At 31.9% G+C, this 57,671-nt stretch carries 68 protein-coding genes; 5 read left to right on the top strand and 63 right to left on the bottom strand.

Features of this window, described 5'->3' with window-relative positions:
- Nucleotides 1–285 precede the first annotated feature (285 nt).
- From CPAL_RS11715 to cdaA, 16 genes are all read right to left on the bottom strand, one after another.
- Nucleotides 286–522 (bottom strand): hypothetical protein, encoded by a 237-nt coding sequence (locus tag CPAL_RS11715; RefSeq protein ID WP_106024679.1) that lies wholly within the window; start codon nucleotides 520–522, stop codon nucleotides 286–288.
- A 389-nt stretch (nucleotides 523–911) separates the two neighbouring features.
- Nucleotides 912–1,775, bottom strand: coding sequence for an RNase H family protein (locus CPAL_RS11710; RefSeq protein WP_165815368.1), 864 nt, complete (start codon nucleotides 1,773–1,775; stop codon nucleotides 912–914).
- Between the two features lie 30 nt (nucleotides 1,776–1,805).
- The gene (locus CPAL_RS11705; protein ID WP_106024677.1) at nucleotides 1,806–3,725 is read right to left on the bottom strand and encodes a TnsD family Tn7-like transposition protein; all 1,920 of its coding nucleotides are present in this window, start codon (nucleotides 3,723–3,725) and stop codon (nucleotides 1,806–1,808) included.
- 28 nt (nucleotides 3,726–3,753) lie between these two features.
- Nucleotides 3,754–5,505, bottom strand: coding sequence for a TnsD family Tn7-like transposition protein (locus tag CPAL_RS11700; protein WP_106024676.1), 1,752 nt, complete (start codon nucleotides 5,503–5,505; stop codon nucleotides 3,754–3,756).
- Complete coding sequence (locus CPAL_RS11695; protein WP_106024675.1) at nucleotides 5,502–7,157, bottom strand: ATP-binding protein; 1,656 nt, start codon at nucleotides 7,155–7,157, stop codon at nucleotides 5,502–5,504. The genes CPAL_RS11700 and CPAL_RS11695 overlap by 4 nt, the downstream gene beginning before the upstream one ends.
- Nucleotides 7,154–9,292 (bottom strand): Mu transposase C-terminal domain-containing protein, encoded by a 2,139-nt coding sequence (locus CPAL_RS11690; RefSeq protein WP_106024674.1) that lies wholly within the window; start codon nucleotides 9,290–9,292, stop codon nucleotides 7,154–7,156. Before CPAL_RS11690 ends, CPAL_RS11695 begins: the two co-directional genes overlap by 4 nt.
- A 25-nt stretch (nucleotides 9,293–9,317) precedes the next feature.
- The gene (locus CPAL_RS11685) at nucleotides 9,318–10,130 is read right to left on the bottom strand and encodes a TnsA endonuclease N-terminal domain-containing protein (RefSeq protein WP_106024673.1); all 813 of its coding nucleotides are present in this window, start codon (nucleotides 10,128–10,130) and stop codon (nucleotides 9,318–9,320) included.
- Nucleotides 10,131–10,518: 388 nt separating this feature from the next.
- The gene (gene glmS, locus CPAL_RS11680; RefSeq protein ID WP_061858449.1) at nucleotides 10,519–12,345 is read right to left on the bottom strand and encodes a glutamine--fructose-6-phosphate transaminase (isomerizing); all 1,827 of its coding nucleotides are present in this window, start codon (nucleotides 12,343–12,345) and stop codon (nucleotides 10,519–10,521) included.
- A 487-nt stretch (nucleotides 12,346–12,832) separates the two neighbouring features.
- Nucleotides 12,833–13,987: a mannitol-1-phosphate 5-dehydrogenase gene (locus CPAL_RS11675; protein ID WP_061858448.1), complete on the bottom strand. Its 1,155-nt coding sequence runs from the start codon at nucleotides 13,985–13,987 to the stop codon at nucleotides 12,833–12,835.
- Nucleotide 13,988: 1 nt separating this feature from the next.
- A complete protein-coding gene (locus tag CPAL_RS11670; RefSeq protein WP_061858447.1) occupies nucleotides 13,989–14,429 on the bottom strand; it encodes a PTS mannitol transporter subunit IIA in 441 nt (146 codons plus the stop codon).
- Nucleotides 14,430–16,490 (bottom strand): BglG family transcription antiterminator, encoded by a 2,061-nt coding sequence (locus CPAL_RS11665; protein WP_106024672.1) that lies wholly within the window; start codon nucleotides 16,488–16,490, stop codon nucleotides 14,430–14,432.
- 17 nt (nucleotides 16,491–16,507) lie between these two features.
- Nucleotides 16,508–17,923 (bottom strand): PTS mannitol transporter subunit IIBC, encoded by a 1,416-nt coding sequence (locus CPAL_RS11660; RefSeq protein ID WP_106024671.1) that lies wholly within the window; start codon nucleotides 17,921–17,923, stop codon nucleotides 16,508–16,510.
- A 194-nt stretch (nucleotides 17,924–18,117) separates the two neighbouring features.
- Entirely contained in the window at nucleotides 18,118–19,470 is a 1,353-nt protein-coding gene (gene glmM / locus CPAL_RS11655) for a phosphoglucosamine mutase (protein WP_061858444.1), read from the bottom strand.
- Between the two features lie 72 nt (nucleotides 19,471–19,542).
- A complete protein-coding gene (locus CPAL_RS11650) occupies nucleotides 19,543–21,141 on the bottom strand; it encodes an NAD(P)/FAD-dependent oxidoreductase (protein ID WP_061858443.1) in 1,599 nt (532 codons plus the stop codon).
- A 20-nt stretch (nucleotides 21,142–21,161) separates the two neighbouring features.
- Entirely contained in the window at nucleotides 21,162–22,460 is a 1,299-nt protein-coding gene (locus CPAL_RS11645; RefSeq protein ID WP_061858442.1) for a CdaR family protein, read from the bottom strand.
- Nucleotides 22,433–23,278, bottom strand: a complete 846-nt coding sequence (gene cdaA, locus CPAL_RS11640; RefSeq protein WP_106024670.1) for a diadenylate cyclase CdaA — start codon at nucleotides 23,276–23,278, stop codon at nucleotides 22,433–22,435. Before cdaA ends, CPAL_RS11645 begins: the two co-directional genes overlap by 28 nt.
- A 193-nt stretch (nucleotides 23,279–23,471) precedes the next feature.
- Between cdaA and CPAL_RS11635 the strand changes: the two genes are divergently transcribed.
- A complete protein-coding gene (locus CPAL_RS11635; protein WP_061858440.1) occupies nucleotides 23,472–24,479 on the top strand; it encodes a hypothetical protein in 1,008 nt (335 codons plus the stop codon).
- A gap of 110 nt (nucleotides 24,480–24,589) precedes the next feature.
- Nucleotides 24,590–25,120, top strand: coding sequence for a cell wall hydrolase (locus tag CPAL_RS11630; RefSeq protein WP_106024695.1), 531 nt, complete (start codon nucleotides 24,590–24,592; stop codon nucleotides 25,118–25,120).
- A gap of 143 nt (nucleotides 25,121–25,263) precedes the next feature.
- Here the strand turns inward: CPAL_RS11630 and CPAL_RS11625 are convergent, their stop codons facing one another.
- From CPAL_RS11625 to ptsP, 6 genes are all read right to left on the bottom strand, one after another.
- The gene (locus CPAL_RS11625; RefSeq protein ID WP_061858439.1) at nucleotides 25,264–26,112 is read right to left on the bottom strand and encodes an NAD(P)/FAD-dependent oxidoreductase; all 849 of its coding nucleotides are present in this window, start codon (nucleotides 26,110–26,112) and stop codon (nucleotides 25,264–25,266) included.
- Between the two features lie 67 nt (nucleotides 26,113–26,179).
- Nucleotides 26,180–26,497 carry a thioredoxin gene (trxA, locus tag CPAL_RS11620; RefSeq protein WP_061858438.1) on the bottom strand — a complete coding sequence of 106 codons (318 nt, stop codon included), beginning with the start codon at nucleotides 26,495–26,497 and terminating at the stop codon, nucleotides 26,180–26,182.
- A 194-nt stretch (nucleotides 26,498–26,691) separates the two neighbouring features.
- On the bottom strand, nucleotides 26,692–27,429 hold the full coding sequence (locus CPAL_RS11615) for a DUF4652 domain-containing protein (RefSeq protein WP_061858437.1): 738 nt from the start codon (nucleotides 27,427–27,429) through the stop codon (nucleotides 26,692–26,694).
- 41 nt (nucleotides 27,430–27,470) lie between these two features.
- Entirely contained in the window at nucleotides 27,471–28,775 is a 1,305-nt protein-coding gene (locus CPAL_RS11610; protein ID WP_061858436.1) for a DUF4652 domain-containing protein, read from the bottom strand.
- Nucleotides 28,765–29,334, bottom strand: coding sequence for an RNA polymerase sigma factor (locus CPAL_RS11605; RefSeq protein ID WP_165815367.1), 570 nt, complete (start codon nucleotides 29,332–29,334; stop codon nucleotides 28,765–28,767). Before CPAL_RS11605 ends, CPAL_RS11610 begins: the two co-directional genes overlap by 11 nt.
- Nucleotides 29,335–29,448: 114 nt before the next feature.
- Nucleotides 29,449–31,065, bottom strand: coding sequence for a phosphoenolpyruvate--protein phosphotransferase (ptsP, locus tag CPAL_RS11600; protein ID WP_106024669.1), 1,617 nt, complete (start codon nucleotides 31,063–31,065; stop codon nucleotides 29,449–29,451).
- A gap of 352 nt (nucleotides 31,066–31,417) precedes the next feature.
- Here ptsP and CPAL_RS11595 point away from each other — a divergent pair, with 352 nt between their 5' ends.
- Together CPAL_RS11595 and CPAL_RS11590 are read left to right on the top strand one after the other, a co-directional pair.
- A complete protein-coding gene (locus CPAL_RS11595; protein ID WP_106024668.1) occupies nucleotides 31,418–33,424 on the top strand; it encodes a sigma 54-interacting transcriptional regulator in 2,007 nt (668 codons plus the stop codon).
- A 209-nt stretch (nucleotides 33,425–33,633) separates the two neighbouring features.
- Nucleotides 33,634–35,241: a Na/Pi cotransporter family protein gene (locus CPAL_RS11590; protein WP_106024667.1), complete on the top strand. Its 1,608-nt coding sequence runs from the start codon at nucleotides 33,634–33,636 to the stop codon at nucleotides 35,239–35,241.
- A 41-nt stretch (nucleotides 35,242–35,282) separates the two neighbouring features.
- On the opposite strand, the gene citX is transcribed toward CPAL_RS11590, so the two are convergent.
- Nucleotides 35,283–35,786 (bottom strand): citrate lyase holo-[acyl-carrier protein] synthase, encoded by a 504-nt coding sequence (citX, locus tag CPAL_RS11585; protein WP_169798687.1) that lies wholly within the window; start codon nucleotides 35,784–35,786, stop codon nucleotides 35,283–35,285.
- A gap of 246 nt (nucleotides 35,787–36,032) precedes the next feature.
- Between citX and CPAL_RS11580 the strand changes: the two genes are divergently transcribed.
- The gene (locus tag CPAL_RS11580; RefSeq protein WP_061858430.1) at nucleotides 36,033–36,242 is read left to right on the top strand and encodes a hypothetical protein; all 210 of its coding nucleotides are present in this window, start codon (nucleotides 36,033–36,035) and stop codon (nucleotides 36,240–36,242) included.
- A gap of 50 nt (nucleotides 36,243–36,292) precedes the next feature.
- Here CPAL_RS11580 and cwlD read toward each other — a convergent pair whose 3' ends face one another.
- The 40 genes from cwlD to CPAL_RS11380 all read right to left on the bottom strand — a co-directional run.
- Entirely contained in the window at nucleotides 36,293–37,033 is a 741-nt protein-coding gene (cwlD, locus tag CPAL_RS11575) for an N-acetylmuramoyl-L-alanine amidase CwlD (protein ID WP_423237159.1), read from the bottom strand.
- Nucleotides 37,034–37,217: 184 nt separating this feature from the next.
- Nucleotides 37,218–37,610, bottom strand: coding sequence for a 30S ribosomal protein S9 (gene rpsI / locus CPAL_RS11570; RefSeq protein WP_061858428.1), 393 nt, complete (start codon nucleotides 37,608–37,610; stop codon nucleotides 37,218–37,220).
- Between the two features lie 27 nt (nucleotides 37,611–37,637).
- Nucleotides 37,638–38,072 carry a 50S ribosomal protein L13 gene (gene rplM / locus CPAL_RS11565; RefSeq protein ID WP_061858427.1) on the bottom strand — a complete coding sequence of 145 codons (435 nt, stop codon included), beginning with the start codon at nucleotides 38,070–38,072 and terminating at the stop codon, nucleotides 37,638–37,640.
- A 184-nt stretch (nucleotides 38,073–38,256) separates the two neighbouring features.
- On the bottom strand, nucleotides 38,257–38,997 hold the full coding sequence (truA, locus tag CPAL_RS11560; protein WP_061858426.1) for a tRNA pseudouridine(38-40) synthase TruA: 741 nt from the start codon (nucleotides 38,995–38,997) through the stop codon (nucleotides 38,257–38,259).
- Nucleotides 38,998–39,027: 30 nt separating this feature from the next.
- Complete coding sequence (locus tag CPAL_RS11555) at nucleotides 39,028–39,840, bottom strand: energy-coupling factor transporter transmembrane component T family protein (protein WP_061858425.1); 813 nt, start codon at nucleotides 39,838–39,840, stop codon at nucleotides 39,028–39,030.
- A complete protein-coding gene (locus CPAL_RS11550; protein ID WP_061858424.1) occupies nucleotides 39,833–40,699 on the bottom strand; it encodes an energy-coupling factor transporter ATPase in 867 nt (288 codons plus the stop codon). The genes CPAL_RS11555 and CPAL_RS11550 overlap by 8 nt, the downstream gene beginning before the upstream one ends.
- Nucleotides 40,684–41,526, bottom strand: coding sequence for an energy-coupling factor transporter ATPase (locus CPAL_RS11545; protein ID WP_061858423.1), 843 nt, complete (start codon nucleotides 41,524–41,526; stop codon nucleotides 40,684–40,686). Before CPAL_RS11545 ends, CPAL_RS11550 begins: the two co-directional genes overlap by 16 nt.
- 90 nt (nucleotides 41,527–41,616) lie before the next feature.
- The gene (gene rplQ / locus CPAL_RS11540) at nucleotides 41,617–41,958 is read right to left on the bottom strand and encodes a 50S ribosomal protein L17 (RefSeq protein ID WP_061858422.1); all 342 of its coding nucleotides are present in this window, start codon (nucleotides 41,956–41,958) and stop codon (nucleotides 41,617–41,619) included.
- Nucleotides 41,959–41,971: 13 nt separating this feature from the next.
- Complete coding sequence (locus tag CPAL_RS11535; RefSeq protein WP_106024666.1) at nucleotides 41,972–42,919, bottom strand: DNA-directed RNA polymerase subunit alpha; 948 nt, start codon at nucleotides 42,917–42,919, stop codon at nucleotides 41,972–41,974.
- A 65-nt stretch (nucleotides 42,920–42,984) separates the two neighbouring features.
- A complete protein-coding gene (gene rpsD / locus CPAL_RS11530; protein WP_061858420.1) occupies nucleotides 42,985–43,605 on the bottom strand; it encodes a 30S ribosomal protein S4 in 621 nt (206 codons plus the stop codon).
- A gap of 28 nt (nucleotides 43,606–43,633) precedes the next feature.
- Nucleotides 43,634–44,035 (bottom strand): 30S ribosomal protein S11, encoded by a 402-nt coding sequence (gene rpsK, locus CPAL_RS11525; RefSeq protein ID WP_061858419.1) that lies wholly within the window; start codon nucleotides 44,033–44,035, stop codon nucleotides 43,634–43,636.
- A 9-nt stretch (nucleotides 44,036–44,044) separates the two neighbouring features.
- The gene (rpsM, locus tag CPAL_RS11520; protein ID WP_061858418.1) at nucleotides 44,045–44,416 is read right to left on the bottom strand and encodes a 30S ribosomal protein S13; all 372 of its coding nucleotides are present in this window, start codon (nucleotides 44,414–44,416) and stop codon (nucleotides 44,045–44,047) included.
- A 157-nt stretch (nucleotides 44,417–44,573) separates the two neighbouring features.
- Entirely contained in the window at nucleotides 44,574–44,687 is a 114-nt protein-coding gene (gene rpmJ / locus CPAL_RS11515; protein ID WP_002509257.1) for a 50S ribosomal protein L36, read from the bottom strand.
- Between the two features lie 15 nt (nucleotides 44,688–44,702).
- On the bottom strand, nucleotides 44,703–44,921 hold the full coding sequence (gene infA / locus CPAL_RS11510; protein WP_061858417.1) for a translation initiation factor IF-1: 219 nt from the start codon (nucleotides 44,919–44,921) through the stop codon (nucleotides 44,703–44,705).
- A gap of 7 nt (nucleotides 44,922–44,928) precedes the next feature.
- Complete coding sequence (locus tag CPAL_RS11505; RefSeq protein WP_061858416.1) at nucleotides 44,929–45,210, bottom strand: KOW domain-containing RNA-binding protein; 282 nt, start codon at nucleotides 45,208–45,210, stop codon at nucleotides 44,929–44,931.
- Between the two features lie 14 nt (nucleotides 45,211–45,224).
- Nucleotides 45,225–45,971 (bottom strand): type I methionyl aminopeptidase, encoded by a 747-nt coding sequence (map, locus tag CPAL_RS11500; protein ID WP_061858415.1) that lies wholly within the window; start codon nucleotides 45,969–45,971, stop codon nucleotides 45,225–45,227.
- Nucleotides 45,972–46,622 (bottom strand): adenylate kinase, encoded by a 651-nt coding sequence (locus CPAL_RS11495; protein WP_061858414.1) that lies wholly within the window; start codon nucleotides 46,620–46,622, stop codon nucleotides 45,972–45,974.
- A gap of 30 nt (nucleotides 46,623–46,652) precedes the next feature.
- On the bottom strand, nucleotides 46,653–47,927 hold the full coding sequence (gene secY, locus CPAL_RS11490; RefSeq protein ID WP_061858413.1) for a preprotein translocase subunit SecY: 1,275 nt from the start codon (nucleotides 47,925–47,927) through the stop codon (nucleotides 46,653–46,655).
- A 1-nt stretch (nucleotide 47,928) separates the two neighbouring features.
- A complete protein-coding gene (gene rplO, locus CPAL_RS11485) occupies nucleotides 47,929–48,369 on the bottom strand; it encodes a 50S ribosomal protein L15 (protein WP_061858412.1) in 441 nt (146 codons plus the stop codon).
- An 18-nt stretch (nucleotides 48,370–48,387) separates the two neighbouring features.
- Complete coding sequence (gene rpmD / locus CPAL_RS11480; RefSeq protein WP_061858411.1) at nucleotides 48,388–48,567, bottom strand: 50S ribosomal protein L30; 180 nt, start codon at nucleotides 48,565–48,567, stop codon at nucleotides 48,388–48,390.
- 13 nt (nucleotides 48,568–48,580) lie between these two features.
- Nucleotides 48,581–49,078: a 30S ribosomal protein S5 gene (gene rpsE, locus CPAL_RS11475; protein ID WP_061858410.1), complete on the bottom strand. Its 498-nt coding sequence runs from the start codon at nucleotides 49,076–49,078 to the stop codon at nucleotides 48,581–48,583.
- A gap of 16 nt (nucleotides 49,079–49,094) precedes the next feature.
- Nucleotides 49,095–49,457, bottom strand: a complete 363-nt coding sequence (rplR, locus tag CPAL_RS11470; protein WP_061858409.1) for a 50S ribosomal protein L18 — start codon at nucleotides 49,455–49,457, stop codon at nucleotides 49,095–49,097.
- 30 nt (nucleotides 49,458–49,487) lie between these two features.
- Nucleotides 49,488–50,027, bottom strand: a complete 540-nt coding sequence (gene rplF, locus CPAL_RS11465) for a 50S ribosomal protein L6 (protein WP_061858408.1) — start codon at nucleotides 50,025–50,027, stop codon at nucleotides 49,488–49,490.
- 25 nt (nucleotides 50,028–50,052) lie between these two features.
- A complete protein-coding gene (rpsH, locus tag CPAL_RS11460) occupies nucleotides 50,053–50,448 on the bottom strand; it encodes a 30S ribosomal protein S8 (RefSeq protein ID WP_061858407.1) in 396 nt (131 codons plus the stop codon).
- Nucleotides 50,449–50,478: 30 nt separating this feature from the next.
- Nucleotides 50,479–50,664 (bottom strand): type Z 30S ribosomal protein S14, encoded by a 186-nt coding sequence (locus tag CPAL_RS11455; RefSeq protein ID WP_061858406.1) that lies wholly within the window; start codon nucleotides 50,662–50,664, stop codon nucleotides 50,479–50,481.
- 15 nt (nucleotides 50,665–50,679) lie between these two features.
- Nucleotides 50,680–51,219 (bottom strand): 50S ribosomal protein L5, encoded by a 540-nt coding sequence (gene rplE, locus CPAL_RS11450; RefSeq protein ID WP_061858405.1) that lies wholly within the window; start codon nucleotides 51,217–51,219, stop codon nucleotides 50,680–50,682.
- 22 nt (nucleotides 51,220–51,241) lie between these two features.
- Nucleotides 51,242–51,559, bottom strand: a complete 318-nt coding sequence (gene rplX / locus CPAL_RS11445) for a 50S ribosomal protein L24 (protein ID WP_061858404.1) — start codon at nucleotides 51,557–51,559, stop codon at nucleotides 51,242–51,244.
- Nucleotides 51,560–51,575: 16 nt separating this feature from the next.
- A complete protein-coding gene (gene rplN / locus CPAL_RS11440; protein WP_061858403.1) occupies nucleotides 51,576–51,950 on the bottom strand; it encodes a 50S ribosomal protein L14 in 375 nt (124 codons plus the stop codon).
- Nucleotides 51,951–51,977: 27 nt separating this feature from the next.
- Nucleotides 51,978–52,232 carry a 30S ribosomal protein S17 gene (gene rpsQ, locus CPAL_RS11435; RefSeq protein WP_061858402.1) on the bottom strand — a complete coding sequence of 85 codons (255 nt, stop codon included), beginning with the start codon at nucleotides 52,230–52,232 and terminating at the stop codon, nucleotides 51,978–51,980.
- Between the two features lie 22 nt (nucleotides 52,233–52,254).
- Entirely contained in the window at nucleotides 52,255–52,467 is a 213-nt protein-coding gene (gene rpmC, locus CPAL_RS11430) for a 50S ribosomal protein L29 (protein ID WP_061858401.1), read from the bottom strand.
- On the bottom strand, nucleotides 52,457–52,900 hold the full coding sequence (rplP, locus tag CPAL_RS11425) for a 50S ribosomal protein L16 (RefSeq protein ID WP_061858400.1): 444 nt from the start codon (nucleotides 52,898–52,900) through the stop codon (nucleotides 52,457–52,459). Before rplP ends, rpmC begins: the two co-directional genes overlap by 11 nt.
- 17 nt (nucleotides 52,901–52,917) lie before the next feature.
- Nucleotides 52,918–53,583 carry a 30S ribosomal protein S3 gene (gene rpsC, locus CPAL_RS11420; RefSeq protein WP_106024665.1) on the bottom strand — a complete coding sequence of 222 codons (666 nt, stop codon included), beginning with the start codon at nucleotides 53,581–53,583 and terminating at the stop codon, nucleotides 52,918–52,920.
- A 15-nt stretch (nucleotides 53,584–53,598) separates the two neighbouring features.
- The gene (gene rplV, locus CPAL_RS11415; protein WP_061858398.1) at nucleotides 53,599–53,934 is read right to left on the bottom strand and encodes a 50S ribosomal protein L22; all 336 of its coding nucleotides are present in this window, start codon (nucleotides 53,932–53,934) and stop codon (nucleotides 53,599–53,601) included.
- Between the two features lie 21 nt (nucleotides 53,935–53,955).
- Nucleotides 53,956–54,240 carry a 30S ribosomal protein S19 gene (gene rpsS / locus CPAL_RS11410; RefSeq protein ID WP_061858397.1) on the bottom strand — a complete coding sequence of 95 codons (285 nt, stop codon included), beginning with the start codon at nucleotides 54,238–54,240 and terminating at the stop codon, nucleotides 53,956–53,958.
- Between the two features lie 74 nt (nucleotides 54,241–54,314).
- A complete protein-coding gene (gene rplB, locus CPAL_RS11405; protein WP_061858396.1) occupies nucleotides 54,315–55,148 on the bottom strand; it encodes a 50S ribosomal protein L2 in 834 nt (277 codons plus the stop codon).
- 62 nt (nucleotides 55,149–55,210) lie between these two features.
- Complete coding sequence (gene rplW, locus CPAL_RS11400) at nucleotides 55,211–55,504, bottom strand: 50S ribosomal protein L23 (protein WP_061858395.1); 294 nt, start codon at nucleotides 55,502–55,504, stop codon at nucleotides 55,211–55,213.
- Nucleotides 55,504–56,124 (bottom strand): 50S ribosomal protein L4, encoded by a 621-nt coding sequence (gene rplD / locus CPAL_RS11395; protein ID WP_061858394.1) that lies wholly within the window; start codon nucleotides 56,122–56,124, stop codon nucleotides 55,504–55,506. Before rplD ends, rplW begins: the two co-directional genes overlap by 1 nt.
- Before the next feature lie 26 nt (nucleotides 56,125–56,150).
- Nucleotides 56,151–56,780 (bottom strand): 50S ribosomal protein L3, encoded by a 630-nt coding sequence (rplC, locus tag CPAL_RS11390; protein ID WP_061858393.1) that lies wholly within the window; start codon nucleotides 56,778–56,780, stop codon nucleotides 56,151–56,153.
- A gap of 66 nt (nucleotides 56,781–56,846) precedes the next feature.
- On the bottom strand, nucleotides 56,847–57,155 hold the full coding sequence (gene rpsJ, locus CPAL_RS11385; protein WP_061858392.1) for a 30S ribosomal protein S10: 309 nt from the start codon (nucleotides 57,153–57,155) through the stop codon (nucleotides 56,847–56,849).
- A 395-nt stretch (nucleotides 57,156–57,550) separates the two neighbouring features.
- A partial coding sequence (locus tag CPAL_RS11380; protein WP_146126573.1) for an EF-Tu C-terminal domain-related protein occupies nucleotides 57,551–57,671 on the bottom strand: 121 nt, incomplete at its 5' end.

Here is a 57,671-nt window from a genome sequence, read left to right as displayed (position 1 = left end):
GCAAAAAAAGTCTTTCAAAATTCCCTCTTTTTCTCTTCCTTTTTAATCCTTTTTTAATGCAAAAAATGAAAATAAAGTCGTGCAAAAAAGTAGTTAGGAATTCCCTTCTCACTAAATTCTAATTACTTTTTCCTAAAAAACAAGAGAGAAAGCCAGGTTTCAGCTCCTGATTTTCTCTCTATTTTTTGAACCAATTTTTTATATTTGAACGAGTTTATTTTGATTTGAACAAGTTATTTATAGGGGACATCAATAAGCAAGAAACCAAGGCATTATTTGACTTGGTTATCTAATAATTAAATCTGTATATATTTTCTCAATATTATCTAAAATATCGTAACATTTTTCTGTATATTCTCGTAAATCCTTTTTATTATCTTCTTCTACAAATGAACGGAACTTATTTTTGTCTCGTAGTATTTCACAAAAATCATATCCAGTATTTATTTTAAAATCACATAAGCATTCGTTTAATAAATTCCTTTTGTTATCATATTGTGTTACATTTTTTTGTTGTAACATACTAATCACCTCTTTTGGCTAAACACTCACATTAATATTTATATCCTCTGATTAAATTATAATTCTTCATTAATAATATTGTCCCATATTTATGTAATTCCGTTTTGTCCATTTCATGGTATTTAGATAGCATTTCTTTTAGTATTGTTTTCGGAAGTTATGCTTTCAAGCATTGCGGAACTTAAAAATTTCCAGTTTAGCGTAGCGAATTATTTACAATGAGTAGTGAGTATGATAGTCTTTCAGGAGCGATATCACAGGATTTCTGGGGCATCCCCCTGACATCAAATCATACTCACAGAGGCTCATTGTCAATGATAAACTGGAAATTTTGCGGAAGCTAACTGCTTGAAATTGTAGTTGCCAAAAACATTTATTATCAAGACCCATTAAACACCATATTTTAATTTAAATTCATTATAACTTAAATTCGTAATGACCACTGGTATGGTTTCAATATCAAGTATTTTAGCAATACAATATCTTGTAAAACCTGTGATGAGAGCAAATCTATTATTCTCTATAGCTCGTACTGCCACAGGTATATTAATTTGTTTGCATCCATTATATGTGGCTAATATACCATCTAAATCAATTCTTTTTGCATTAAGGTGATCATTTTCGGTTAAAATTATATCTTTCACAGGTATTTGAATTACTTCCTGTCCCTCGTACCATCTCTTACTATTTACAGTATTTTGCCAGGCAACTGGTGCTTGAACATATTCTTTATCATCCTTGTCTTTGACTTCAATAAACTCATTTTCAATTGATTTTTTCATAAAACAATTGGCTTGCGTTTTAGAGTTATATAACCCTTCCCTTGCATATTTATCTACCATTTTATAAAACTTACGCTTTTTATCAACTAATTTAAATGAAATCTTACAGTCAATATTTCTTACAACACATGCAAGCCTATACCACTGGCCTAACGCACTTTTCAACAACCTTGTCTGTAGTTCCCCACAAAGCTCATTATCTAACTTTTCATACCACTTTTCTTCAAAAAACTTTACAATACCAATATGGTCAGTGCGTATTTCTATATGTTCCACGTTACTTTTGAACTCTATATTTAAAAGTGCCTTTATACAAGCGATAACCTCCATTTGTGTATTGTTTTCAGCAGGACATCCCCCATATGCAACTGTGAATTTCCGAAGTTTTTTCACACAATAGTAAATAAAACTCCAACCGCCTGTTCCATTTGCATATGAGCCATCAACATAAATTATTACTCTACTTTTCACACCCGTATCCTCCAGAACTTTTAATCCTTATTACTCAAAAATTGTTCTTGTCTTTTTGTTATACTTTTCAATATTCTCATTTATCTTGTTTTCTACTTTTGCAGAATATCCTTCCTTTAACCCTGCCAACCTGATTATCTCCCACTTGTTTAAGTATCCCTTTTCCGCATATAATCTTTCGCAAATAAAATTTACTCTTCGTATTTGAAAGTCTTCTACAGTTTCAACAATCTGGTTTATATATTCTTCTGTATTAGGAAGTTTGGCAGAATATTTCTCTAACAAAGCACTTTGTCCAAGCATCCTGCCTAATATACTTTTGGTTATTCTCACGGGTTTTTTATAAGTTTTAAGTAAATTATATACTTCTTCTATTTGCTGCCGTATTAACATATCCCTATTCTCCCAGTCAACCCTTGCTTTGCTACAGTCAATACTTCCCCTGGATATACTTTTAGGCAAGTTATTGTTCAACCATTGTCTATTATTCCTGTAAAACCATGCATATTGCTTTTTTAATATATTTCTTATCTGTGTTTTTGTATATTCAGGATGATTTTTCATAAGACTTAAGAAATCATCTGCGTAAGTGTTTTGGTAATCAATAATACTTTTTAAGTTATCTGTATCTTTATAATAAGTCTCTGATTTCATTGAAGTATTAATTAAGTGCAAAACTCCATTTCGTTCAGCATACTTAACAATTGTTTTTGAATCACACTGCATTAGTTTTGCTAACCCTGTTAAACTATATTTTTGTTCTGCAATTAGTGACTTTAACTTATTTTCCCATACCTCTCCGTAATTCTTGACACGCCCTATTTTAAATTCATCCTCTTTAGTCTTATCAGGACCTTTTCGTGAATAAATAAATCCACAAGAACAAATAAAAGTCCCTACTGGCTTCCTTGTATCGTAATCGGCTGTGATAATGCAGTCGTTTACAACCCTTTCCATGTAATGTCCTGCAGCAGGATTTAGACATGGCCAAGGCCCCTTGTTAAATGGATTATTGTCAAAAGATTTATTAAAGAAATCTTCTACACTGTCACATAAGAACTGAATAAATAGTATGTGTCTTATAGGGTGAATTATTTTTCGCTGCTTTCTGGTTATACTTTTCAACCAACTACTTTCATTTGATTCTTCAAAATTGCTTTGAAGCCTGTCAAGTAAGTCATCACCATAATAGCGTTTAAACTCCTCATATAGTAGCTTTTGCTTCACGAATCCCTTAACAGTTAATAACTGTCTTTGTTTAAGAAGCATGATATACTTATCAAAAACCTTGCTAATATTAAAGTTTAACAGGTTGCTATTCAGAATATACTTTGCTGAATTAGCCACCTTTAAAAGCTGATCTGATAGCTTTTCGTTGCTTTCAAACACTACATTGCAGTCAATATTCCTGTAATCCAATCTAATGAACTGAAGTCTGCTTACAAGCCCACGGTCATTCGGATACTTCTTTAATAAGCACCCATGCTCTGGACAAACTTCTACCCCTTGTATCTGATGTATCCTATGGAAATATGCCTCCCCATAAGTTTTTAAATCAGCAGTTACACACAAGGGACAGTAAAAGAGTCCTTCCTTTTTACAGATACCACCTGCTGCCAAACCCAAAGTTGTATATATACCTTTACCATCCGAATACTTCATATCATTAATAATTTTATTCCTTTTGTCCTCGGTTAAAAACGGAACATATATTGGCAGCAATGTATGTTTAAATAAAAAATAGTTGTTGTCCGTGTACCGTTTATCAGTAAATTGCTTTGAGAAATAGTCTAAATGGCATGGAAACCCAATTGTAGGAATAATCGTATCTGAACCAAACATTTTTTTTATTATTTCTTTATAATTTTGGTAAGACCAGCGTTGATGGTATCTTGCAATAGCACTATATAATATCTCATCATCGTAGGGGTCAGTAAAAGAGCTTAACATTACATATTCACCTTACATTAACAGTTTTCTATTTTAAACTATTATCTTTGCAGCTTTTGATGCTACCAAGATAACTCTCTACAATCTGCTTTGTTATTGGAAGTCTATTGAGGTTCTTCCCTAAAGAGTAATAATTAATACGGTTTTGTATAAGGTTAATAGTTACCCTTTTGTTCTTATCAGACTTCTTAATTTCAGAAATTGCTTCCGAAACTTTTTCTGCCAGCTCAATGTCCTTTTTACTCCAGTCAGCAAAATTAAGTTTGTGTGGTATGGGTTCAGGCAAATTAGCTTCCAGCCATTCCTTATCATTTTTTGCTACATATCTCCATTGCTTTCTTCGATTTAACCTTATTTCACTCCTTGAATGCCCTGGATTACTATTTATATATTCCAGTAACTCATTTTTATAGAGATGCAACAAGTCCTGTTCGTTTGTATTTTGACTATTCATCCGATAACGGTAGGCCTTCTCACCCAATCCCAACTTATCATAAATTCCTAACTTTTCCGCATATACTTTTATACTTTTTGTGGAACAGCCCATAATTTTTGATAGTTTATAAACTCCATAATCTGTATTTTCTATATAATACTTAAGTTTGTCCTCCCATACCTTTCCAAAGGCTTTTACTACGTTTTTAATATATCTGCTGTCTTCAGATTCATCTGGCCCACTGCGGGAGTATATATACCCACAAGAACAGGTAAAAGTACCTTGGGGATTTCCAGTTTGATCATTTTTCGTTATTTTACAATCATCCACAACATCTTTCATATAGTGGTCAGCAACTGGGTTCAGGCATGGCCACGGCCCTTCTCCAAAAAACTTATATTCATTCTCTTCTGCACTAATAAAGCCATCAATACTTCCAAATAAAAATCTAATAAAAAGTAAGTGCTTTAAAGGATGAATAATTTTACTCTTTCTTCTCGAAACAGTAGCAAGCCAGTTAACTGATGAATCTACGTCTACATCCGCATTAACTGAATGCAAAAACTCTTTTGTATGGAAATCCTCAAAATCCTTTATTAAAGCATTTAACCTTATCTTATTCATAACACTTATATAATTCCTTTTATACAGCCTATGCTCATATTTCCTGTATATTAAATCCAAGTTATAGCCATTTAATCTACCATCAATAATTTCCATAATATCTTGGGATAATGTCTTATACTTTTCAAATAAATTTGCATCTACAGGAATTTTTACTTTTTGCAGGTTATCATTTTTCAGGATGTCCTCAATTCCAATAAATTTTCTATTTTTTATACCCTTTGGTAGATCTAATTCCGAAAGCACTTGATTGTGTAGAAGGCATATATTATTAAATGGTATCTGATGAACCCTATGTAAGTAAGGTTCACCATACTTACTTTCATCTTCAGTAATACATTTTTGACAATATTTTATACTTTTAATCTGAAACTCTGTTTGATTATTGATTCCCAACTTATAATTTATATTGCTAATCCCCCCATACTTTATAAAATTTATTACCTCTTTTTTTATCTTATCAGTCAAGAATGGGTGAAATAAGGGATACACAGTATGTTTATCTAAAAAGTATTCAAATGTATATGAGGATACCTTCCTTACTTCATTACAAAAATAATCTAAATTACTCGGCAAAAAAAGTCCCAGATTAATACTCTTTTTTCCAAATAAATCTCTTAATGCACTTTCAATATCTAAATTGAGGTTTCTTTTAAAGTATCTCAAAAAAATATTATAAATTGCTTCATCAGGATATGGATCAAAAAAAAATGGTATCATTGTTTTTCTCCTTTGTATAATTCATCAGGATTCTTTATCAGATTATTTTTTTCTAATACTGAATAAATATCAGAGTCATTCTGTTTTTTTTCTTTGTACATTTTTCTTAAATCTCCATCTTCAATTGGGCTGGACTTCTTTCGCTTTTCAATATTCTCGATCTTCTCCTTAATAAGACTCTTTAAAGCTATCTTCTGGAGTTCTTCAATAGGGGTGCTGGTATCATAGTTTTTTACTATTTCGTCAGCCCTCTCTTTTGCCATATCGCTATCTATATCCCTTTCAAGTAACCATAAATAAATCTTATTAAAAGCAAGCTCGACTTCCTCATTATCTTGTGGTTGCACAGCCTTTTTCTTTTTAGCCTGTAGTATAATATCTTTATGCTTGTCACTGTAAGCATACACATTCCCGTCCTTTTCACGCAAATCCCGATAGAATTCATATTCACCATACGCATTATTTTTCAATGCAACCCTCATTGGCTTTGTCATAATTTTTTCTTCATTTGATACAATTTTTATTAACTCTGGAGTTATAATTTCTTTTTCAGATAGTATTGCCCTTCTCTGGACTGCTTTGTATAATTCAATAGTTAATGCTGCAATCCCCATAGTTTCTTCATACATAGTATCCATAATTTCTTGTGTAAGCTCACATTCATTCTTTGTCCATTGATACTTCCAGATATATGGTAAGAAGGTCTTCCACTCAACATTATTATCCATTCTATTCCAAAATACTTCGCCAGAACCAGATGCACGCCTTGCCTGCCTAAAAGTTCCTCGAAGAACATCAAGAGCAGTATAATTGCCAATTAGAATAATCGGAACTCCAACAATGTTGTCCAAAGTTACTAAAAAATTTAAAATCAAATTTGCTCCAGTCCGTGAATCTAAAAGGTGCTGGATTTCATCGATGATTATCAAGCCGATGGAATAATTTAAAGCAAGTTGTCTCATGTAATGCATCATTGTTTCAACTGATGCCCTTTTTCTTATAATTCTTTCTGCATAATCAGTACCTAGTATACTATCTATAGCCCCAAAGAAATTTATACATAATCCGTTTGGGGAACCCTTTGCAGGACATTCTAATTTCAGCCAGACAATTTGAGTATGGGTAAAACTTCTTTCTTTATATCTTTCGTGGTATATAACTTGTGGATAGCTTGCCAATGCCCTCTCAACCGCTTTGCTCTTACCCACTCCGCTTAATCCAATAATAGCAAAACCCATAGCGGATTGGCTTATTTGAAAGTTATAGGTTTTATAATTCTGAAGATTATTTTTTATTGAATCGTCTTTAAAAATTTCAGATAACATATTTAGTTTTCTCACATTTTCTGGGCTTAAAGGGTTTCTTGAGACATACCCATGTCTTAATACGCTCGATATATTTAAAGCAATTTCCTTGTGTTTCGACAACGGTATAATAATTCTTCTTAAATTTTCAAGTTTGTGTATCCTTATATAGTTTTCTAATTTCCTCTCGCTACTTGTATAATGCGGCACTAATACCATTTTTTTAAGCATATCATTAATACTGCATAAATTAGGAAGTGCCTCAATAAGAGGATTGTTTCTAAACTCATCTATTGGTTGCTCTTTGTAAACTGCTGCTTCGTATTGACAAATGTCACGAATATTCATTCTTTTTCCTCCATTATTTCTTTTAAAATTTCCCCTATGTTGTCATTAGAATAATATTCTGCAATAACGTCAGTTTTAGGTTTTTCAATGTTTTGTATATTTTCATTTTCTTGGTTTAAGAATACAAACTTTTCTTCTTTCCTTACTCTCTCTTTTTCTTCTTTCCTATGCTCTTTCATATCACTTACTTTTAATCTTTTATTATGCTTTTCCACAGTCCGTCCTGACATATCCTTTGCCTTTCCCATGATATTCTGAATTTGTCGGTTCAAATATATATTTGCTTGGATTTGCTCATGTTCATATTTACTTTTTTGCAGACGGTAATTGCTCATTACCTCTTTTACTTCATCATAGGACATACCCTCATATTGTTTGCTTTTACCCAATAAAGCCGCTCTTTCAATAGTCCTTGTTTCGTGATCATAGATATAAATATATGATATATCTCTCTTGTCATACCGAATTTCAATTTTTTTACTTCCGCTTACACCAGCCTTTAAAATTAGGTCATTATATTTCTGGTTTTCAAAATAGTAATATAGCCCTATGAACCTAACCCCTTCTCTGCATATTGTAACTGTCTCTTTAGAAAGTAAATTAAATTTAAAAATATCTTCTTGCACACTCATAAGTTTTCCAGAACAATTCTCAATACCATAGTTCCATAACTCTATTGGAATTGGTCTTACCCCATCTTCTATCATTTCTTTAGTTAGGTTATATGAATCTATCCACCTATGGTTATTCATGTAGAGAACTATGTTAATAACAATTTGTGTAAATTGGTAAATATCAATTATTGCTTCTGTTCTATGGTCTTTTTCGCCTCTTTCCCTGATTTTTTTAGTAACTACCCCATCCAGTAAGAATTCAAAGTGTGAACGTATAATTCCAAATCCCCTTTCAACATTCGGTTTCATATCAGGCCTACTCGAAGCAGTATTTTCTATTGTTATATTTAGGTTTTCTGCTAAACTTTCAGGCATATGCCATTTAAATTCACCCTTGTCTGCCAGAATTATCGAAGGCACATATTTGCACGGCCACTGGTCTTCGGTAATATCAATTCCATATCTTTTGCAAAATGCTACTTTATCTTCTACCATATTTGCCAAAGCCATAGATGCTGCGGTCCATGAAGGATTCTCAAATCCTACGTATAGGCCTGTAATCATTCTACTAAAAACATCAACTATCAAATAAACCACTGCTTTTCCGATTACTTGATTTCTATCGAGTCGACTTACCAAATAGACTTTACTGTAAGAAGCATCAATCTCAAATCTTGAACCTGGGCCAAAAACTTCTGAATTTGTATTAGAAAGTAAAGGTCTATTATTGAGATTGTAATATTTATCACTAAAGCGCCTTTTCTTTTCATTAACTTCATCCTTCAACTTATGATACCAATAATAAAACTGTCCCATAGTAGGATATTTTCCTTCAGGAAACAAATTACCATTCACGCTGAAATACTTCTCCAGCATTAGCTGATAGACTTTAGATAACTTTATTTGTTTGGGGTTGTTATACCATTTTTTAATAGAGCTTTTAAAAATTGTTTCTATATTTTTATCTATGTTAATTCCTTGAATTTGCTCATTTTTATTAGGTCTTCCTCTTTTAGCACCTGTTATCCTTTTTTCTTTACCTTTAAGGCCACATACATCATAATGTGGCAATAGTGCGGTATCTCTCTTGCCACCTTGCCAGTATCTTCTTAAGTATTTGTATATAGAAGGTTTAGAAATATTAAGTTGTTTAATAGCTTTTTTCACAAGATTACCTCTTGTGCTCTCATTGTATATATCTGGTTCATTATCTTCTCTTGCAATTAAATTTATGACTTTGATTGCCTTACCTATCCTTGCTTTATATCCTTCACTGTTATTTTCCTTATCAACATTTTTGAAATATGGATCACTATTCACCCTTATTATTTTGCTATTCTCCAATTTAGTGTGTAGATCGTTAATATGCACTATTTCAGGTAAAGCCTTCGGAGATGAAATATCTATGATAAAGCAATAGGTATAATCTTCTTCTATCCATAAAATTCTTTTAATAGCTCCATCTTCAATATTCTCATTATCTACTACCTGAAATAAGTCGTTCACATAGAATTTATCCATATTCTTACACCACCCTAATATACATTTAGGAAGAAAAGTCTCCTAATTTTCTCTCTCTGTAAGATATTTTTCTGGTCATATCTGTTTTAATAATTTTGTGTGCCAGCAAATATTTAAGTATTTGAATTCCCGTTCCATATAAACAACCCGTTTTCCTATCAAACTCTTTTGTCAGATAAATGACAGGAAGTTCAGGATAAGTTTTAGCCATTTGGATAAAAAACTCGTAAAAAACATCTACATCCTTTTGATTAAAAGATGGATCATCACATAACCAGTAACTTTGATGTAGTTCTCTAATATTATCTGCCATAGTTGCATTTATCTCCATTTCAGTAACTATACCCCAGTTAATCCCTTTGTAAGTCCAAAATCTCCTCTCTATTTCAAACTTTTCGATTGTTCTATATTTATCTAATTCATTGGTATATTTTAAGGCTCTTGCAATATCAAAAACTTTATTATGCTGCTTTAATGTAATCAAGAAATCTGTTGTCATAACTACAGGCTCTTTTGTTTTAGGATCAGTAGGATGTCTAACTCCAATTAAGTCTGCAATATTAATTGTCATTTCTATCGGAAGAAGTGGAAACTGCTCTCTAATATCTAACACTTGGTCTTCCCACTCTAACAATAGAAAGTAGTCCCTCTCAAGGTCGGATAGGAAATGATGTACTCTTCCTGTCTTCCAGCTTTTTATCCTTGTGGACCTCCCCCTTGAAGATACATCCTGTGTTTTTATAAATGGTACATACATCTTCAACGTTCCAAGTCCTGCTCCCTTTTTTATTTTCTTTTCCATTTGTTCTCTCATAGAAACTTTCTTCTTTCTTGACATTATTCTCTTAACCTTTCCATAATGAATATTAGATCAAATTTTGTTTTTTATTTAATATTTTGTATGACATAGTAAACTTACTACGATACAGTAAAATATTTCATAAAAAAATGGCCTGATATTTCTATCAGACCATTTTGAGACAATCTCTAAATTAAAAAACATATTTAGTTGTTGCAGAAACATTTTTATAATCTTATTCATTTTCCCACTCCAACTACTGTATAAATATACATTGGTATTATATCCACAACTTCCCTTTTTTATGCGTGTTAACAACTTTATTTTTCTTTAGTAAACGACTTTATTTTCATAGTAAACAACTTTATTTTTTTAGTAAACAACTTTATTTTAAAACTACAAACAATTCAATTATATTCTATATCTACTATTCAACAGTAACTGCCTTAGCTAAGTTTCTTGGCTTATCTATGTCACAGCCTCTACCTTTAGCTATATAGTATGATAATAATTGAAGTGGTACAACAGCTAATACTGGTGCTAGTATAGGGATAACTCTTGGTATATATATTACATCATCAACTATCTTTTCAATGTAATCATGACCTTCCATAGCTATTCCTAAAACTTTTGCACCTCTTGTTGTAACTTCTTTAACATTACTTAAAGTCTTTTCAAATAAATGTTCCTGAGTAGCTAATGCAATTACTGGCGTTCCTTCTTCAATTAATGCAATAGTACCATGTTTAAGTTCTCCAGCTGCATATGCTTCTGAATGAATGTATGAAATTTCTTTTGTTTTTAATGATCCTTCCATAGCTACTAGATAATCAAGGCCTCTACCTAAATAGTACATATCCTCATTATCTTTTATTTCATAAGCTATCTTCTTAATCTTCTCTTCATCATCAAGAATCTCAGCAACTTTTTCTGATAGATTTAATAATTCTAACTTTATCTTTTCTATTTCATTTGACTTAATACTATTTTTAAGTTCAGCAAAATATAGCGCTACAATATAAATAGTAATAAGCTGTGTTACATATGCTTTTGTTGATGCAACTGCAATTTCTGGTCCAGCCCAAGTATAAAGTACATCGTCTGCTTCTCTTGCTATAGAGCTTCCTACAACGTTTGTTATTGCAATTACTCTTGCATTATTATTTTTAGCAAGTCTTAAAGCAGCAAGTGTGTCTGCTGTTTCTCCTGATTGACTTAATACAATCATAAGAGTTCTTTCATTTAATAATGGCTCTCTATACCTAAATTCTGATGCTACATCTACTTCTACTGGTATTTTTACTAATTTTTCTAAAACGGCTTTTCCTACAACTCCAGCATGATAAGCTGTTCCGCAAGCAACAATATAAACTTTATCTATGTTCTCAAGATCCTCTTTAGTTAATTTAATATTATCCAGTCTAACTTTTTCTCCAATCATTATTCTTGAAGTTAATGTATCTTTAATAGCCTTTGGCTGTTCATGAATTTCCTTTAACATAAAGTGGTCATATCCACCTTTTTCAGCTGCATTAGCATCCCATGTTACATGATATATATCTCTCTTAATTTCTTCTTTATTAGAATTATATATCTTAACTCCAGTTTTATCGATTAGCACAAATTCATTATCTTCAAGAAGATATATATCTCTAGTATGGTTTAATATAGCTGGAATGTCTGAAGCTATAAAGCTTTCATCTTTACCTACTCCAACTATTAGTGGACTATCTTTTCTTACTGCTACTAATTTATCTGGCTCATCTTTGCAAATTACTCCTATAGCATAACTTCCTTCTAACTTCTTAGCAGCTTTCATTACTGCATCTAGTAAATCTCCTTCATAGTAGTAATCTACAAGATGAGGAATAACTTCTGTATCAGTTTCTGATTTGAATTTATATCCCTCTGATAATAGCCATTCTTTTAGTACAAGATAGTTTTCTATAATTCCATTATGAACTACTGCTATAGTTTCATCCTCATTAACATGTGGATGTGAATTAGTATCAGATGGTTCTCCATGAGTTGCCCATCTAGTATGTCCAATTCCTATAGTTCCACTTAGTTCATAGTTATTAAGCTTTTCTTCTAAATTTACTAATCTTCCTTTACACTTTTGAACAGCAATACTTCCTTCCTCAATAACTGCAATACCTGCTGAATCATATCCTCTATATTCAAGCTTGCTTAGTCCTTCAATTAATATAGGTGCTACTTTCTTTGGTCCTAAATATCCTACTATTCCACACATAATTATCTTCCTCTCAATATTATTAATATTTACTGTGATTTTATTACAAGTATTTTAAAAGGAAGCTTGTATCTAAATACCCGACTAGATTTGTGCTGAAAATCGCTTTCCAGTTTTGCTAGTCTTTAACGGTAGTATTTATACCGTGGGGCACCCGCTGAAATCTTCGATACTCCCCATCCTCGTCAGGTTAAGTGGAAATCTAATTCCCTTGATCTAGTTCTTCAAACTTACTGAACTAATCAAATATTCTTAACCTCTAGCGCTTTAAATTAATTACTTCTTTCCTCCTTTCTTATTAAATAATTACAATCTACAAGCTTCCAATACATTATATTTTATATTATATTATATGTCAATTTATTTGTGATACTAATACTATTTATTATATATGAACTTTCAAATTTTTTTCACATTTTTAATGTAAGTTTAACTTTTACAAAAATTGAGGAGAAGTTATTTTAACTACTCCCCATATAATTCATTATTAAAACATATTTTTTAATTCTTCATATTTTTTTACAATCATATCAGTTAAGTTACTATCTTCTGATAATCCAGATATTTTAGCAATTGTATTTCTAAGTCCATTAATCTTTATATCATTTTGTACCTCTTGTGATTTATTATCCTCATTATAATTGAATAGGTATCCTGCTGCTATACCAACTGCAATATTTTCACATTCTAGATTTAACTCATGACAAAGCTTAAATGGAGTTACTAATCTATCATTGTTAGATAGTTTTCTGACAGGGTCACGCCCTACACGATAAACCTCATCCTGTAAATAAGTATTTTCAAATCTTCCTATTATTTTTTTCGCATAAGCCTTTAGAGAATCTAGATCTATTTTATGCTTCTCGCTTAAAGCCTTTGATGCTTCAGAGTGAAATCCTAAAACAACTTTTCTAATAAACTCATCTTTTATAGCTTCATGTATAAATGTATATCCTTTAAGATAGCCTAAATAAGCAGTTGTTGCGTGAGCACCATTAAGTAAAAATAATTTTCTTTCAAGATATGGTCCTAAATTATTAACATATTCTGCACCTTGTATATTATCATTAACTTTCACTTTATATTTCTCAATATCCCATTCATAAAAATCTTCAACCGCAACATCTATTGGTAACTCTTTTTCAACATTTACATTAGGAACTATTCTATCTACTGCACTATTTGGGAATCCTACTTTCTCCTTTAGATAAGCTTTTAATTTTTCACTAGCCCCTTCTAATATTGACTCTTTAAGCATATCTGTAGCAAATAATGCATTTTCGCATGCAATTATATCAAGTTCTTTTGTATTATTCTCTATCTTTTTCTCTAAAAGCTCTCTTAGTAAAGTACCAGTACTTTTTAAATTATTAGCTCCTATGGAAGTAGTTATTAGATCTGCATCCATAATTATCTTTTGCAATTCTTCTTTATTGTTTAAGTGTACAGCACTTACACCCTCTATCTTTTCTTTAGATTCTAAAGTACTTAAGGTTATAACAGTGTATTCCTTATATTTATTTATAGCATCTACTAAAGAATCTGAGATATCTACAAAAGTAATTTCATATCCTGATTTTGATAAAAGATATCCAATGAATCCCCTTCCTATATTTCCTGCTCCAAAATGTATAGCCTTCATATTACATTGCACCTTCTTCTATAATTGTTATTACTTCCTCTGGAGTTTTTGCATTCTTAAGCTTTTCAACGTTGTTTTCATCAGAAATTGTTAAAGCTATTTTAGATAATATCTCCATATGGTCATCGCCTTTTCCAGCTATGCCTATTACTATATAAGCAGTATTTCCATCACCATAATCAACGCCATTTGGGTATTGAAGAATAACTATCCCTGACTTTATTATTTCTGCTTTATGATTATTAGTTCCATGTGGAATGGCAACTCCATTACCCATAAAAGTAGAAACCTCAAATTCTCTGGCCTTCATACCTTCTATATAATTTTCTTTAACATATCCTCTAGAAACTAAAAGCTTACCTGCTCTTTCTATAGCATCATTCTTAGATTCTGATGCAAGATTTAATACAATGTTTTCTTTAGTTAAAATTTCTGTAGCCATTTAATATTCCTCCTTGTTATTTACGGTTTCAATTAGATAATTTCTAATATCTGCGATATTACTAAGCTTTAATAAATTTATAAAATCCTTTTTTTCAATTAAGGAAATACTTACTTTTCCTAAAACTTTTAGTATATAATTACTTTCATTCTCTCGTGCTATCATTACAAGGAAAGTATCTACGTCTTCTGTTGTAAATCCTATACTTCCCATGCACAGAGGTTCATCTATTCTATATACTCCTATAAAAGGAATAACCATTTCATCGCTTCTAGTGTGTAATAATGCTACACCAGTTCCTGGTATTACTACATTCCCTTTTTCCTCTCTTTTAAGTATAAGTTTTTTAATTATATCCTTATTACTGGTTAATTTAGCTTCACCAATATCATCTACAATAAAATTTATTAGCTCTTCAATTGAACTAGCTTTTGTTTTCTTTAATCGAAAGTTTTTCAGCATATCATCTACTATTTCATATTCCGTATTTTCAATACCTTGAGAATCAATTATAGATGATTCATCTATAAATACATTTTTGGTATTGGTTTTAAAATTAAAAATAAAATTATTTACCTTTTCTATATCATCCTTACTCATAAATGGTGATACCTCTAGTACATTATGAAACCTATCCTCTTGATTAATAGGTACAGTTGATAATATTAAATCATATTTTTCACAATCTATATTAGAACTGATGTCGTGCAATGATCCTATAGAAACATTTCCTATATCAGGGAAAATAGCTTTTACTTTATTAGATAATATTCTTGATGTTCCTACTCCCCCTGGACATACAATTAACACATTTAATTTTCTCAAAATTGCTTGATGTCTTTGAATAGCAACATCTATGTGCATAGTTATATATCCAACTTCTTCTGGTGGAATCTTTAGATTGTACCTTGAGAAAATTAATTTACATGCATTATTAATAATTTTAAACAACTCTGGATAATGATTTCTTATTTCACTAATCAAAGGATTTACAACCTTTAATCCCAAACTTAACATATGAATTGTCTGTCTAAAATGCTGAGACAATCCTCTTATCAATTCATGATCTGCTGCAATATTTATATTGATCTTATTTGATACTTCTTCTATAAGTTCTTTAGCTATATCATCATAATTGATATCTAATTCTATGTGACTTGTTCTCTCTTTACCAGAAAAATACTTATAATCAGTCAAATTTAGCCATAAATAAACCAACTCATCATTCGGTAAATTTATTTGATTTTTAATCAATACCTCATTAAGATATTGAATTTGTTTATATTCTTCTAAAACCATGACTTCATTTTTAATTTTTTCTGGTAAAACAATATTGTCTCCATTCTCAGTTTTCTTTATAGCTAATAAAATATGAATAAATAGTTTAAAATATTTTATATCATTTAATTGAAATAAATTATTACTAACTTCTTTCAATATACTTTTTACTAGAGTAATTTCTTCCACTCCAAAAACTATATTAAAAAAAGCAGCAACTGTTTGATCAATTTTCTTATCATATAAAAATTCCAATAATTCTTCAAATGGTTTAAACTCAAAAATTAAATCTACTAGGGCATTTCTTTTATTCCATTCTGAACCTTTAATGATTACACCATATGCTCTTTTTCTAATGAGACATAGATTTTTAGTAGTCAACCATTTTTCAATACTGTCTAAATCTAAACTTATGCTTCCCATAACCACATTAAATTTATGGCTAAAATATGAAGCTTTTAATGCTTCTTTAGACATTATTAATTCACAAGCAATTATTATTTGCCTTTGTTCCTTACTAAATAACCATTGTATAGGGACAGATTCTAAGGATATTTTAATTTCCTCAATACTTTCCCTATTTCCTGATATGGTTAGATTCATGTTTTCATCGCTAAATATGTGTACACTATGCCTTTTTAATACCTTATTAATAGAAGCTATTTCTCTTAGAATAGTTCTATCGCTTATATTAAGTTGTTTATGAAGGTCCTTTATATTTAAAGGACCTTCATTTAATATTTTACTTAATATAAATTGTTGTCTAGGAGCTAAGTTATTCATCTAATTCACCTAGTTTTTTATTTTTTCAGTTCATTTATAAATGCATCATATCTTGAACGATCCAAGAAGTTCTTTACTGTAATAATTTCTGCATCAGGAGCTGATTTTTTAGCTCTTTCACTTAGATTTTCTTGAGTAAATACTATATCTGCTCCAGCTGGAATGCTGTCAACTGATGAGTGTTTCACTTCTATATTTGTAATGTTAGCATCTTTTAGAGCCTTTCTCAATATAGATTCCCCCATAGCTGATGACCCCATACCAGCATCACAAGCAAAAACTATTAAATTTATATTTTCTCTTTTTCCATTACTTACAGCAGATGTAGCTTCGCTGACCTTTTGACCCTTGCTTTCAGCTTTCATTGCTCTCATCTTAGCTTGTGCTTCTTCAATATTATCTTCTTCACCAGCACTTCTTTTTATAATAATCGATGCTATTAAGAAAGATACTGCTGTTGCTATAATAACCCCTAATAACACCCCTAAATGTCCACCCTTAGGTGTCATAGCCATAAGTGAAATTATACTTCCTGGTGAAGGTGATGCTACAAGTCCAGCTTTAGTTAAAACAAAAGTTAGATCTCCAGCAATTCCACCTGCTATTACAGCTAATAATAATACTGGTTTCATTAATACATAAGGGAAATATATCTCATGTATTCCACCAAGGAAGTGAATTATAATTGCCCCTGGTGCTGATTGTTTTGATGTTCCTTTACTGTATAACATATAAGCTAAAAGTATACCGAATCCTGGACCTGGGTTAGGTTCTAATAAGAAGAATATAGATTTTCCTGCTTCTTGTACTTGTTGAACTCCTAATGGTGAAAAAACACCATGGTTAATTGCGTTATTTAAGAATAATATCTTTGCTGGTTCAACTACTATAGCTATTAAAGGTAATAGTCCTTTTTCAGTAATTGCTTGTGCTGCTGCTCCCAATCCTGTTGATACAGCAGCAACTACTGGTTCTATAAACTTAAATGCTAGTAAGGCCAAAAATCCACCTAAAATACCTGCTGAGAAGTTATTTACTAACATTTCAAAACCAGCCTTTACTTTACCATCTATAAGCTTATCAAACTTCTTTATTAGATATCCACCAAGAGGTCCCATTATCATTGCTCCAAGGAACATTGGAATAGAAGAACCTACTACGATACCAGCTGTTGCTATAGCACCAACAACTGCACCTCTTTCACCATGTACAAGCTTACCACCTTGATATCCTATAAGTATTGGTAATAAATATTTCATCAACGGCTCTACTAATTTTGCAAAGCTCTCATTAGGAGCCCATCCTGTTTCTATAAATAATGCTGTTATTAGTCCCCAGGCAATAAAAGCTGCAATATTTGGCATAACCATTCCGCTTAAAAATCTACCAAATCTCTGTACTTTTTCTTTTCCAGATGATCTTTTTTCTTTCATTAGAATACACCTCTTATTATTTAAATATTAATTATTACACTTATTATAATAAATGACTGGGTATACGTTTTCAATTTTAACAAGTTCAAATTAAGGATATGTTTTTTATGACAAATTTGAAATTAAGCATAAATACACATAAAAAAAGCTTAGGAAGTATGTAAGAATCTAATCCCCCTAAGCTTTTTAAGCTTTTAAGCTAATTTTGCTTTTTCCTCTATCATCTTAGCAAGAGAATGTGCTATCTTATCAAGCTCCTCTTGATTTTCTCCCTCTAGCATTACTCTTACTAATGGTTCTGTTCCAGAAGGTCTTATTAAGACCCTTCCTTTTCCTTTTAGTTGTTCTTCTATCTTTCTTATTTCATTTGCTATTTCTTCATCTTTTTCATGTATGTCTTTCATATTATTAGACACCTTTGCATTAACTAAAACTTGTGGAAGTTTTGTTAGCATTGATGCAAGTTCTGATAACTTTTTGCCACTTTTCTTAACTGTTGCTGCCACTTGAAGAGCTGTTACAAGGCCGTCTCCGGTAGTATTATGATTTAAGAATATTATATGCCCTGATTGCTCTCCACCTAGAACATATCCTTCCTTAATCATTTCCTCAAGAACATATCTATCTCCAACCTTAGTTTTTATAGATGATATTCCTTCCCTTTTTAGTGCTATATCAAGTCCTAAATTTGCCATTACTGTTGTTACTATCATATTTCCTTTAAGCTTGCCTTGTTCTTTTAGGTATTTTCCACAAATAGCAAGTATAAAGTCTCCATCTATAAGATTTCCTTTTTCATCTACAGCTAGGCATCTATCAGCATCTCCGTCAAAGGCAAGGCCTAAGTCACATTGCTTCTTAACAACATAATCCATCAATTCTTCTGGATGAGTTGAACCACAATTTTTATTTATGTTAATTCCATCAGGGTCATTGTTTATAACCTCAACCTCTGCACCTAATTGTCTAAATGTCTCAACAGCTGCCTTATACGCTGCTCCATTAGCACAATCCAAAGCTACTTTAAGCCCTTTTAAGTCCACATCTATAGTTGACTTAGCAAAGTGTATGTAATCCTCTAATGCTGATTCTTCCATAACTTTTCTTCCAAGTTCATCTCCAGTTGGACTTGGCACTCCATCAAAATCATTTTCTATTATGCTTTGTATCTTATCTTCTAATTCGTCCTTTAACTTATATCCATTACTGTTAAAGAACTTAATTCCATTGTATTCTACAGGATTATGAGAAGCTGAAATTACAACTCCAGCATCTGCATTATATTTTCTTGTAAGATATGCTACAGCAGGTGTTGGTATAATACCTACACAAACCGCCTCTGCACCTACTGAAAGAATACCTGAAACTAAAGCACTCTCAAGCATATCTCCTGAAATTCTTGTATCCATTCCAACTAATATTTTTGGCTTATGAGTTCCTTCTGTTAAAACAAAGGCCCCTGCTCTTCCTAGCTTATAGGCAAGTTCAGCTGTAAGTTCTTTATTGGCAATTCCTCTAACTCCATCTGTTCCAAACAATCTACCCATATTGCTACCTCTCTTCACATGTTTTTTGTATACCATCACTTATTATATTATATTTTTTATTTAACGTCTAATTTAACTTGGTTTATATTCCATCATTATGTGTTCCGCACTTTTCATTCCATCAACTGCAGCCGACACTATACCTCCTGCAAATCCTGCTCCTTCTCCACATGGATACAATCCTTTTAAAGATATGCTTTGGAACTTCTCATTTCTTTCAATCTTTACAGGGGCTGAAGTTCTTGTTTCAACTCCTGTCATAACTGCGTCATCTGAGGCAAAGCCTTTTATCTTCTTATCAAATTCTATTAATCCTTCCTTTAGAGTATCTATAACTCCACTTGGAAGACACCTTCTTAAATCTGCAAATTCATAACCTGGTCTATATGTTGGCTTTATACTTCCAAGTTTAGTTGAAACTCTGTCCTTTAAGAAATCTCCTACAAGTTGAACAGGTGCAATATAATTACCTCCTCCTAGTTTATAGGCAAGGCTTTCATAATGTCTTTGAAATTCCATTCCTTTTAGTGGAGTGTCTCCTATAAAGTCCTTTTCTCCAACAGTTACAACAATGGCTGAATTAGCATTCTCTTTATCTCTCTTATAATAACTCATACCATTTACCACAAGTCTTTCTTCCTCTGAGGCTGCTGCAACAACCTCTCCTCCTGGACACATACAAAAACTATATACTGCTCTATCTGTTATCTTACTTGTGTATGACAATCTATAATCCGCTGCTCTAAGCCTTGGATGAAATGCAAACTTGCCATATTGATTTTCATTTATAAATCTCTGAGAATGCTCTATTCTAACACCAATTGCAAAAGGCTTTGGAGACATAAAAACTCCTCTTTTAAATAACATTTCATAGGTATCCCTAGCGCTGTGCCCTAAAGCTAGTACCAATACTTCGCAGGGAATTTCTTCTCCGTTTATTATTACTGCTTCAAGCTTATTATTCTTTATCTTTAAATCTTCTAGTCTACTGTTAAATCTTACTTCTCCTCCTAAACGTATAATCTTTTCCCTTATATTCTTAACCACTTCTTTTAATATATCAGTTCCAATATGAGGCTTACCAATATAAGTAATTTCTTCTGGTGCTCCAGCCTTTACAAATTCCTCAAGAACAAAATCGCACCTTCTGTCTTTTATTCTAGTTGTAAGCTTTCCATCAGAAAAGGTTCCTGCACCGCCTTCTCCAAACTGCACATTAGACTCTAAATTTAACTTTCCATCTTTCCAAAAATTTTCTACAGATTTAGTTCTATCTTCTACCTTTTCCCCTCTTTCAATTACAATAGGTTTATACCCATTTTCAGCTAATAATAAAGCTGCAAACATTCCTGCTGGCCCCATTCCTACAACCACGGGTCTATGCTCCATTTTTTTATTTCCAAAAATTAATTTTTCTCTATCTACAGACTCCTCTATCTTTACATCTTTATTATTAGCTCTTTGAACAACCTTCTTTTCATTATCACACTTAACTTCAACGCTATAATTAAATTTTATGTTATTTTTCTTTCTTGCATCAATTGATTCCTTAAGTATCTTAAAATTTTTTATATCTTCTTTATCTATTCTCAGCTTTTTAGCTGCCTTCTTTTTTAATAACTCAATATCTTCATCTATATCTAACACTAAATTGTTTATCCTAATAGTCATGCGGTTTATCCTCCAGTACATTAATTATTAGCATTTGTAGAAGTAGTATTTTCCTCTGATGTTCCTCCAGAATTCTTATCCTTTTCTCCCCCAGTTGTCTTGCTATCATTTGCAACTATGCTTACATTAACAAACTTAGCACTCTGAGATACTATAGTAATGTTTTGAGGAAGTTCTAATTTTATTGGTACTGTATATTCTCCTTCATCTAAATTTTCTAGATTTATATAACATTTTATACTTTCTTCCTTTAAAGAATCTATGTAAGTCTTACCTCCAGATATAACCATCGACAAAGTTTCTTTGTCCAATTTAGCCAAAAATCCATCTTGTAAATTCTTAACTTCAATATTGGATGTTATGTTTTTTTCAACAACTTTGTCTAATATGATTTGCGCATCTACAGTAGTGCTTCCATCTATAATTTTTACATTATCAGGCACTATGAGTTTAACTGTAATGTTAGAAACTTCATCTTTTAATTTACTTAAATCTATAGGTTCTGTCTCTAAGTTAGATACAGCATTAATGTTTTTAAAATCTCCTGCTAATATAAAGTTTTCTTTAGAAAGCTTTATACTTTTTAAAATAAATCCTTTTGGCAAATCTCCAGTGGTTTTTATATTTACCCCTACATTTTTTGTTTTTTGAACAGAAACAAATACATCTGAAGTGCTAGGACTTAAAGTTACCTCCTTTACTTCCTTTCCAAGGCTGTCTACCGCCTTTAATGAAACAGCAAGATTAATATTTTTATCTACACCATTAAGATCTAATTCTGCTATAACCTTACGAACAGAGTTCACATAGGTCTCAGCTCCACTTACAGTTACAGTTTTAGGTTTTATTACTGGCTTTTCACTATAAAAACCTGTCTTAGAATCTCCTTTTACCTTAGCTTCAACTTCAAAAGTCTTTTCCTTATAACTATCAACATCAACAAATATCCACATGGCTCCATCATTTACAATATTAATATTCCCACTAGGTCTTTTAACTATGTTTACTGGTACTCTGTTTTCTCCTTTTTTCATAACATATCCGCTCAAATCTGCAACTAATTTAAACTGTTCTGGCTTTACTGCATAAATATCAGCTGGCTTTCCAGTTACATTTAGGGACATTGAAAACTTTTGATTTGGTGAAAGTATAAGCCCTGTTTGTTTCAAATAATCTTGATTAGCTATCTCTACAGGAATGTTTGATATCCTATAAGTTTTAATTGTATTATCATCGTTAGAAGTATATAGCCATAAAATAAAAGCAGCAATTACGCAGCATATCTTAACAATTAATTGTTCTCTGCTTTTTTGAACCATGCCTTCACCTTCTCCCTGTAGGTTATCTTTTTACTTTTTCTATATTTAATTATCCTTATTAAAATATCCTTAAGTCTTTCTTTTGTATAATATCTTGTCAAGTTTCCGTTTACGGCAAGAGATATAACTCCTGTTTCTTCTGATACTACTATTACTAGAGCATCTGAAACTTCAGAAATTCCAATAGCAGCTCTATGCCTTGTTCCAAGCTGTTTATTAATATCATTGTTATTAGTAAGAGGTAAAAAGCATCCTGCTGCTGCTATTCTATCGTTTCTAATAATAGAGGCTCCATCATGAAGAGGTGTATTTACTACAAAAATATTTTCTAGCAAAGCCGCTGAAACTACTGAATCTAATTTTGTTCCTGTGCTTATTATATCTCCAAGGCCTGTGGTCTGCTCTATTACAATAAGAGCTCCCGTTCTGCTTTTAGATAAATTTTCCACAGCATTAGCGATTTCCGTTATAATCATATTCATTTTCTCTTCATCTTCCAAAATATGTTTATCATTGAATGCACTTCTTCCTATGTGTTCAAGAGCCTTTCTTATTTCTGGCTGAAATATAATAACAAAAGAAAGGACCCCTATAGTTATGGTCTTATTAAGAATCCAATTTAATGTAGTTAAATGAAGCAAACTGCTTATGGGAATAAGTAAAATTATAAATAAAATTCCTTTTAAAAGCTGTTCTGCCCTTGTCTCATGCATAAGCATGTAAAACTTATAAAAAATATATGATACCACTATAATATCAAGTATGGAATAAATGCTAATACCTTTTACAGTATTAATAATTATATTAACAATATCCAATTTTTTCACCTCTTACAATTAATGTCTACTATAATTATACACCATTGTTACTTTATTAATAATAAAAAGCTTATTTATTTAACAAAATATTTAACAGAATAATTTTCGAGAATAAATTATATAATTTTATGATATACTAGAAAAAATATCCTAATATATTTAAAATTAAAATTATATTGAAGGAGTTGATATTTTGAAGAAATTCAGCAAAAAGCTATTTACACCTCTATCTTTTGTTATAAGCGCCATTCTTATAGGTGCAGCTGTTTTTTGCGGAACATATTACTTTTTTACAAGTAAATCTCAAACACCTTATATATCAAAAATAAAAACAGAAATAGACAATATAAATAAAATAAATGAATCCTCGTATATTTTTACAAAAGGGCAAACTATTGATATAGACAAAATATCTTCTTCCCTTTCACAATCTATAACTTCCTTGGAAAATTCATATTCAAGAATTAAAGGTTTAATTGTAACAAATAAATACGCTGAAGATCATAATAACTTAGTTTTAGGGCTAAAAAATAATATATTAATGTATAAACATATACTTTCTATAGTTAACAACCCTAAAAACCCTGATCTTTCAAATCTTTTAGCTGAGCTTGAAAAAAACAGAAACGATTGCATGAATTATTATGCTTTAGTTTCTATTAAGGGAATAAAACTTTCATTGCCTAATGAAAGTTTAGAATTCTTAAACAATGCCATAGCTTATACTGAAAAGCAAATTAGACAAAATACTGATGCTCAAATAGCCTTAAGTCAAAATCGAGATTTTCTTCTTACTTTTAATGATATATCAAATCAATTTAGTCAAATAAAGAAGGATTACATGAATACTATTATTCATTCTAGAAATAATGTTAGCGGATACGAAAACTTGCTAAAGGAATTAGATAATACAGAAAACGCTATAGCCAGAATAAAAACAGATTTGTCCAATTTAACTATTCCAAATGATGCTTTATCTGTATATGAAGCTTTTGCTAAGGTTTTAGATGAATATGATACATATATACAAAATTTAAAGTATTCTGTAAAAACAGAGCAGCTCATATCTATATCTGGGCTTACAAATAACGATAAGCTAAATGAGTTATATGACACTCCTGAGCAGCAAATGCAGGTTGTAGAAAATGATTATAAAAACTTTATAAGAATATATAATGAATTTGAAGATAAAGTTGTTTAGAATTATTGTTAAATTTAATTATTTTTTGAATTATTTTTTTACTATCGGGAACAATATCAATAGCCCACTTTAAATTAGCTCCAATAATTTTAAAGGAGAGGATAATGAAAATGAAAAAATTTCTTGTTAGCATAATAACTTTGATTACTATGTTAACAACTTCTTTTTATTATGCCAACGCAAAGGTAATATGTGATTCCGAAGCAAAAACTCTATACAAAGAAGAATCTCAAGTTGTAACAGTATTTAATGATAAAGGACAAAATTTCTATATAACTAAAGATGACATACATTTAATGGCTCAAATTGTATATGCAGAAAGCTGTGCTGAACCTTATAAAGGAAAGGTAGCAGTTGCATCAGTTATACTAAACCGTTTAAAAGATTCTAGGTTTCCTAATAACATAGAAGGTGTAATAAAGCAAAAGGCGGCATTTTCATGCGTGAAAGATGGAAAAATAAATGTAACTCCAGATGAAAACTCTTATAGAGCTGTTATGGATGCTCTTAAAGGTAAAGATCCAACTGACAGCGCAGTTTTCTTTTATAATCCTAAAATTGCTACCTCCTCTTGGATGAAAAATGTAGATAAGAAAAACTCCAAGAGAATTGGCAATCATGTATTTTTCGTAGTAAATTAACATATTGATAATATAACTAATTAATTATAAATATATAGTAAACTTAAATGCGAAAAACATTTAGGCAGTTCACCTTGCGTGAACTGCCTCCTATATTAATTTAAATATTATCTACTATAACTTTAAATTTCACATACTTTTTTTTATATCTCATCTACTGCTGTTAATGCAGCCACTTGGCCTTCACCTGCTGCCTTTATATACTGATAAGGCTTTCCTGTACAGTCTCCTGCAGCATAACATCTTTTAATGTTTGTTCTCATATTCTTATCCACTTTTATATGTCCATCTTCCATCTCTAATCCCGGAACTAACTGACTTGGAGATATGCTGTCCTTAAGTACAAATATTCCATCTGTTTCTATAGTTTCCTTATTCAAAACAAGCTTTGTTACCCTATCCTCTCCAACTATCTCCTTAGGTATATCATTTACAATTTTAATATTGGAGTTTAATTCTAAACTTCCTTTATACATAGGAACATAATAAACTGTTGAAGCTAGTTCGCTTACATAATTAGCCTCATGCTCAGCTTCTTTATTATAACCTATTATTGTGACTACTTTACCTTTATAAAGAGGGGCATCACAGGTAGCACAATACCCTACACCCTTACCTAAAAACTCTTCTTCACCTTTTATAGGCTTGCCATATTCTATGCCTGTAGCCAATATTACAGCTCTAGCTTCATACATCTTTTGATTTACCATTAGAGCAAAATATTCTCCCATAGCATATACAGAGTCAATTCTCTCCTCTGTTATTTCTATTCCCATATTCTTAATATGGCTTTCAAACTTTTCTTTTAACTCTTTACCAGATATATTATAAAATCCTAAATAATTATTAATTTTAGGCGCCTTCATAAGCTTAGGACTAAAATCCTTATTTCCAAAAATAATTACATTCTTATTTCTTATTTTAGCATTTATAGCTGCTTCTAATCCTGCTGGACCGCTGCCAACAATAGCTATATCATATCTTTCGCCCAAAATCTTTTACCTCCTTCATATAATGAAAGCCGACAATACCTTTTTAGGTCATTGTCGGTTTTGTATTTTACAGGTGTTTAGAAATAACTTTTTCAAAATCTTGTTTTGGCCTAAATCCAACCATATTTTCAACAACTTCTCCATTTTTAAATATCATAACATTAGGAATACTTGAAATTCTGTATTTTGATGCTATTTCTGGATTTTCATCTACATTCATTTTAAAGAACTTAACTTTATCTCCCATATCTTCAGATAATTCTTCTATTACAGGTCCTAACATTCTGCATGGTCCGCACCAAGGAGCCCAAAAGTCTACTAGAACTGCTTGCTCAGAATTTATTACTTCTTGAATAAAATTACGACTATTTATTTCTCTTACCATGTATTATCCCTCCATAAGCTTTTAACATACCCCAAGGGGGTAACCTTACATTTTTATTGTAACTCTCTTTTTTATATTAGTCAATAATTTGTTTGTCATTTTTTAATTCTTTTATTCTTAAATATTTTTCCCTAAATTATATTTAAAATACGGTATACAAAGTTTCTGCTTCCTTTGCATACCGTTTTTATAACTTATTTTAAATCTATAATTTTTTTCTCTGTATGTGATTTTATGAAATCATCATCGTCATAGACAAGAAGCTGAAGTTCTAACTTATCATTGACCTTCTTTACAGAAGTGACCTGCTGATTTAAAGTATTAGACTTATATATTTCCTTAACTTCACAAGTTTTAACATTAAGTTTATATAAATCTCCACCTACAGCTATGGTTCCATAACCATGCCCTATTATTACAGCCACATTTTCGTCATCTAGCCATTCCACAAATTTAGGTGAATTTTGTTCTTCCTTTTGAATAATATCCAAAGACCACTTTTCTCCAGTTTCTAAATCTTTCACATATATCTTACCTATTCCTTCTTCTATTGCATCTGGTCCTTTTCCTTCAATGCATATGCTCAATTTTTTATTCAAAGAATCCTTCCACTCAGTTGAAAACTTAGGATTAACTTCCTTGCCTAGATCATTCTTAGAAAACTTTATAGTATTCTCTGAAGATGAATCCTTATTCGAATCATCATTATTTTCAGCATCTTTATTTTTATCTATATCCGCAGACTCATCTTTTTTACCTTTATTCTCTTCTGTTTCTTTAGTATTCTTTTTATCAGCAGAATTACTAGTTACATTTTTGTTTTCTTGAATTTGTCCACTTGAGCACCCTGTAAATCCTATAACTAAAGCAGCTAAAAGCACGCAAATAATATAGCATATATTATTTTTTAATTTATTTATACTAGTTTTCATAAGTTTTCCCCCTTTAGTTTTTTTAATATATTTATTTTACATTAAAAATTTGGAGCATTGTATATTATACTTTCTTCATAGATTTTATTATCTTTATCATATTTATTAGTATCAATTTTTATCTTAATATCATCACTTTCTCTTACTACATCTACTATGCCTTTATTATCATTTAAAACCTTGTATATCATGAGAGCTTCTCCTGTTTTTGCATTCACCATATATAGCTCTTCTCCGTAATTAACTTCATTTTCTTTCTCTTCAAAGACAATAAATAAGGAGTTTTCACTGTCCCACTTTATATACTTAGGTTTAGCCTTTCTGTAAGCAAAGTTTAGTTCCAAATACCAATTGCTTTTATTGTATACATCTCTGATATATAACCTCTCTTCAGGATATTCTCCTTCCTTTGGAAGATAGAATCCAAAGCTCTTATCTGGAGATTCATTCCATGAGTCAAGCAACTTGTATTGAAGACTTACATCCGCAGGTTTTTTATTAAAAATTATAGGTATTCTTACAGGAACACCAACTCTTGCGAAAAGAAGTTTAATTTTCTTCTGATCTTCCTCAATTTCTTCTACAGCTATTTTATTATCTTCTGGTAATAAAGTATTTATGCCTCCATCTGCACCTTCTGCTTTATCTAAAGCTTCGCCTTCTTTAACTGTTCCATTGACAGTACTGTTTGATGAACTCTTATACTCATCATTTATATTTCCGTTTAATTCTATATTTAAACTACCTTCTGTTTTATCATCTCTTCCTACAACTTTTTCTTGTTTTGAAACAGAATTTGACTTAGCAATCTTTTTTGGTAAATCCTTTTTTAATGAATCTCCACCCATATTTTCTGGGCTTGATTTTATTGAAAATTTTTCATTCACTTTGTTGGATAAATCTGCATTAATATTCTTTTCATTTTGTTTTAACTTCATGTTTTCCTGGACTCCAAGCTTATTTTCTTGTGTGCCTTTTGAAATTTGATTATTCTCTATTATATTAAATCTGGATATAGGGTTTATAAGTACTATAAATGCTATAGCCGCTGCTATAGGTGCTCCTATCTTAATCATATTTCTATAAGGTCTATAATCTTTATGTCCATTACTTGCATACTTACTCTTATCAATTTTAGACATAATTTTATCCTTTTGACTTTCAAAAACTATATCATCAAAATTCAAAGCTTCCTCAAAGGCCTTTTCTATGAAAAGCTCTTCCTCATAAAGTCTTCTGCAAAGCTCACAGGATAGCATATGAATCTGCATTTCTTTCGTCAATTCCTCGGGAACATCCCCTGAAATAAAACTATTTAATTTTTCTCTAAACATCCTACAGTTCATATCCGCACCTCTTTTCTTCTACAGCTACTTTCCTCTTGAACTGCTCTTTTATTTTATAATACCTTCTCTTAACAGATGATTCATTTATATCTAAGATCTTAGATATATCACTAAATGTTGTTTTCTGAGAATATCTGAGTATTATTATTTGCTTGTCTATATCACTTAAAGTATTTATATATTCAGCAATAATTTGTTTAGTTTCCTCAAATTCAACAGCTTCTTCTGGAGTTATTTCTTTAGATTTTAATCCTACAAAATCTTCGATATTTGATTCATTAATCTTTTTCATTTTTCTTATGTAGTCTATGCATCTATTTTTTGCTATTCTTAAAATCCAGTTAGAAAATTTATATCTATTATCGAAAGTATTTAGTTTATTATATACTGTTATAAACACTTCTTGTGTTATATCTTCTGCTATTTGCTTATCTCTTATCATAGAATATATAAATTTTAATATAGTCACTTCATACTTTTCTACAAGAGATTCAAAACTTCTAACGTCTCCATTTAATATGTTTTCTATCAGGATTATATCGTCTTCTCTTTCCAACAAGCGGCCCCACCCTTTCACCTGCTTATTATTATATACGATTATTATACATTAAAAGTTATAAAAAAGGCATATAGTGCCTTAATTTTAAGCACTATATGCCTTTTTTTATATTTATTAGTTATTCATTATGATTTGTTTTGCCTTTAATATTGAAGTAGCGCTCATTGAAAATTCGTCTAATCCATATTCAACAAGAATTGGTATCATGCTCTCATCACCAGCTGCTTCTCCACACATTCCGCACCATTTTCCTTCTTTATGAGCAGCATCTATAGTCATCTTTATTAGTCTTAAAACTGCTGGATGGTGTGGGTTATATAGGTAAGAAACTTTTTCATTCATTCTGTCAGCAGCAAGAGTATATTGAATTAAGTCATTAGTTCCTATACTAAAAAAGTCAACATGTTTTGCAAGCTCATCTGCGCAAACAGCAGCCGCTGGTATTTCAACCATCATTCCAACTTCTAAGTTTTCATTAAAGTCTTTTCCTTCACTTCTTAACTCATTCATGCATTCTTTAAGCACATCTTTTGCAGCTAAAAATTCCTCTAAAGAAGAAATCATAGGGAACATTATTTTTATGTTACCAAAAGCTGATGCTCTTAATAATGCTCTTAATTGAATCTTAAATATTTCTTTTCTATCTAAGCAAAGTCTTATTGCTCTATACCCTAGGAATGGGTTCATTTCTTCTGGTAAAGGTAAGTATGGAAGTTTTTTATCTCCACCTATATCTAAAGTTCTTATAACTATTGGTCTTCCCTCTGCCTTTTCTGCAACATACTTATAAGCTTCAAATTGTTCTTCTTCTGATGGCATTTCATCTCTATCCATGTATAAGAACTCTGTTCTAAACAGTCCTACGCCATCTCCACCATTTTCCAATACCTGATGTATATCTTCTGGCTTACCTATATTTCCTGCAACTTCAACATGTTTTCCAGACTTAGTTACTGTTTTTACATTTATTAACTTCTTAAGTTCTTCTCTTTCCTTTTCATAAGCTGCTTTCTTTTCCTTATATTTAGCTATTGTAGCTTCATCTGGATTTATTAAAACTATTCCTTCTTCTCCATCTACAATTACAGTATCTCCATTTTTAACATTTTCAGTTATGTCTTTTAAACCTACAACAGCAGGTATTTCTAAAGTTCTTGCCATTATAGCACTATGTGATGTCCTTCCACCTATGTTTGTTATGAATCCTACAACCTTGCTTCTATCTAATTGAGCAGTATCAGATGGTGTTAAATCATGAGCTACAATTATTGTGTTTTCATTTAGATTTTCTAAATCGTCAGCTCCGTTTCCTGCTAAATTAGCTAATATTCTATTTCCAACATCTTTTACGTCCGCTGCTCTTTCTCTCATGTATTCGTCTTCCATAGATGCAAATATACCCATATACATTTCTATAACGTCACTTAAAGCCTTTTCTGCATTTACCTTGTTAGACTCTATATTCATAGCTACAGCTCCAGTGAATTCTGGATCATCTAAAAGCATAATATGACTCTCAAACACTGCCGCCTTATCACTTCCAAGCTCTTTTTCAGCCTTTTCCTTTATTTTTACTAATTGATTTCTTGAGTTGTTTATAGCCTTGTCAAGTCTTTCCTTCTCTGCCTGTACGTTTTCTATTCTTCTTTCTACTATTGATACTTCTCTATTCTCCTTTATAATTGCCTGCCCTATAGCATATCCTTTTGATGCGGCTATACCTTTTTTCATTACCTTACCTCCTATAATTTTTGAAAACTTAATCTTTAATTAATCAAAGCAAAATTCATGCCAGATTTATATGTACAGCAAAATGTACAGCAAAATCTATTAATATAACAGGATTAGCTAAGTAAATAATCTCTATAATAATATATACAGAGTTACATACATAAATTTGATACTTTTTATCAATGTTTTTCAATCATTATATCTAGTATTTGTATGTCGTATATATAAAATACTTGTAGACTTATAGATTTTTATGCGATAATATATACTTGATAAAAAATATCATATATAAAATAATATTGATATTTTTTATCAAGTATATTCATAATCTACGAAAAGAGGGTTATTTCTTATGTTTGCAAATAAAGTAACTATAAATATAGAAGATGGTGTCCACACTAGAATAGCTGCTATGATTGTCCAAAAAGCTTCTCAAATAAAGCATAAATATAACTTAGAATTATATATAAAAAAATATGAAAACTCTGAACCTTTAGCTATAAGTATGCTTGCCTTACTTTCCCTTAAAATAGTGAAGGGAGAAACTGTAGAAATCCTCTGCAATGATGACAGCTTAAATGGTAAAAAAGCAATTATTGAACTATGTGACTTTATAACAAAAAAACTGAATACCAAAAACTCTTCTATGACTAATCTTGACGCCATACTAGAAGAAAATACTATAGCTACAGAACAAATATTACAAAACCTTCCTGTTGGAGTTATAGTTATAGATGCCAATTCTAATATAACTACTATAAACAGCTATGGTCTTAAGCTTATTGATAAAGACTCTAAAGAAGTTATCGGTAAAAATATTACAGACATAATACCTAATTCTGATTTACCTTCTATTTTAAAAAATAGTAGAATTAGATATGGAGATATTAAATACGTTAATAATCATATGGTCATTGTAAATGCCTCTCCTATAATATCTAATGGAAAAATAATAGGCGCTGTAAAAATATTTCAAGATATATCTGAACTAGTGGGCATAAAGGAATTAAATGAAAAACTTAAAAGTATACTAGAAACTTCTCATGAATTAATTTGCTTTGTTGATGAAAATAGAAAAATAAGCTATATAAACCCAGCTTACGAGAAGTACTTTAATATTGATAATGAAGATATTGTTGGAAAAGATTTAATAGAAGTCTCTCCAAAAGGTTTTAGAATGAAATCTTTTAATTCTAAAAAAAAGATTGAAAATGTAGTTCATCAAAAAGGAGATATAAGCCTAATCTCCACCATACAACCTATTTTTATAGAGGATTCTTTTAAAGGGGTTATATCTATATCCAAACCTGCTAATGAAATAAAGGATTTAGTAAAAAAGCTTGATAATTTTGAGGAAGAACTTAACTATTATAAACAGGAATTGCAAAGACATACCAAGCTGAACAGTTCTTTTAAAAGCATAATTGGAAGTAGTGGAACCTTAAGAGAATGTCTTATTATAGCAGATAAAGCCTCAAAATCCTCTTCTACTGTTCTTATAAGAGGAGAAAGCGGAACTGGTAAAGAGTTAATAGCAAATGCTATTCATAATAGCAGTGATAGAAAAAATAAGCCTTTTATAAGAGTAAACTGTGCTGCAATACCAGAAAATCTTCTAGAAAGTGAGCTTTTTGGATATGAAAAAGGAGCTTTTACTGGTGCTACAAAGAGCAAGCCTGGAAAGTTTGCTCTTGCCCATGAAGGAAGTATATTTTTAGATGAAATTGGAGACTTATCCCCTTCTATGCAGGTTAAGCTTCTTCGGGTTATCCAAGAAAAGGAATTTGAAAGCATAGGTGGATTAAAAACCCAAAAAGTAGATGTAAGAATTATTGCAGCTACTAATAAAAATTTAGAAGAAATGATGAAAAGCGGAGAATTTAGAGAGGACTTGTATTATAGATTGAATGTTATAAGCATACATCTTCCTCCTCTTCGGGAAAGAAAAGAAGATATTAATTTACTGTTGGAGCATTTTATAGAAAAGATAAGCAATAAATTAAATAAAAAAATATCTGGAATATCTCCAGATGTAATGCCTTATCTTCAGAACTATGATTGGCCCGGTAATATTCGTGAGCTTGAGAACGTGGTAGAGCGTGCTATTAATATGTGTGATGGTGATTTTATAACTCTTAAAGATTTTCCATTTTATATCAAATCCCCTGCTAATACTAAGCAAAATAACGCATTAATAAATATAAGCGAAGGAGAGCTAAAAACTATGGAAGAATACGAAAAAGAAATTATATCTCTTGCCATGAAGAAGTATAAGAGCTTTAATAAAGCTGGAAAGGCCTTAGGACTGACTCACAGAACAGTTTCATTGAAATGCAAAAAATACGGAATAGAGTTTTAACTACTTTAATATCATTAAATTTTTGAAGAATAATTTCCATAATTCATTGGTAATTATTCTTCTCTTTTTTATGTTTTCTACGATTTTTTAACATATATTTTTTATTTTTTTGTAATTTTAATATAAACTTAACATTCATATGATAAAATTCTAAATGTATTTAAAGGTACTTATTATTAATTTAATAAAAAATTGATAGGAGATTGAATATGGACTATACAATGATTTTTAAATTATTTGGTGGTCTTGGACTATTTATCTATGGTATGCAGCTCATGGGGGACGGTCTTCAAAAAGCTGCTGGTGATAGGCTTAAGAAGATACTTGAAGCTTTAACTAGCAATAGAATCCTAGCCGTACTTGTTGGCGCTGGAGTAACAGCCATCATACAAAGTAGTAGTGCTACCACAGTAATGACTGTTGGATTTGTTAATGCAGGTCTTATGAATCTATTTCAAGCTGCTGGAGTAATAATGGGTGCTAATATAGGAACAACCATGACAGCACAGCTGATTGCTTTTAAGTTGTCCGATGTAGCTCCTCTTATACTTGGTATAGGAGCTGTTATAGTTCTGTTTTCAAAGAAGAAAAGAACAAAGGACTTAGGAGATATAGTTTTAGGTTTTGGTATCTTATTTGTAGGCATGTCTATGATGGAAAATGCTATGAAACCTTTAGGAGAACTCGATGCTTTTAGAAACCTTATACTTACTATAGGTCAGCATCCCCTACTTGGAGTACTTGTTGGTCTTGCAATGACTGCTACAGTGCAAAGCAGTAGTGCAACCATAGGTATACTTATGGCACTTGCATCTAACAATTCAATTAGCCTTAATGCAGCTCTTCCAATACTTTTTGGAGATAATATTGGGACATGCGTAACTGCTCTTCTTGCAAGTATTGGAACACATAAAAATGCAAAGCGCGCAGCACTTATACACCTTATATTTAACTGTGTAGGTACATTACTATTTATGTGCGCATTTGGCATAGTAATGAAAGTTATTCCTATGCTTGGTGGAGATATACAAAGACAAATTGCTAATGCACATACAATGTTTAATATAACTAATGTTGTTGTTCAAGTACCATTTATACCTTTACTAGTTAAGTTTGTTAACAAACTAGTTCCTGGTGAAGATGAGGATTTAAATGTACTAAAATTAGAATATTTAGATGCAAGATTATTAGAAACACCTTCAATTGCTTGTGGTCAAGTAGTTAAGGAAATTACAAGATTGGCTAGAACTTCCCAAAAGAATTTAGATGATGCTATGTCTGCATTTTTAAATTATGATGAAAAACTAATAGATTCTGTATTTGAGAAGGAAAAGTTGGTTAACTTCCTTCAAAGAGAAATAACAGACTACATGGTTTCTCTATCTAATACAAGTTTATCTGAACAGCAATCACAACTTATAACATCATTATTCCACGTAGTTAGTGATTTTGAAAGAATAGGAGATCATGCTACAAACCTTGCTGAACTTGCACAATACAAAAAAGAAAACAACTTAAGTCTTTCAAGCGATGCTGTTAGTGGCTTAAAAAGCTTATATTCATTAGCTAAGGAATCCGTTGAACTTGCAATATTAAGTTTATCAAATTTAGATTTTGAAGCAGCTAATAATGTACTTCAAATCGAAGAAAAAATAGACGCATTAGAAGAACAATTAAGAAGAGAACATATCAATAGACTTAATAATAGAACTTGTACTCCAGAAGGTGGATCAATCTTTATTGATTTACTATCTAATTTAGAAAGAGTTGGAGATCATTCAGACAACATAGCACTTATGGTTCTTGATATAAAGTAAAAACATAGCAGTAAACTTAAATTTAAGTTTACTGCTTATTTTTATCTAGCCTTTTTCCCATAGAAACTTTCTACATATTCTCTATATTTTCCTACAATATATTGTATTACTTCATCTTGAGCGTGAGTTTTTTCTCTAATGCACTTTTTAGCAGTATTCTTACATAGATAACATTGACGAGGTAGATAACCTAACTCAACTCTGCTGATTTTTTTGGCTTTATTATCATATACATCTATGTCTACACATTTTCCTAAAATGTGTTTATCTTCTATTTCAACAGTTATTTTTTTTATTTCTAACGCATCTTTATTAATTATTAAAGTTAAATTAGGCCCCTCTTCTGTAATCCTTAGTAATTTTAAATGGATATACGGACTAAAAATATCGGATATTATATCATCCATACTTTCTATTATACTATTTGTAATATCATTGCTCCTATTTTCTCCTGGATAATTAACTGTTATTACAACTAAAGGCATATTAAATTTTTTTATTAATTTATATTGAAATTCTATTCTTTTATGTTTATCTAATTCCACAGACTTATATTCCATAACTTGTTAGAGAATCCAGTAAAGCCAATATCTCTTACTTTCCTCCTTATTTTAGACATAATTTATTCTTAATATAACTTTACAGCAAGTTATATATATTATCAACAAGTAACTACCTTATGTAATAAAAAAAGTCAAATTCTTTTTCTTTCTTCTAAATACATACCATCGTTATAAATATATGATATAATAGTAAACGTAAACATAACAAAATTTTGAGGTGATTATATTATGATAAGACATGGATATCCTTTCTTTTATAAAAGATATGCGCTTGATCTTTCCACTAACCTGCTTCATGATTTAAAAAATGAAAAACCTGAGTGCAAAATCGATGATATTGATGAAGAAGATATAGAGATGTACAGCTCTTTGAATGAAGGATCTTTGATGCTGGATCAACCATGCCACAAAAAATGTCCTTATTGTATGAAAAAATAATTTTAAAATTCACCGACATATTTCCTTGGAAATATGTCGGTTTTTGCTTACTACTGGATTCTTAGCTCTCTTTCTTCCTTTATAGCGAAAAATTCTTCAATAGATTTTGCTAATGATTTTGCAATTTCCTCTTGATAAGATTCCTTTTTTAACTTTTCTTCCTCATCAGGATTAGATAAAAACCCACATTCTACTAATACTGATGGTATATCATCATGACATCTTAATATTTTATATGCTCCCTTAGCACACTTTTCTCTTCGTTTGTTATTATTGTGTATATCTTTAGCAAGGTTTTGCTGTATTATATGAGCAAACTGTGCACTCTCTCCTTCTTTAGAATACCATACTTGTGCTCCGTAATATTGGCTTTGCTCAAACATATTTAAATGTATGCTTATAAAAGCATCACACTTACTATCATTTTTCACCTTACATCTATTATTTAAATCTTCATTTTTCTTATCTCTTATTCTTCCTGAATCAGAGTAGAGACCTTTATCTTCCTCTCTAGTTAGTACTGCATTAAAACCTTTTTCTTCTAAGGCATTTTTTAATTTTAATGATATCTTTAAATTAATATCTTTCTCCACCGTTCCATTTTTAGAAACTGCTCCTCCGTCTATTCCTCCATGACCTGGATCTATTAATATAGTCTTCTTACCACTTATAGTCTTACTCTTTCTATTATAAACTTCTGAAGACATATATTTTAAATTAATAAATAATAATCCTAAGGTTATACATGTTAATAAGCACAAAATATTTTTTTTCTTTCTTCTGTTTATCAAAATAATCCCTCCTAACTACACTATAATTTTATTTTGTCCTATATTAACATGTTTTACTTTGAATAATTATATAAAAAATAGCAAACATATCCTTTAAAATATGTTTGCTGTTATTTTTAATATATTTCGTAAGTATAAATAAAAAAACAAGAGAGACATAAGTCTCTCTTGTTTTCTGATATAACTATCTCTTTGAGAATTGTGGTGCTCTTCTTGCCTTTTTAAGACCGTATTTCTTTCTTTCCTTCATTCTTGGGTCTCTTGTTAAGAATCCAGCTTTTTTAAGTTCTGGCTTTAATGTTTCATCAGATTTTACAAGAGCTCTAGCTATACCATGTCTTATAGCTCCTGCTTGACCTGTAAATCCACCACCATGAACATTAACAATTACATCAAACTTATCTTTAGTTCCTGTCAATACTAGTGGTTGGTTTACTATATATCTTAAAGTTTCTAATCCAAAATAATTTTCAATGTCTCTCTTATTAATAGTAACTTTTCCGTCTCCTGGTACAAGTATTACTCTAGCTACTGACTTTTTTCTTCTTCCTGTTCCAAAATATTGAACCTTAGCCATCTATATGTATCCTCCCTTCAGCTCCAATTAGTATCTTAACTCTAAAACTTCTGGTTTTTGAGCTTGTTGATTGTGTTCTGAACCTCTGTATACTTTTAATTTCTTAAGCATTCTTCTTCCTAAAGGTCCTTGTGGAAGCATTCTTCTTACAGCTTCTTGGAAAACAAATTCTGGCTTGCTTTCTAAAGCTTTTCTATAAGATACTTCTTTTAATCCACCTGGATATGATGAGTGATGTCTTAACATTTTTTGATCTAATTTCTTTCCTGTTAAAACTACTTTATCAGCATTTAATATTATAACATAATCTCCAGTATCAACATGTGGTGTGTAAGTAGGCTTATTTTTTCCTCTTAAAATTGTTGCAACTTGGCTTGCTGCTCTTCCTAGTGGCTTTCCTTCTACGTCGATAACATACCATTTTCTTTGAACTTCATTTGGTTTTGCTAAGTATGATTTCATCTTTTTTCCCTCCTTGAACTTTTTCTATCGCTTATCTTCGCTCTTTTATTCTTCTATATCAAGACCGGGGCCGTGGTCTTAAATACACTTCTACAACAAAATTTATTATAATACAATTAGCCTGGCGTGTCAACATAATTTACATATCACACAAAAAAGTTTATTAATGAAATTACTGTTATTATCAGTAAAGCACCTCATAAAGACATAAGCCTTGAGGAGGAAGAGATCTACCTGCTTTTTCTCTATCCTTAGCTAATAGTATATCTTGTATATCTTTAGGCTGTATTCTGCCAATTCCAACTTCAATAAGTGTTCCTGCCATTATCCTGACCATATTGTATAAAAAACCATTACCAATTACTATAAATTCAATAAGATTATCTCTTTTTATTACATCACAGTAATATATATTCCTAAGGGTAGACTTTACTGTACTTCCCGATTTTTTATAAAAAGAATCAAATTCATGCTCTCCAATGAAAAACTTACTACCTTGACGCATTAAATCTACATCTAATTTTTTAGGAAAGTGATATACATAGTTTCTTTCAATGGTAGGTGGCTCTTCTCTATTTAATATGGTGTATATATATTTTTTCCCCTTGCTATCAAATCTAGAATGAAACTCTAAAGGTACTTCCTCGGAATTTCTTATTACAATATCTTTAGGCAATTTGCTGTTAATAGCATACTTAAACTTGTTAGGGGGAATATTGCTTTCCGTTATGAAGTTTGCTACAAATCCTCTAGCATGCACTCCCGCATCAGTCCTACTAGATCCAATGACTTCACAATCTTCCTTTGTAATACTTTTAATAGCTTCTTCAATCTTTTGTTGTATGGTAATAGAATGTTTTTGTTTCTGCCAGCCTGAATAATTTGTTCCATCGTATTCTATAATTAACTTGATATTTCTTTTCAATATAAACACTCCATATTACTATATAATTGTTTATATAAAGGTTCTGCTCCAAATAGAAGTAATAACTAAAAGAGCAGTAATGGCAATAGCAATATAATCCCTATTTCCCATTCTAAGTATCTTCATTCTGGTCCTTCCTTCTCCACCTCTATAACATCTTGCCTCCATTGCCATAGCAAGCTCATCCGCACGTCTAAAGGAACTAACAAATAAAGGTACAAGGAGAGGTATTAAGTTTTTCGCTCTGGCGAAGATATTTCCTGATTCAAAGTCAGCCCCTCTTGCCATCTGAGCTTTCATTATTTTATCCGTTTCATCCATAAGGGTTGGAATAAATCTGAGAGCTATAGTCATCATCATAGCTAATTCATGAGCTGGAAGACCTATTTTTCTAAATGGATTTAAAAGCTTTTCTAATCCATCTGTAAGTTCAATAGGTGAAGTCGTTAAAGTAAGTAAGGATGTTCCTACTATTAAAAATACCAATCTAATAATCATAAATCCAGCTAATACTAGACCAGCTTTATATACTCTTAGAAATCCCCATTGCCATAATGGTGCTTCACCAGAACTGCCTCCTGTCATAAAGATATTTAATAAGGCAGTAATTATCAGCAATATAAATATAGGTTTTAAGCCCTTATATATATACTTAAAAGGAACCTTTGAAATGAGAATAGCAGCTAACGTAAATGCTATTATAAAAATATACCCTTTAAAGTTATTTATTATAAATAAATCTATTATATATACTATGGATAATAATATTTTAACCCTAGGGTCCAATTTATGAATGAAAGATTCTCCCGGAACGTATTGCCCTATAGTAATATCTTTAATCATTTTGATTAGCTCCCCTTAGTAATTTTAAAATTTCTATTTTTGCTTCATTTATAGTAAATACATCTTCAGATATACTAAAGCCTTTTTCTCTTAGTCTCTTTACCAAATAAGTTACCTGCGGCACTGCAAGTCCAACACCCTCTAGTATATCTACTTGTTTAAATACCTCACTTGTAGTTCCATCTAAAATGCATTTTCCCTCATGCATTACTAATACTCTAGTTGCTACTTTTGCAACATCCTCCATACTATGTGACACTAGTATTATTGTCATATTATATTCTTTTCTAAGCTGCACAATCTTTTCTAATATATCATCTCTTCCTTTAGGGTCTAAGCCTGCTGTAGGTTCGTCTAAAATTAAAACTTTAGGTTCCATAGCAACAACTCCAGCTATTGCAACCCTTCTTTTTTGACCTCCGCTTAAATCAAAAGGTGACTTATCTTTATATGTCTCATAATCCAAGCCTACCATATTCATAGCTCTTTTTACTCTTTTAGCTATCTCTTCATCTTTTAGTCCTAAATTTTTAGGACCAAAAGCAATATCTCTCTCTATGGTCTCTTCAAAAAGTTGGTATTCAGGATATTGAAATACAAGTCCTACTCTCTTTCTTATTTCATTTAATTTTACATTACTTGATGTTATATCAACACCATCAACGATTATTTTGCCACTTGATGGCTTTAATAAACCATTTATATGTTGAATCAATGTAGACTTTCCTGAACCAGTATGACCTATAAGAGCAACAAATTCTCCATCCTCAATTGATAAGTTTACATTATCCAAGGCTTTTCTCTCAAAAGGTGATCCAGGCATATATATATGAGTTAAGTTTTCTATTTTAATTGACATATTGCATCCACCATCTCATCAATAGTTAATATATCTGAAGTTATATTTACCCCACTTTTTTTTAGCTCATACGAAAGTTCTGTCATCTGAGGAACATCTAAACCTATCTCTTTCATTACTGGTACATTGCTAAAAATTTCTCTTGGAGAACCTTCCATAACAATCTTACCCTTATCCATAACTACTATTCTATCAGCTTCTACTGCTTCCTCCATATAGTGTGTAATAAGCACGATAGTAATACCATAATTAGAATTTAAATCCTTTATTGTATTAATAACTTCTTTTCTTCCAGAAGGGTCTAACATAGCAGTTGGTTCATCAAAAATTATACATTCCGGTCTCATGGCTAAAATACCTGCTATAGCTATTCTCTGTTTCTGACCACCTGATAATAAATGGGGTGCATGTTTTCTAAAATGATACATATTGACCTTTTTAAGAGCATCATCTACTCTAGTTCTTATTTCTTCTGGATCAATACCTAAATTTTCTGGTCCAAATGCTACATCTTCTTCAACAATAGTCGCTACTAGTTGATTATCTGGATTTTGAAACACCATACCAGCTTTATTTCTTATTTTCCATGTGTTTGCTTCATCTCTAGTATCCATTCCTGAAACAGTTACTACTCCATCAGTAGGTATCAAAAGAGCATTCATATGTTTTGAAAGAGTAGACTTGCCTGATCCATTATGTCCTAGTATCACCAAAAACTCACCTTTTTTTATATCAAGGTTAACACCGTCCACTGCTACTTTAACTTCTTTGTCATTTTTTTCATATTTATATATTACATTTTTGCATTCGATCATGTTTACACTCATATGGACAAATACTCCTTTTATAAATTAAAAATTAAAGGATATATTAAAACGGGGACTAAGCCAGAAATACTTAATCCCCTTATATAGCACTTACACTAATTCAAGTATAACTATTTCTGCTCCGTCTCCTCTTCTTGGACCCATCTTTAATATTCTAGTGTATCCACCGTTTCTATCAGCATACTTTGGAGCAATGTTTGTAAATAAATTATCTACTACTTCTTTTTCAGTAACATATGCTAATACTTGTCTTCTAGCATGAAGATCTCCTCTTTTTGCAAGAGTGATCATTTTTTCAGCCATGTTCTTAGTTTCTTTAGCTCTTGTAACAGTAGTTTCTATTCTACCATTCTTCAAAAAGCTAGTAACTAAGTTTCTTAACATAGCTCTTCTCTGATCAGTTGGAAGCCCCAACTTACGTTGTTGTGCCATGTTTCATCCTCCTTTACTCATCGGATTTTTTTAAACCTAGGCCTAGAGCAGCAAGCTTTTCTTGTACTTCTTCTAAAGACTTTTTACCTAGATTTCTAACCTTCATCATATCATCCATAGTTCTTTCTGTAAGTTCTTGTACAGTATTTATTCCCGCTCTCTTTAAGCAGTTATAACTTCTTACAGATAAATCTAGTTCTTCTATTGTCATTTCAAGAACTTTCTCTTTCTTATCTTCTTCTTTCTCAACCATTATTTCTACATCATCAGCATGATCTGTAAGTGTCATAAATAGCTTGAAATGCTCAATAAGAATTTTAGCTGAAAGACTAATAGCTTCCTCTGGCTTTATAGTACCGTTAGTCCATACTTCAAGAGTTAATTTATCATAGTCAGTAATTTGACCAACCCTAGTGTTCTCCACTGAAAAATTAACTCTTTTAATTGGAGTATAGATTGAATCAACCGGTATAACACCTATTGGAAGATCTTCCCTTTTATTTCTATTTTGAGTTACGTATCCTCTACCTTTATCAACATTAATTTCCATGTAAAGTTTCCCATCGTCCTCTAAAGTAGCTATATGCATATCTTTATTAACGACTTCAACACTTCCATCGGAAATAATATCATCAGCAGTTACTTCTCCAGGTCCTTGAGCATCTATATATATAGTCTTTGGACCTTCTTCACTCATCTTTAATGCTAAACCTTTAACATTAAGGATTAGCTCTGTTACGTCTTCCTTAACTCCAGTAACTGTTGAAAATTCATGTAAAACTCCATCAATTTTAATAGAATTCGCAGCAACTCCTGGCAGTGAAGATAATAAGATTCTTCTTAAAGAATTTCCTAAAGTTATCCCATATCCTCTTTCCAATGGTTCTATGACAAACTTACCATAAGTACCATCTTCAGACGCCTCAACACATTCTATTTTGGGTTTTTCTATCTCTAACATACGAACCCTCCCTTAATGAATTATACACATACTGAGGGCAACTGATTCCATTCTAATTACCATTATTATTTGCTGTATAACTCAACAATTAATGTTTCATTTACTGGAACATCAATATCTTCTCTAGTTGGCTCAGCAACAACCTTTGCCTCAAAGTTTTCTGTACTTCCTTGTAACCAAGCTGGCATTGTTTTTGGGTTTTCAGCAAAAACCTTGAATTTTTCAGAAGCTCTGCTCTTTTCACGAACAGTTATAACATCTCCAACGCTTACTTGGTAAGAAGGTATATCTACTTTTTTACCGTTCACTAAGAAATGTCCGTGTGTAACTAATTGTCTAGCTTCTGCTCTTGAGCCTCCAAAGCCTATTCTGTATACTACATTATCTAATCTCATTTCAAGAAGTTTTAACAGATTTTCACCTGTTATTCCCTTCATATGAGCAGCTTTCTCATAATATCTTCTGAACTGACCTTCAAAAATTCCATATAATTTTCTAGCCTTTTGTTTTTCTCTTAATTGAATTCCGTAGTTAGAAAGTTTCTTTCTGCTTTGCCCGTGTTGTCCAGGTGCATATCCTCTTCTTGCAAATGAACATTTATCCGTATAACATCTATCACCCTTAAGGAATAATTTCATGCCTTCTCTTCTGCATATTCTGCATACAGCTCCTGTATATCTAGCCATTCAAGTAACACCTCCTGTTTCCTATATACTATACTCTTCTTCTCTTTGGTGGTCTGCAACCATTATGTGGTATTGGAGTAACGTCTTTTATTAAAGTAATTTCTAATCCTGCAGCTTGTAATGATCTTATAGCTGCTTCTCTACCAGCACCTGGTCCTTTTACATATACTTCTACACTCTTTAGCCCATGTTCCATTGCTGCAGAAGCTGCTGCTTCAGCTGCCATTTGAGCTGCAAATGGTGTGCTTTTTCTTGATCCTTTAAATCCTAATGCTCCCGCACTTGACCAAGATAAAGCATTACCAACAGAATCAGTTAAAGTAACTATTGAGTTATTAAAAGTTGATTTTATATGTGCACAACCATGTTCTATATTTTTTCTTTCTTTTTTTCTTCTAGTCTTCTTAGTCTTTGCTTTAGCCACTTTCATCCCTCCTTATTACTTTTTCTTCTTTCCGCTAATTGTCTTTTTTGGTCCTTTTCTAGTTCTAGCATTTGTCTTAGTCTTTTGTCCTCTTACTGGAAGCCCTTTTCTGTGTCTAATTCCTCTATAACATCCAATTTCAACTAATCTCTTTATATCAAGAGCTACTCTTCTTCTTAAATCTCCTTCAACAACGAAGTTCTTAGTAATGTAATCTCTGATTGCATTTACTTCTTCTTCTCTTAAATCTTTAACTCTAGTGTCTGGATTTACTCCAGTTGCTTTAAGAATTTCATGTGATCTGTTAATACCTATACCATAAATATAAGTTAAACCTATCTCAACTCTTTTTTCTTTTGGTAGGTCAACACCAGCTATTCTCGCCATTAAATTGTACACCTCCTAATTTTCAACTTTCACTTCATCTTTATTTATGTCAGCAGCCGCATATAAACTTATTTATAATGCAATATCATACTTATACATAATATTGCAAATTATTTATTTTATCAACCATTTTGTTAAATTTTTTAGTAATAATTTATCATCCTTGTTTTTGCTTGTGCTTAGGATTTTCGCATATAACCATTACTTTACCTTTTCTTTTTATAACCTTGCATTTTTCACAAATTGGTTTAACTGATGGTCTTACTTTCATTCCTAACCCTCCTTGCTATTTCGCTCTCCAAGTTATTCTACCTTTTGTTAGATCATATGGAGAAAGCTCAACTGTAACTTTGTCACCCGGTAAAATTCTAATAAAATTCATTCTTAATTTCCCAGATACATGAGCTAATATTTTTTGACCACTTTCTAATTCAACTTGAAACATAGCATTAGGCAAAGCTTCTAAAACTGTACCTTGCATTTCAATTACATCATCTTTAGACATAAGGTACTTAACCCTCCTTAATAACGTCCCTATTTCCTAAATACTTTCTTAGTTCTGCATTACTAATACTTTCTTTAGAAATTATCAGCTTTTTTATATCTTCAATAACAGTATTTGTAATACTTAAGTGCTTTACTTTTTTCTTCTTAGGTTTTTCAACTTTGTGTAAATCACCATCTACAATACTTACATAATTGTCATCAATGACATCAAGTATTATAAATGTTCTTCCTGCATCTCTTCCTGCTTTAGAGTATACAACTCTTCCTAAAAGCTCTTCTTTATTCATTATGGCCACCTCTGTTAACTTAATGTCAATATTTCAGGACCATTATCTAGAATAGCTACAGTGTTTTCATAATGAGCTGATAATGTTCTGTCTTTAGTAACTACAGTCCAATCATTTGATAGAACTTCTACGTCATAGGCACCAATGTTAACCATTGGTTCAATTGCTAAAACCATGCCTTTCACCAACTTTGGTCCTCGACCTGGTCTACCGAAATTAGGAACTTCAGGTTCTTCATGCATTGCCATACCAATACCATGCCCAACATAGTCCCTAACTATAGAATATCCTCGGCTTTCAGCATATTCTTGAATTGCTGATGATATATCAGTTAATCTGTTACCAACTCTTGCATTTTCTACACCTTTAAAAAAACTTTCCTTGGTAACATTAATTAATTCCTCGGCTTCTTTAGAAATTCTTCCTACAGCAAAAGTTCTAGCCGCATCACCATGATAACCATCAACGATGGCTCCACAGTCAATACTTATTATATCTCCTTCTTGCAGCACTCTTTTACCTGGTATACCGTGAACTACTTCCTCATTAACAGAAGTACATATGGAAGCTGGGAAACCATAATATCCTTTAAAAGACGGAACAGCATTGCATTTTCTTATATATTCCTCTGCTATTCTATCCAACTCGCCAGTAGTTATTCCTGGTTTCACAAATTCTTGCAATAGAGCAAGGGTTTCGCTAACAACCTTCCCTGCACGTCTCATATATTCAATTTCTCTGCTACTTTTAATTATTATCATCTATTTATCGCCTTCTATATGATTAGAAATTGAAATAAAGACCTCATCAATTGATTGTGTACCATCAACCACAAATAATTGATCTCTTGAGGCATAGAAATCTACTAATGGTTGAGTTTGCTTTTCATATACATCTAAACGTTCTTTTACTGTATCTTCAGTATCGTCTTTCCTTTGAACAATTTCGCTACCGCAAATATCACATTTTCCATTAACTTTAGGAGGGTTAAATTTAACATGATAACTTGCTCCGCATGATGGGCAAACTCTTCTTCCTGTCATTCTTTCTAAAATAAATTCGTTAGGTACATTTATAAGCAAAGCAGTGTCTATAGCTTTTCCTTTATCTCTTAGAAAATCTTCTAAGGCTTCTGCTTGCTTTACCGTCCTTGGAAATCCATCTAGTAGAAATCCACCTTTACAATCTTCATTTGTTAATCTATCTTTTACTAAATCTATAGTTAATTCATCTGGAACTAATTGTCCTTTATCCATATACTCTTTAGCTTTTATTCCTAATGGTGTTTTTTCAGAAATATTTTTTCTGAATATATCTCCAGTAGATATATGAGGAATAGAGTATTTTTCGCTTATTAATTTTGCCTGAGTTCCTTTTCCTGCTCCTGGAGGACCTAACAAAATCATTCTCATAAATATCAACTCCAAATTCTTTACCATTTCTTATTTAAGGAAACCTTTATAATGTCTCATTACTAATTGAGATTCTAATTGTCTCATAAAATCAAGGGCAACCCCAACTTCTATTAGCAACGAAGTACCTCCAAAGGATAATCCTTTAAATGCACTAAATGTTTCTACTGCCATTGGAATTATAGCTATAACAGCAGCAAATATACCGCCTAGTATTGATACTCTTAGTAATACTTTTTCAATAAATCTTGCTGTTGGTTCCCCTGGTCTTACCCCAGGTATAAATCCAGCAGATTTATGTATATTTTCCGCCATTTCCTCTGGTTTAAATGTAACTTCAGTATAAAACCAAGTAAAGAATATTATCAATACTACAGAAAGTAGTGCATATGGCCAACTATTATATCTAAACACACTATATTTACTCATGGTTATAAATTTATTAAATGCAGAATCTGGCCAAAAACTAGCTATTGTAGCTGGAAACTGCATTACTGACATAGCAAATATTATAGCTATAATACCAGATGAATTCATGTTTATAGGAATATGAGTTGACTGTCCTCTAAACATCCTTCCTCCAGAATTTTTAGCTGCATACTGAATCGGTATTCTTCTCTCAGCTAAAGTAGCTATAACAACCATAACAAATAAAGCTATAACAAATATTAGCAATAGTGCTATTTGAACAATACTTACAGCCTCAGTTTCTTGTAAGCTAGCAATTTTAAGAACTTCTTGTGGTAATCTTGAAAGTATATTGATATATATTATCAATGATACTCCGTTTCCTATACCTTTAACAGTTATCTGATCTCCTAACCACATTAAGAAGATAGAAGATGTAGTCAATGTTAAAACTATTAAAAATACATCAAATTTACCCAAGTTGGGAACAGCTCCATAATTTCTCATTAAAGCATAGGTTCCAAAAGATTGAAGCGCACCCAAAACTACTGCAGCGTATCTAGTATACTTTTGTATCTTTTTTCTTCCTTCTTCACCTTCCTTAGAAAGTTGTTCAAGAGAAGGAATAGCTATGGTAAGCAATTGAAATATAATTGATGAGTTGATGTAGGGTACAACTCCCATAGCAAAAATACTGAAACTGCTTAGCGCTCCACCTGACATTAAATCGTAAAAACTAAATAGCGTCCCCGCTTTTGCTAGACTTTTTAGTGCATCGGTATCAATTCCAGGAACAGGAATATGATTTCCCATCCTGATAATTGCTACCATTAAAAATGTGAATATAATTCTTTTTCTTAATTCGGGAACTTTCCAAGCGTTACGTAAGGTTGACATTTTATATCACCTCTGCTTTTCCCCCCATGGATTCTATCTTCTCAATAGCGCCTTTGGTAAATTTAGTTGCTTTTACAGTTAGTTTTTTCTCAAGAACTCCATTACCCAATATTTTAACTCCATCTTTTACTTTGCTAATTATTCCATGTTGTTTTAATAATTCTGGAGTAACTTCTGTTCCATCTTCAAATATGTTTAATCTATTTACATTAACTTCAACATATTCTTTTGCAAATATATTAGTAAAACCTCTCTTAGGTAATCTTCTATATAAAGGCATTTGACCTCCTTCAAATCCTGGTCTAACGCCACCGCCTGATCTAGCGTTTTGTCCTTTATGACCTTTTCCGGCAGTCTTACCTAATCCTGAACCATTTCCTCTACCAACTCTTTTTGGAGCCTTTCTTGAGCCTGCAGCAGGTTTTAATTCATGAAGTTTCATATATAACACCTCCTCTTATTATATTTCTTCAACAGTTAAAAGATAGCTCACTTTATTTATCATACCTTTAACTTGAGGAGTATCTTCGTGAACAACACTGTTTCCTATTTTCTTTAATCCAAGAGCATTTACAGTAGCAATATGGTCCTTTTTTCTACCTATAGTACTCTTTACTAATGTTATTTTTAGTTTAGCCACGGTCGATCCCCTCCTATCCTAAAATTTCTTCTACAGTCTTGCCTCTTAATTTAGCAATCTGTTCTGCAGTTCTTAATTTTGATAATCCGTCTAATGTTGCACCGACCATATTTTTTGGGTTATTAGACCCTAATGATTTTGCTCTAACATCTTTTAATCCTGCTAACTCTAATACCGCTCTTACAGGACCACCAGCTATAACTCCAGTACCTTCGCTAGCTGGCATAATTAATACCTTTCCTCTTCCGAATTCACCTTGTATTGTGTGAGGAACAGTTCCGTTAACAACTGCTACTTCTATTAAGTGCTTTTTAGCATCTTCAATACCTTTTCTTATAGCTTCAGGTATTTCAACAGATTTTCCCATTCCTACGCCAACGTGTCCGTTTTCGTCTCCTACTACAACAAGAGCACTAAATCTAAAGTTTCTACCACCTTTAACAACCTTAGCAACTCTATTTATGAATACAACCTTTTCTTTAAGATTTAGCGTGCTAGGATCTATTCTCATTGTTTTCCCTCCTTCTTTAGAATTTTAAGCCTGCTTCTCTTGCACCTTCAGCAAGTTCTTTTACTCTTCCATGATATACATATCCGCCTCTATCAAAAACAACTTCTTCTATACCTTTTTCAATTGCCTTTTTAGCGATCATTGCTCCAACAGTTCTAGCAGCTTCTTTATTGCTTCCAACTTTTCCAGTATAATCTTTATCTAGAGTTGAAGCTGATACTAAAGTTCTTCCAGCTACATCATCAATTATTTGAGCATATATGTTCTTTTCACTTCTGTATACTGCTAATCTAGGTTTCTCAGCAGTACCAGAAATTTTATTACGCACTCTTAAATGACGCTTAACTCTAGTTTTTTGTCTGTTCTCTTTCTTGAACATCTAATTCACTCCTTTCTGCTGTTATTTATCTTACTTACCAGTCTTACCTTCTTTACGTCTTATAACTTCATCAGCATACTTAATTCCTTTTCCTTTATATGGCTCTGGTTTTCTCCATACTCTTATATTTGCAGCAACTGAACCAACTAGTTCTTTATCAATTCCACTAACAACAACTTTTGTTGGTTCTGGAACTGAGTACTCTACACCTTTAACAGCCTGTATTTCAACTGGATGTGAATATCCAAGATTTAATATTAAGTCTTTTCCTTTTAATTGAGCTCTGTATCCAACTCCAACTAATTCTAAAGTTTTTTGGTATCCTTCACTTACACCAACAACCATATTCTTTATTAAAGCTCTTGTTAAACCATGTAACGCTCTGTGTTGAGCCATATCACTTGGTCTTGTAACAACAACTTTATTGTCTTCTACAGCTATACTCATATCTTTATGCATAGCTTTAGTTAATTCTCCTTTTGGTCCTTTTACTGTAACAACGTTGTCTGGTGTTACAGTAACACTTACTCCATTAGGTATATCTATTGGAAGTCTTCCTACTCTTGACATTATAGCACCTCCTGTTCACGTTAAATTACCAAATATAACAGATAACTTCTCCACCTAAACCTAATTTTCTTGCTTCTTTATCTGTAACTATTCCTTTAGAAGTTGATACGATAGCAATTCCTAATCCGTTTAACACCTTAGGTATATTATCTTTTTTACAATAAACTCTTAAACCTGGCTTTGATATTCTTTTTAGTCCAGTTATAACTCTTTCTTTTCCTTGATATTTTAAAGACAATCTAAGCATTGGAACCGCTCCATCTGTATACTCTTCTACATCTTTAACATATCCTTCTTGAAGTAATATGTTAGCGATGGCTTTTTTTACATTTGAAGACGGTACTTCAACGACTTCATGTCTAACTATATTTGCATTTCTTATACGAGTTAGCATATCAGCAATAGGGTCTGTCATAACCATTTATTATGCCTCCTTTCTAATAACAATGTTTTACCAACTAGCTTTTCTGCATCCAGGAATTTGTCCTTTATAGGCTAATTCTCTAAAGCAGATACGACATATTCCATATTTCTTTAAAACAGCGTGTGGTCTTCCGCATATTCTGCATCTAGTATAAGCTCTAGTTGAATATTTAGGAGTCCTCTTCCACTTTTCAATCATCGCTTTACGTGCCATGTTTCTACCTCCTTACTATTGAGCAAATGGCATACCTAAATATCTAAGCAATTCTCTTGCTTCTTCATCGGTCTTAGCTGTAGTAACAAATATTACATCCATACCTCTTACTTTATCTATCTTATCATATTCGATTTCTGGGAATATGATTTGTTCCTTAATTCCTAATGCATAATTTCCTCTACCATCAAAAGATTTAGAAGATACTCCTCTAAAGTCTCTAACTCTTGGTAAAGCTACGTTCATTAATTTATCTACAAATTCAAACATTTTATCTTTTCTTAATGTAACCTTACATCCAATAGGCATATTTTGTCTTACTTTGAAGTTAGCTACAGATTTTTTAGCTCTTGTAACTACTGGTTTTTGTCCTGTGATTTGTTGTAAGTCAGCTACAGCTGATTCTAATACTTTAGAATTATCCTTAGCTTCTCCTACACCCATATTCACAACAACTTTTTCAAGTTTTGGTACTTCCATTATGTTTTTATAACCAAACTTCTCCATAAGAGCTGGTACTACTTCTGTGTTGTATTTTTCTTGTAGTCTAGTCATTTAGTGAACCTCCTTTCAAAGTCTATAGTATTTCTCCGCACTTCTTGCATACTCTAACTTTTGTTCCATCTTCTAAAAGCTTTTTACTAATTCTTGTAGCAGAATTACAATTTGTGCAATATAACATAACTTTTGAACTATTTATAGGCGCTTCTTTCTTAACTATTCCACCTTGCATATTTTCTCTATTAGGTTTCATATGTTTAGTAACTATATTTACATCCTTAACTAAAACTTTTCCAGTCTTAGGATATACAGCTAATACTTCGCTTACTTTACCTTTATCTTTACCTGAAATAACAACTACTTTGTCTGTTCTTCTTACATGAACTTTAGCCATCACAGCCACCTCCCTTTTATAGAACTTCAGGTGCTAATGATAATATTTTATTGAATTCTTTATCTTTTTCTCTTAATTCTCTTGCAATAGGTCCAAATATACGAGTTCCTCTTGGTTGTTTATCATCTTTGATAATAACCGCAGCGTTATCATCAAATTTAATATATGAACCGTCTATTCTTCTTACTCCTCTTTTAGATCTTACTATAACTGCTTTAACTACATCACCTTTTTTTACAACTCCGCCTGGTGTTGCACTCTTAACACTAGCAACAATTACATCCCCTATGTTGCCATATTTTCTTTTAGAACCGCCTAAAACTCTTATGCACATAATCTCTTTTGCTCCAGTATTATCTGCTACTTTTAAGCGAGTTTGTGGCTGTATCATATAAATACCCTCCTTTCAATCATTGAATTATTTTGCCTTTTCAACGATTTCCACTAATCTCCATCTCTTATCTTTAGATAATGGTCTAGTTTCCATTATTAACACTCTATCATTGATTCCAGCTTCATTATTTTCATCATGAACCTTAAATTTCTTAGTTCTATTTATTGTCTTTCCATATAAAGGATGACGAACTTTATCTTCAACTGCAACTACAATAGTCTTTTCCATTTTATCAGAAACAACTCTTCCTATTCTGGTCTTTCTGTTACCTCTTTCCACAGGATTACCTCCTTTCAGCATACTACTGTTCAAGTACCTTTAACTCTTTTTCTCTAAGTATTGTTTTAACTTGAGCTATTGATTTTTTAACCTGTCTTATTCTCATTGGGTTTTCAAGTTGGCCAGTTGCTAATTGAAATCTTAAATTAAACAATTCAGCTTTTAAATCATTTAATTTAGTTGACAATTCTTGAGAAGAACTTTGTCTTAGTTCTTGTAATTCATTAGCCCTCATTTACTTCACCACCCATTTGTTCAAAATCTTTTCTTGTTACAAACTTAGTCTTCATAGGAAGCTTATGTGAAGCAAGTCTCATAGCTTCTCTAGCGACATCTTCAGATACTCCAGATAATTCGAATAATACTCTACCTGGTTTAACTACAGCTACCCAATATTCTGGTGAACCTTTACCAGAACCCATACGAGTTTCTGCAGGTTTTTCAGTTACTGGCTTATCTGGGAAAACCTTAATCCAAAGCTTTCCACCTCTTTTTATATATCTATTTATCGCTATTCTGGCAGCTTCTATTTGGTTGCTTGTTAGCCAACCTGGCTCAGTTGCTTGTATAGCGTAATCACCGTATGCAATAAAATTTCCTCTTGTAGCTTTTCCTTTCATATTGCCACGTTGAACTTTACGATGTTTTACCCTTTTAGGCATCAACATAACCTATTCCTCCTTCCTTATTGGCTAACTTCTTCTGTTTTCACTTTTTTTGTTGGAAGAATTTCGCCTTTATATACCCAAACTTTAACTCCTATTTTTCCGTATGTTGTATTTGCTTCTGCAAATCCGTAATCAATATCTGCTCTAAGTGTTTGTAGAGGAATTGTTCCTTCATGATATTGTTCTGTTCTAGCTATTTCAGCACCACCAAGTCTTCCAGAGCAAGCAGTTTTAACACCTTTAACTCCGCTCTTCATAGCTCTTTGAATAGTTTGCTTCATAGCTCTTCTGAAAGAAATTCTCTTTTCAAGTTGTTGAGCAATGTTTTCTGCCATCAATTGAGCATCAACTTCAGGCTTCTTAACTTCAACAATATTAATTATTACGTTCTTTTCTCTTACTATTGAAAGTATTTCGCTTTTTAATTCTTCTATACCTTTTCCGCCTTTTCCAATAAGCATTCCTGGCTTAGCAGTATGAATATTTATCTTTATTCTCTTTGGGGTTCTTTCTATCTCTATTCTAGCAATACCTGCTGAGTAGCATTTATTCTTAATAAATTTTCTAACTTTATCATCTTCGATTAGGTTATCTGCAAAATTTTTATCGTCTGCATACCATTTAGCATCCCAATCCTTTATAACGCCGACTCTGAGGCCATGTGGATGTACTTTTTGTCCCACTCTATTTCCCTCCTTCTATGCTCTTTCTTTAACTACTAGTACTATATGACTAGTTCTTTTCATTATTGAATACGCTCTACCTTGTGCGCGTGGTTTAAATCTCTTTAATGTTGGTCCTTGGTTTGCATAAGCCTCTGCAACATATAATTTATTAACATCTAAGTTAAAATTATTCTCTGCATTAGCTACAGCTGATTTTAATACTTTTAAAATTGCAGCAGCTGAATCTTTTGGAGTGTATTTCAATATAGCAAAAGCTTCGTTTACATTTTTACCTCTTACTAAATCAAGAACAACTCTAACTTTTCTTGGAGATATTCTCACATACTTTGCTATAGCTCTAGCTTCCATCTTAGTTCCTCCTTCCCTTTGCTATCTTACACGTGATGACTTTTCGCTCTTATCTACGTGGCCTTTAAATGTTCTTGTCAATACAAATTCGCCTAGTTTGTGTCCTACCATATCTTCACTTATATACACCGGAACATGCTTTCTACCATCATGAACAGCTATAGTATGACCTACCATCTGAGGGAATATTGTTGAACTTCTTGACCAAGTCTTTATAACTTTCTTTTCACCTTTCGCATTCATTTCCTCAATTTTCTTCATTAACGATTCTGCAACGAAAGGCCCTTTTTTAAGTGATCTACTCAACTCTGTATCCTCCCTTCATATAATGTAAAAGCTTAGGAAGAGAATTAACATTCTCTTCTTTATTCATCTATTTACTACTTTTGACCTCTTCTCTTGATAATCATTCTATCAGAGTATTTATTGTTCTTTCTAGTCTTATATCCAAGAGCTGGTTTACCCCATGGAGTAACTGGACTTGGACGTCCAATTGGAGATCTACCTTCTCCACCACCGTGTGGGTGATCATTAGGGTTCATTACAGATCCTCTTACAGTTGGTCTCCAACCCATATGTCTCTTTCTTCCTGCTTTACCAATGTTTATTATATCATTTGTTAAGTTAGATACAGTCCCAACTGTAGCTCTACATTGGATATTAACATATCTCATTTCGCCACTTGGTAATCTTAAAATAGCATACTTACCTTCTTTAGCCATAAGTTGTGCTGATGCTCCAGCTGCTCTTACTATTTGGCCGCCTTTTCCAGCTTGTAATTCTATATTATGAATTACTGTACCTACAGGTATATTCGCTAATGGAAGTGCGTTACCTGGTTTAATATCTGCATCTGGACCAGATACCACAACATCTCCAACCTTTAATCCAACTGGTGCAATTATATATCTCTTTTCACCGTCAGCATATACAACTAAGGCTATGTAAGCTGTTCTGTTTGGGTCGTATTCTATTGTTGCTACCTTTGCAGGTATTCCATCCTTATTTCTCTTAAAATCTATTATTCTATATTTTCTCTTAGCCCCACCGCCACGATGACGAACAGTTATTTTACCTTGAGAGTTTCTTCCAGCCTTTTTATTTAATGAAACTAAAAGTGATTTTTCAGGCTTATCTGTAGTAATTTCCTCAAAAGTAGAAACTGTCATCTGTCTAAGTGAAGGTGTAACTGGTCTAAACTTTTTAACTGCCATCTAAGTTCCCTCCTTCTTATCGCTTATCTGGTATTCTTACCAATAACAGCTTTATCTATATCTTACATTCCTTCAAAGAATTCAATTGTCTTGCTATCTGGTGTTAATGTAACCACTGCTTTTTTATAGTCAGGTCTCTTACCAACATGAACTCCAACTCTTTTTACTTTTCCCATTATTCTAGCAGTGTTAACTTCTTGAACTTTTACACCAAACACTTCTTCAACTGCTCTTTTTATTTGAGATTTATTTGCATGTATATCTACGATGAAGGTGTACTTTCTATCTGCCATAGCAGACATGCTTTTTTCAGTTATTACAGGTCTTTTTATTATATCGTAACTGTTTAACATCATTATGCATACACCTCCTCAATTTTAGCAACCGCTTCCTTAGTAACGATGAATTTATCATGTTTTAATATGTCATAAACATTTAAGTTGTTTACTGGCATAACAGTTGCACCTTCAATGTTTCTTACTGATTTGTAAACAACCTCATTACTTTCTGGTACTACTATTAATGGTTTTTTAGCTTCAAAAGCATTTATCATCTTAACCATTTCTTTAGTTTTTGGTGCTTCTAATTCTAAACTTTCAAGAACTACTATGTTATTATCATTTACTTTGCTTGTTAAAGCTGACTTCATAGCAACTCTTCTCATTGACTTAGGGATTGACATTCTGTAATCTCTTGGTTTTGGAGCGAATACTACACCACCATGTATCCATTGTGGAGCTCTAATTGAACCTTGTCTTGCTCTACCAGTTCCCTTTTGTCTCCAAGGTTTTTTTCCACCTCCAGAAACCTCAGCTCTAGTTTTAGCTGATTGTGTCCCTTGTCTTTTATTTGCAAGTTGCGCAACTACAACTTGATGTAATACATTTTCATTAACTTCTACTGCAAATACGTTGTCTGATAATTGTATATCTCCAACTTTTTGCCCTTCTCTATTATATAAATCTACTGTAGGCATTCTTTATCCTCCTTTCTTCTAAAACGTTAAGCTTTTACTGTATTTCTTATTACAACGTAACCCTTGTTTGGTCCTGGAATTCCACCTTTAATTAAAATAACATTTTTCTCTGGCATAACTTTTACAACTTCAAGGTTTAGGACAGTTGTATTTCTGTGTCCCATATGTCCAGGCATCTTCTTGTTTTTGAATGTTCTTGATGGATATGATGAAGCTCCCATTGAACCAACACCTCTATGATATTTAGAACCGTGTGCCATTGGTCCTCTAGAGAAGTTCCATCTCTTTATTGTACCTTGGAATCCCTTACCCTTAGAAACTCCCGATACATCCACCTTTTCTCCTTTTTCAAATATATCAACTTTGATTTCGCTTCCAACTTCATATCCTTCGATATTTTCTAATCTGAACTCTTTAAGAATTCTCTTAGGTGCTACTCCAGCCTTTGCGAAGTGTCCTTTTTTAGGCTTATTAACTAATTTTTCTCTTATATCTCCAAAGCCTACTTGTATAGCATTATAACCATCTTTTTCTTCTGTCTTTTTTTGAGTTACTACACAAGGACCTGCTTCAACAACTGTAACTGGAATAACTTTACCACTCTCGTCAAATATTTGAGTCATTCCTAGTTTTCTTCCTAATATAGCTTTTTTCATTCCTTTGCACCTCCTAAAATATTAGCGGATCGCTTCCGATCATAATATCTCATTATTAATCTTTTTTTATAATTTTATTTCGATGTCAACACCTGCTGGTAAGTCTAATCTCATTAATGCATCAACAGTCTTTGGTGATGGACTTAATATATCGATTAATCTCTTATGTGTTCTGATTTCAAATTGTTCTCTAGAATCTTTATATTTATGTGTCGCTCTTAAAATTGTAACCACATCTTTTTCAGTTGGTAGTGGTACTGGACCAGCTACTTTAGCGCCTGTGCTTTTCGCTGTCTCAACAATTTTTTCAGCTGATTGATCTAATATTGTATGATCAAAAGCTTTTAATCTAATTCTTATTTTTTGGTTTGCCATTTTTTATTTCCCTCCTTTTCACTACTCATTAATTCATGGATGTAACATCAGCGTTATGTAAACTGTTCCACGCGTTGCATTATTTTATACAAACAATGAAACACATATCCATATCGCTGCCGCCCGATTCAAGATCAAAGCATGCTCAGCTAAGAATATCCTGGTAATCCCAGCAACCTCTTGCTTCATCGCCATTCTCGTGTCACAACTCTTACATTGTATAATATTTTTTTGATTTTGACAAGTATTTTTTCTTTTTTATCACAAATTCTTTCATAATGTTATGTTTTTACACTCATAAGTGAAAGGAGAAGGGCGTCCCCCTCTCCTTTCACTTTATATAAAGGCCTTTTTTACATTTTTATTACGCGTAACAATCTATAAAAAACTTAAAACTATTCTACTATTGAAGTAACAACTCCTGAACCTACTGTTCTTCCACCTTCTCTTATAGCAAATCTTAATCCTGCTTCCATTGCTACTGGTGTGATTAATTCTACGTTCATGTCGATGTGG

The sequence above is a fragment of the Clostridium thermopalmarium DSM 5974 genome (assembly GCF_002995795.1).
Lineage (GTDB): Bacteria > Bacillota > Clostridia > Clostridiales > Clostridiaceae > Clostridium_H > Clostridium_H thermopalmarium.
This window is presented reverse-complemented; position numbering and strand designations above follow the sequence as displayed.

Excerpts from the sequence above, each read along its gene's own strand:
- CPAL_RS11715 (WP_106024679.1), bottom strand. The coding sequence starts at position 522 with ATGTTACAACAAAAAAATGTAACACAATATGATAACAAAAGGAATTTA.
- CPAL_RS11705 (WP_106024677.1), bottom strand. The coding sequence starts at position 3,725 with ATGTTAAGCTCTTTTACTGACCCCTACGATGATGAGATATTATATAGT.
- CPAL_RS11700 (WP_106024676.1), bottom strand. The coding sequence starts at position 5,505 with ATGATACCATTTTTTTTTGATCCATATCCTGATGAAGCAATTTATAAT.
- CPAL_RS11695 (WP_106024675.1), bottom strand. The coding sequence starts at position 7,157 with ATGAATATTCGTGACATTTGTCAATACGAAGCAGCAGTTTACAAAGAG.
- CPAL_RS11690 (WP_106024674.1), bottom strand. The coding sequence starts at position 9,292 with ATGGATAAATTCTATGTGAACGACTTATTTCAGGTAGTAGATAATGAG.
- CPAL_RS11685 (WP_106024673.1), bottom strand. The coding sequence starts at position 10,130 with ATGTCAAGAAAGAAGAAAGTTTCTATGAGAGAACAAATGGAAAAGAAA.
- glmS (WP_061858449.1), bottom strand. The coding sequence starts at position 12,345 with ATGTGTGGAATAGTAGGATATTTAGGACCAAAGAAAGTAGCACCTATA.
- CPAL_RS11675 (WP_061858448.1), bottom strand. The coding sequence starts at position 13,987 with ATGAAGGCTATACATTTTGGAGCAGGAAATATAGGAAGGGGATTCATT.
- CPAL_RS11670 (WP_061858447.1), bottom strand. The coding sequence starts at position 14,429 with ATGGCTACAGAAATTTTAACTAAAGAAAACATTGTATTAAATCTTGCA.
- CPAL_RS11665 (WP_106024672.1), bottom strand. The coding sequence starts at position 16,490 with ATGAATAACTTAGCTCCTAGACAACAATTTATATTAAGTAAAATATTA.
- CPAL_RS11660 (WP_106024671.1), bottom strand. The coding sequence starts at position 17,923 with ATGAAAGAAAAAAGATCATCTGGAAAAGAAAAAGTACAGAGATTTGGT.
- glmM (WP_061858444.1), bottom strand. The coding sequence starts at position 19,470 with ATGGGTAGATTGTTTGGAACAGATGGAGTTAGAGGAATTGCCAATAAA.
- CPAL_RS11650 (WP_061858443.1), bottom strand. The coding sequence starts at position 21,141 with ATGACTATTAGGATAAACAATTTAGTGTTAGATATAGATGAAGATATT.
- CPAL_RS11645 (WP_061858442.1), bottom strand. The coding sequence starts at position 22,460 with ATGGTTCAAAAAAGCAGAGAACAATTAATTGTTAAGATATGCTGCGTA.
- CPAL_RS11630 (WP_106024695.1), top strand. The coding sequence starts at position 24,590 with ATGAAAAAATTTCTTGTTAGCATAATAACTTTGATTACTATGTTAACA.
- trxA (WP_061858438.1), bottom strand. The coding sequence starts at position 26,497 with ATGGTAAGAGAAATAAATAGTCGTAATTTTATTCAAGAAGTAATAAAT.
- CPAL_RS11615 (WP_061858437.1), bottom strand. The coding sequence starts at position 27,429 with ATGAAAACTAGTATAAATAAATTAAAAAATAATATATGCTATATTATT.
- CPAL_RS11610 (WP_061858436.1), bottom strand. The coding sequence starts at position 28,775 with ATGAACTGTAGGATGTTTAGAGAAAAATTAAATAGTTTTATTTCAGGG.
- ptsP (WP_106024669.1), bottom strand. The coding sequence starts at position 31,065 with ATGAAAAAAGGTATAGCCGCATCAAAAGGATATGCTATAGGGCAGGCA.
- CPAL_RS11595 (WP_106024668.1), top strand. The coding sequence starts at position 31,418 with ATGTTTGCAAATAAAGTAACTATAAATATAGAAGATGGTGTCCACACT.
- CPAL_RS11590 (WP_106024667.1), top strand. The coding sequence starts at position 33,634 with ATGGACTATACAATGATTTTTAAATTATTTGGTGGTCTTGGACTATTT.
- CPAL_RS11580 (WP_061858430.1), top strand. The coding sequence starts at position 36,033 with ATGATAAGACATGGATATCCTTTCTTTTATAAAAGATATGCGCTTGAT.
- rpsI (WP_061858428.1), bottom strand. The coding sequence starts at position 37,610 with ATGGCTAAGGTTCAATATTTTGGAACAGGAAGAAGAAAAAAGTCAGTA.
- rplM (WP_061858427.1), bottom strand. The coding sequence starts at position 38,072 with ATGAAATCATACTTAGCAAAACCAAATGAAGTTCAAAGAAAATGGTAT.
- CPAL_RS11555 (WP_061858425.1), bottom strand. The coding sequence starts at position 39,840 with ATGATTAAAGATATTACTATAGGGCAATACGTTCCGGGAGAATCTTTC.
- CPAL_RS11550 (WP_061858424.1), bottom strand. The coding sequence starts at position 40,699 with ATGTCAATTAAAATAGAAAACTTAACTCATATATATATGCCTGGATCA.
- CPAL_RS11545 (WP_061858423.1), bottom strand. The coding sequence starts at position 41,526 with ATGAGTGTAAACATGATCGAATGCAAAAATGTAATATATAAATATGAA.
- rplQ (WP_061858422.1), bottom strand. The coding sequence starts at position 41,958 with ATGGCACAACAACGTAAGTTGGGGCTTCCAACTGATCAGAGAAGAGCT.
- CPAL_RS11535 (WP_106024666.1), bottom strand. The coding sequence starts at position 42,919 with ATGTTAGAGATAGAAAAACCCAAAATAGAATGTGTTGAGGCGTCTGAA.
- rpsD (WP_061858420.1), bottom strand. The coding sequence starts at position 43,605 with ATGGCTAGATATACAGGAGCTGTATGCAGAATATGCAGAAGAGAAGGC.
- rpsK (WP_061858419.1), bottom strand. The coding sequence starts at position 44,035 with ATGAAAGTGGCTAAAGCAAAGACTAAGAAGACTAGAAGAAAAAAAGAA.
- rpsM (WP_061858418.1), bottom strand. The coding sequence starts at position 44,416 with ATGGCGAGAATAGCTGGTGTTGACCTACCAAAAGAAAAAAGAGTTGAG.
- rpmJ (WP_002509257.1), bottom strand. The coding sequence starts at position 44,687 with ATGAAAGTAAGACCATCAGTTAAACCAATTTGTGAAAAATGCAAGGTT.
- infA (WP_061858417.1), bottom strand. The coding sequence starts at position 44,921 with ATGTCTAAAGATGATGTAATTGAAATGCAAGGTACAGTTTTAGAAGCT.
- CPAL_RS11505 (WP_061858416.1), bottom strand. The coding sequence starts at position 45,210 with ATGAATAAAGAAGAGCTTTTAGGAAGAGTTGTATACTCTAAAGCAGGA.
- map (WP_061858415.1), bottom strand. The coding sequence starts at position 45,971 with ATGATAATAATTAAAAGTAGCAGAGAAATTGAATATATGAGACGTGCA.
- CPAL_RS11495 (WP_061858414.1), bottom strand. The coding sequence starts at position 46,622 with ATGAGAATGATTTTGTTAGGTCCTCCAGGAGCAGGAAAAGGAACTCAG.
- secY (WP_061858413.1), bottom strand. The coding sequence starts at position 47,927 with ATGTCAACCTTACGTAACGCTTGGAAAGTTCCCGAATTAAGAAAAAGA.
- rplO (WP_061858412.1), bottom strand. The coding sequence starts at position 48,369 with ATGAAACTTCATGAATTAAAACCTGCTGCAGGCTCAAGAAAGGCTCCA.
- rpsE (WP_061858410.1), bottom strand. The coding sequence starts at position 49,078 with ATGAGAATAGATCCTAGCACGCTAAATCTTAAAGAAAAGGTTGTATTC.
- rplR (WP_061858409.1), bottom strand. The coding sequence starts at position 49,457 with ATGTTCAAGAAAGAGAACAGACAAAAAACTAGAGTTAAGCGTCATTTA.
- rplF (WP_061858408.1), bottom strand. The coding sequence starts at position 50,027 with ATGTCAAGAGTAGGAAGACTTCCAATAGATATACCTAATGGAGTAAGT.
- rpsH (WP_061858407.1), bottom strand. The coding sequence starts at position 50,448 with ATGGTTATGACAGACCCTATTGCTGATATGCTAACTCGTATAAGAAAT.
- CPAL_RS11455 (WP_061858406.1), bottom strand. The coding sequence starts at position 50,664 with ATGGCACGTAAAGCGATGATTGAAAAGTGGAAGAGGACTCCTAAATAT.
- rplE (WP_061858405.1), bottom strand. The coding sequence starts at position 51,219 with ATGACTAGACTACAAGAAAAATACAACACAGAAGTAGTACCAGCTCTT.
- rplX (WP_061858404.1), bottom strand. The coding sequence starts at position 51,559 with ATGGCTAAAGTTCATGTAAGAAGAACAGACAAAGTAGTTGTTATTTCA.
- rplN (WP_061858403.1), bottom strand. The coding sequence starts at position 51,950 with ATGATACAGCCACAAACTCGCTTAAAAGTAGCAGATAATACTGGAGCA.
- rpmC (WP_061858401.1), bottom strand. The coding sequence starts at position 52,467 with ATGAGGGCTAATGAATTACAAGAACTAAGACAAAGTTCTTCTCAAGAA.
- rplP (WP_061858400.1), bottom strand. The coding sequence starts at position 52,900 with ATGTTGATGCCTAAAAGGGTAAAACATCGTAAAGTTCAACGTGGCAAT.
- rplV (WP_061858398.1), bottom strand. The coding sequence starts at position 53,934 with ATGGAAGCTAGAGCTATAGCAAAGTATGTGAGAATATCTCCAAGAAAA.
- rplB (WP_061858396.1), bottom strand. The coding sequence starts at position 55,148 with ATGGCAGTTAAAAAGTTTAGACCAGTTACACCTTCACTTAGACAGATG.
- rplW (WP_061858395.1), bottom strand. The coding sequence starts at position 55,504 with ATGATGTTAAACAGTTACGATATAATAAAAAGACCTGTAATAACTGAA.
- rplD (WP_061858394.1), bottom strand. The coding sequence starts at position 56,124 with ATGCCTACAGTAGATTTATATAATAGAGAAGGGCAAAAAGTTGGAGAT.
- rplC (WP_061858393.1), bottom strand. The coding sequence starts at position 56,780 with ATGAAAAAAGCTATATTAGGAAGAAAACTAGGAATGACTCAAATATTT.
- rpsJ (WP_061858392.1), bottom strand. The coding sequence starts at position 57,155 with ATGGCAAACCAAAAAATAAGAATTAGATTAAAAGCTTTTGATCATACA.